This is a genomic window from Sphingomonas phyllosphaerae, assembly GCF_036946485.1.
Taxonomy (GTDB): Bacteria; Pseudomonadota; Alphaproteobacteria; order Sphingomonadales; family Sphingomonadaceae; genus Sphingomonas; species Sphingomonas phyllosphaerae_E.
Map to the genome: position 1 here is coordinate 1 of NZ_JAQIJA010000009.1, position 44,022 is coordinate 44,022.

General features: G+C 68.4%; 28 protein-coding genes and 3 pseudogenes. 21 read left to right on the forward strand and 10 right to left on the reverse strand.

What is annotated here, in order from left to right; genetic code table 11:
• On the forward strand, positions 1-202 hold a 202-nt coding region (locus PGN16_RS20015; RefSeq protein WP_335311147.1), incomplete at its 5' end, for a hypothetical protein.
• Here PGN16_RS20015 and PGN16_RS20020 read toward each other — a convergent pair.
• The gene (locus PGN16_RS20020) at positions 151-984 is read right to left on the reverse strand and encodes a TauD/TfdA dioxygenase family protein (RefSeq protein ID WP_335311118.1); all 834 of its coding nucleotides are present in this window, start codon (positions 982-984) and stop codon (positions 151-153) included. The genes PGN16_RS20015 and PGN16_RS20020 overlap by 52 nt on opposite strands.
• Before the next feature lie 78 nt (positions 985-1,062).
• On the opposite strand from PGN16_RS20020, the gene PGN16_RS20025 reads away from it, so the two are divergent.
• The 17 genes and pseudogenes from PGN16_RS20025 to PGN16_RS20105 all read left to right on the forward strand — a co-directional run bounded on the left by PGN16_RS20025 (position 1,063) and on the right by PGN16_RS20105 (position 23,039).
• The gene (locus PGN16_RS20025) at positions 1,063-1,716 is read left to right on the forward strand and encodes a Crp/Fnr family transcriptional regulator (RefSeq protein WP_335311119.1); all 654 of its coding nucleotides are present in this window, start codon (positions 1,063-1,065) and stop codon (positions 1,714-1,716) included.
• 440 nt (positions 1,717-2,156) lie between these two features.
• Positions 2,157-2,468: an STAS domain-containing protein gene (locus tag PGN16_RS20030; protein WP_335311121.1), complete on the forward strand. Its 312-nt coding sequence runs from the start codon at positions 2,157-2,159 to the stop codon at positions 2,466-2,468.
• Positions 2,465-2,833, forward strand: a complete 369-nt coding sequence (locus tag PGN16_RS20035; RefSeq protein ID WP_335311122.1) for a response regulator — start codon at positions 2,465-2,467, stop codon at positions 2,831-2,833. Before PGN16_RS20030 ends, PGN16_RS20035 begins: the two co-directional genes overlap by 4 nt.
• A pseudogene (locus tag PGN16_RS20040) lies at positions 2,830-4,799 on the forward strand (chemotaxis protein CheA). Before PGN16_RS20035 ends, PGN16_RS20040 begins: the two are co-directional and overlap by 4 nt.
• Before the next feature lie 49 nt (positions 4,800-4,848).
• Positions 4,849-5,298 (forward strand): chemotaxis protein CheW, encoded by a 450-nt coding sequence (locus PGN16_RS20045; RefSeq protein ID WP_335311143.1) that lies wholly within the window; start codon positions 4,849-4,851, stop codon positions 5,296-5,298.
• A gap of 92 nt (positions 5,299-5,390) precedes the next feature.
• On the forward strand, positions 5,391-7,313 hold the full coding sequence (locus tag PGN16_RS20050) for a methyl-accepting chemotaxis protein (protein ID WP_335311123.1): 1,923 nt from the start codon (positions 5,391-5,393) through the stop codon (positions 7,311-7,313).
• A gap of 50 nt (positions 7,314-7,363) precedes the next feature.
• Positions 7,364-9,178 (forward strand): methyl-accepting chemotaxis protein, encoded by a 1,815-nt coding sequence (locus tag PGN16_RS20055; protein WP_335311144.1) that lies wholly within the window; start codon positions 7,364-7,366, stop codon positions 9,176-9,178.
• Positions 9,175-9,666, forward strand: coding sequence for a chemotaxis protein CheW (locus PGN16_RS20060; protein WP_335311124.1), 492 nt, complete (start codon positions 9,175-9,177; stop codon positions 9,664-9,666). Before PGN16_RS20055 ends, PGN16_RS20060 begins: the two co-directional genes overlap by 4 nt.
• A gap of 76 nt (positions 9,667-9,742) precedes the next feature.
• Positions 9,743-10,594, forward strand: coding sequence for a CheR family methyltransferase (locus tag PGN16_RS20065; RefSeq protein ID WP_335311125.1), 852 nt, complete (start codon positions 9,743-9,745; stop codon positions 10,592-10,594).
• A complete protein-coding gene (locus PGN16_RS20070; protein ID WP_443019694.1) occupies positions 10,591-11,676 on the forward strand; it encodes a protein-glutamate methylesterase/protein-glutamine glutaminase in 1,086 nt (361 codons plus the stop codon). Before PGN16_RS20065 ends, PGN16_RS20070 begins: the two co-directional genes overlap by 4 nt.
• 14 nt (positions 11,677-11,690) lie before the next feature.
• Positions 11,691-13,370 carry a hypothetical protein gene (locus tag PGN16_RS20075; RefSeq protein WP_335311127.1) on the forward strand — a complete coding sequence of 560 codons (1,680 nt, stop codon included), beginning with the start codon at positions 11,691-11,693 and terminating at the stop codon, positions 13,368-13,370.
• 510 nt (positions 13,371-13,880) lie between these two features.
• Entirely contained in the window at positions 13,881-16,328 is a 2,448-nt protein-coding gene (locus PGN16_RS20080; protein ID WP_335311128.1) for a TonB-dependent receptor, read from the forward strand.
• An 11-nt stretch (positions 16,329-16,339) separates the two neighbouring features.
• Complete coding sequence (locus PGN16_RS20085; protein ID WP_335311129.1) at positions 16,340-17,755, forward strand: MFS transporter; 1,416 nt, start codon at positions 16,340-16,342, stop codon at positions 17,753-17,755.
• 22 nt (positions 17,756-17,777) lie between these two features.
• Complete coding sequence (locus tag PGN16_RS20090) at positions 17,778-18,701, forward strand: TauD/TfdA dioxygenase family protein (protein WP_335311130.1); 924 nt, start codon at positions 17,778-17,780, stop codon at positions 18,699-18,701.
• A gap of 186 nt (positions 18,702-18,887) precedes the next feature.
• Positions 18,888-20,552 (forward strand): arylsulfatase, encoded by a 1,665-nt coding sequence (locus PGN16_RS20095; RefSeq protein ID WP_335311131.1) that lies wholly within the window; start codon positions 18,888-18,890, stop codon positions 20,550-20,552.
• Complete coding sequence (locus tag PGN16_RS20100) at positions 20,552-21,505, forward strand: formylglycine-generating enzyme family protein (RefSeq protein WP_335311132.1); 954 nt, start codon at positions 20,552-20,554, stop codon at positions 21,503-21,505. Before PGN16_RS20095 ends, PGN16_RS20100 begins: the two co-directional genes overlap by 1 nt.
• 97 nt (positions 21,506-21,602) lie before the next feature.
• On the forward strand, positions 21,603-23,039 hold the full coding sequence (locus PGN16_RS20105; RefSeq protein ID WP_335311133.1) for a GGDEF domain-containing protein: 1,437 nt from the start codon (positions 21,603-21,605) through the stop codon (positions 23,037-23,039).
• A 143-nt stretch (positions 23,040-23,182) separates the two neighbouring features.
• On the opposite strand, the gene PGN16_RS20110 is transcribed toward PGN16_RS20105, so the two are convergent.
• The 5 genes from PGN16_RS20110 to PGN16_RS20130 form a co-directional block, all read right to left on the reverse strand.
• Complete coding sequence (locus PGN16_RS20110; RefSeq protein WP_335311134.1) at positions 23,183-25,414, reverse strand: TonB-dependent receptor; 2,232 nt, start codon at positions 25,412-25,414, stop codon at positions 23,183-23,185.
• 121 nt (positions 25,415-25,535) lie between these two features.
• The gene (locus PGN16_RS20115; RefSeq protein ID WP_335311135.1) at positions 25,536-26,501 is read right to left on the reverse strand and encodes a FecR family protein; all 966 of its coding nucleotides are present in this window, start codon (positions 26,499-26,501) and stop codon (positions 25,536-25,538) included.
• Positions 26,501-27,052 (reverse strand): RNA polymerase sigma factor, encoded by a 552-nt coding sequence (locus PGN16_RS20120; protein WP_335311136.1) that lies wholly within the window; start codon positions 27,050-27,052, stop codon positions 26,501-26,503. The genes PGN16_RS20115 and PGN16_RS20120 overlap by 1 nt, the downstream gene beginning before the upstream one ends.
• 19 nt (positions 27,053-27,071) lie before the next feature.
• A complete protein-coding gene (locus PGN16_RS20125; protein ID WP_335311137.1) occupies positions 27,072-27,875 on the reverse strand; it encodes a ChbG/HpnK family deacetylase in 804 nt (267 codons plus the stop codon).
• A complete protein-coding gene (locus PGN16_RS20130) occupies positions 27,868-28,710 on the reverse strand; it encodes a glycosyltransferase (protein WP_335311138.1) in 843 nt (280 codons plus the stop codon). Before PGN16_RS20130 ends, PGN16_RS20125 begins: the two co-directional genes overlap by 8 nt.
• Positions 28,711-28,981: 271 nt before the next feature.
• On the opposite strand from PGN16_RS20130, the gene PGN16_RS20135 reads away from it, so the two are divergent.
• The 3 genes from PGN16_RS20135 to PGN16_RS20145 all read left to right on the forward strand — a co-directional run bounded on the left by PGN16_RS20135 (position 28,982) and on the right by PGN16_RS20145 (position 32,964).
• Positions 28,982-30,463, forward strand: coding sequence for an ArnT family glycosyltransferase (locus PGN16_RS20135; protein WP_335311139.1), 1,482 nt, complete (start codon positions 28,982-28,984; stop codon positions 30,461-30,463).
• A gap of 106 nt (positions 30,464-30,569) precedes the next feature.
• Positions 30,570-30,914, forward strand: coding sequence for a DUF2946 family protein (locus PGN16_RS20315; RefSeq protein ID WP_443019695.1), 345 nt, complete (start codon positions 30,570-30,572; stop codon positions 30,912-30,914).
• 46 nt (positions 30,915-30,960) lie between these two features.
• Positions 30,961-32,964 carry a TonB-dependent receptor gene (locus tag PGN16_RS20145; protein ID WP_335311141.1) on the forward strand — a complete coding sequence of 668 codons (2,004 nt, stop codon included), beginning with the start codon at positions 30,961-30,963 and terminating at the stop codon, positions 32,962-32,964.
• 415 nt (positions 32,965-33,379) lie between these two features.
• Here PGN16_RS20145 and PGN16_RS20150 read toward each other — a convergent pair whose 3' ends face one another.
• The 4 genes and pseudogenes from PGN16_RS20150 to PGN16_RS20320 all read right to left on the reverse strand — a co-directional run.
• Positions 33,380-41,551, reverse strand: a complete 8,172-nt coding sequence (locus PGN16_RS20150) for a cadherin domain-containing protein (protein ID WP_335311145.1) — start codon at positions 41,549-41,551, stop codon at positions 33,380-33,382.
• A gap of 46 nt (positions 41,552-41,597) precedes the next feature.
• Positions 41,598-42,769 (reverse strand): IS3 family transposase gene (locus tag PGN16_RS20155; protein WP_335299738.1). Its coding sequence is split into 2 segments (ribosomal slippage): positions 41,598-42,505 and positions 42,505-42,769, totalling 1,173 coding nucleotides; the frame shifts between segments, so codons are not numbered across the junction.
• 61 nt (positions 42,770-42,830) lie between these two features.
• Positions 42,831-43,405 (reverse strand): annotated as a pseudogene (locus PGN16_RS20160) (IS6 family transposase); the annotation flags it as partial.
• Between the two features lie 223 nt (positions 43,406-43,628).
• Positions 43,629-44,022: pseudogene (locus PGN16_RS20320) on the reverse strand (DDE-type integrase/transposase/recombinase); the annotation flags it as partial.

The following is a 44,022-nucleotide window of genomic DNA, read 5'->3' on the forward strand; positions in this document are numbered from 1 at the left end:
GCTGGTCGAGGTCGTCGGCTACAACCGCGCGAGCGCCGATATCATCGATCGCTTCGCACTGCACGACAAGACCGGGGTCGAGATGGGGCCTGGCGCCGCATTGACCCGCAAGGGGGCGTCGGACCCGGCGCCACGGCGCTGCCCGAGCCGTCAGTCGAGCGGCTCCCCCGAGATCGTGATGCGGTGCATCAGCCGGCGATGACCGTGATAATCGTTCATCGCGCAATGCCAGGTGGAGCGATTGTCCCAGATCGCGATCGAGCCGGGCGCCCAGCTGATACGGCATTGAAAGCGATCCTGCATGGCGACCTGGTAGAGATAGGCGAGCAGCGGCGCGCTTTCCTCGCGCGTCCATCCCTCGAAGTGGAGCGTGAAGGCGGGATTGACGTAGAGGATCTCCCGCCCGGTCCGCGGATGGTGGATCACCACGGGGTGGATCGCACGGGTCCGCTCGTCATGTCCCTTGAGGTCGGCACCCTGATCGGTCTTCGCATAGATGCCGTCAGCGCTATAGATATGGTCGGCCGAATGCACCGCGCGGAGGCCGCGCAGCATCGTCTTCAATCCCTCCGACAGACTGTCGAACGCGGCACCCAGGCTGGCGAACAGCGTGTCGCCGCCGCTCGGCGGAGTCTCGCGCGCCAGCAGGATCGATCCCATCGCCGGCACCGCATCGTAGCTGTGATCGGTATGCCAGCCGCCGCCGATGTTCGTCTGCTGGTTCTCCGCCTTGCGCACTTCGGCGATCTCGGGATGGCCGCCGTTCGCCGGAAAGTATTTGTTGACGTCGATGGTGCCCCAGCGCCGCGCGAAGGCGATATGCTGCTCGGGCGTCAGCGCCTGATCGCGAACGAACAGCACGCCATGCGCCGCCACCGCATCGCGCAGCGACCCGAAGGCCGCATCGTCGAGCGTGGTCAGGTCGACCCCGCTGGCCTCGACCCCGACATGTTCGGACAGCGGTCGCATCTGCACTGACGTCATCGAACCTCTCCTCCATCTGCTGCGCCGGACGATAGCGCTGCCACTGGCGGGTAAATGTCACCAGCGTTACATTCGGCCATGGCGCCGCTCGATCCCCTGCTGGCCAATCGCTGGTTCGCGCGGCAACCGCAGGCGTTGCGGGTCGCGCTGGCGACATCGGGGCGCGCGATCTCGCTGGCGCCCGGCCAGTGGGTCTATGGCGAGGGCGACGATGCCACCGGGCTGGTCATGGTGCTCGACGGATTGTTGCGGCTGGAGGCGACGGTCGGCGAGCGCAACGTGCTAGTCGGGGTGGCGCGCGCCGGCGGATCGTTCGGCCAGTCGCAGCGGCGTGGCGGCGGACCGCGGATCGTCACGGCGCGCGCGGGACCGGCCAGTCGCGTCGTGACGGTGAGCGACGCGGCGCTGGAACGGATCGGGGCGGACCATTCGATCATGTGGCAGGCCGTCAGCGAACTCGTCTATGCGCAGCTCGACGCCAGCGTCCACGGCCTGGCGCAGATGCTGGCGCTGCCGCCCCGCGCACGCATCGCCGCCCGGCTGATGCTGTTCGCCGACGAGCGTGTGGTGCCGCTCGCCCAATCGGATCTGGCCGAACTCTGCGGTCTGTCGCGCAAGGCCGCGAACACCCATCTCGCCGCGCTGGAGGCGGCCGGTGCCATCCGGCGCGGATACGGCGCTATCCACCTGCTCGACCGCGCGATGCTGGGCCGCATCTTGGACGCCGCCTAGGGCACCGGCCGGCCGCAGGCGCGGTCTCCCGCCCCCGGTGATCCGCGACAGCAGGGAGTCAGGAAAGCCGCGTCACCGCGATCTGCCGATCAGTTCTGGGTCGTGGACCGACAGAATGCTTACTCAATCTGGCGGTATGAACGCAAGCAAACTGCAGATGCCGCCTGATTTCACGCCAGTTCAAGGAACTGAATAATCGAAGTAAAAGACCAAAATCAGAGAACAGTTCCTTGGTTTACGGGTTTAATCTCCGATTTATAAATCACGATTAGTGTCGGGCGCATGGGAGAGACGGTACGGAGCTTAAAAAAGCTCGTACTTTCAAATGCGTGACCACCGCAACGTGGCGCGTGATCCCTGGCGGATCGTATCGCGGCCGGGCGCATGATCCATGCACGGCCGATGGATCGGATCGTCGCTCATTCTGAAGGACGACACTGATGTCGATCACCACTGTGGTCGCGGCGGGTGACCTGTGCCTGCCGACGATCGGAATGCTTGCCGATGACCTGTCGTCCGCCTTCGCGGGCGGCGGGGCGGTGCGGCTCGACCTGTCGGCGGTCGCCGCGCCCGACCTCAGCGTGGCGCAGCTCGTCGCGGCGGCACGGATCGCGGCGCGCGACGAAGGCCACGATTTCGCGCTGGCGACGCCGGTGGACGCGCGGTTCCGCGCGCTGCTGGTCCGCGCCGGCTTCCCCATCGCGTCCGAGGACGACGCACAATTCTGGTTTCATGGAGACGTCGCGTTATGACCGCATCGATCCTTTCCGTCGACGATAGCGCCAGCCTGCGCATGGCGATCCGCATCGCCCTGACCGGCGCGGGCTATCAGGTGACCGAGGCGGTCGACGGGGCCGACGGGCTGGCGAAGGCCAGCGCGACCCGTTTCGACATGATCGTCACCGACCTCAACATGCCGAACATGGACGGTCTGTCGATGATCCGCGCGCTGCGCCAGCAGCCGTCGCAGGCCGGCGTGCCGATCATCTTCCTCAGCACCGAATCGGATGCCGACGTGAAGGCGCAGGCCAAGGCGGCGGGCGCGACCGGCTGGCTGGTCAAGCCGTTCCAGCCCGACCAGCTCATCCGCGTCGCGCAGAAGGTGCTGGGGAAGTGAGCGCCGAGGATCCGACAGCCACCTTCCGGGTGGAGGCGGGCGAGCTGCTCGATCAGGTCGAACAGGGGCTGCTCGATCTCGGGCACCGGCTCGACGACATGGGGCTGGTCAATGCGGTGTTCCGCGGGCTGCACACGCTGAAGGGTTCGGGCGCAATGTTCGGGTTCGACGCGCTGGCCGCGTTCACCCATCATTGCGAGAGCGCCTTCGACCGCATCCGCAAGGGCGAGGTGCCGGCGACCCCCCGAATTGGTGTCGGTGATCCTGTCGGCGCGCGACCATATGCGCGCGCTGGTCGATGGCGACGCGCCGGGTGCGGCGGGCGATGCGATCCTCGCGCGGCTGGCGGCGGCGGTCGAGCAGGCGCGCGGCAACGACGCGTCCGCGGCGCCGGCCGCGCCGGTGGCGATGCCGGGCTGGCGGCTGTTCTTCCGCCTGCCCGCCGATGCGATGGCCAACGGCACCAATCCGCTGATGCTGCTCGACGAATTGCGCGACCTCGGCGACGCGGCGGGTGACGGTGCGCACCGATGCGCTGCCGCCGCTCGGCACGCTGGTGGCGGGCGAATGCCATCTCGGCTGGGACGTCGTGCTGCGCGGCGACATCACGCGCGAGGCGATCGAAGATGTCTTCATCTTTGTCATGGACGACATGACGCTGGAGATCGCGCCGCTCGACCCCGCGCCGGTCGCCGAGGTGCCGGTGCCGGTCGAGACCGCGCCGCCGCCCGCCGACACGCCGCCGGTCGCGGTCGCCGCGTCGACCGCCGAGCGCAGCGCCGCGCAGCCGGCCGGCGAGAACGTCCGCGTGCCCGCCGAGCGGCTCGACGAACTGATGGACCGCGTCGGCGAACTGGTGATCGCGCAGAGCCGCCTGTCGCAGCTCGCCGGCAACCGCCACGATCTCGCGCTGCGCTCGGTGTCCGAGGATATCGAGCGACTGGCCGGCGAGTTGCGCGACACGATGATGGTGCTGCGCATGGTCCCGGTCTCGACGCTGTTCGGCCGCTTCCGCCGCCTGATCCACGATCTGGCGCGCGACACCGGCAAGGCGATCGAGCTGCGCACCGAGGGCGAGGCGACCGAGGTCGACAAGACCGTCATCGAGCGGCTGTTCGACCCGCTGGTCCATATCATCCGCAATTCCTGCGACCATGGGCTGGAAGCACCCGCCGACCGCATCGCCGCCGGCAAGCCCGAAACCGGCCTCGTGCGGCTCAGCGCGCATCAGGCGGGCGGGGAGGTGCTCATCACGATCGTCGACGACGGGCGCGGGATCGACCGCGACCGCGTGCGCGCCAAGGGCGAGGCCAACGGCCTGATCGAGCCGGGCGCCATGCTGTCGGACGAGGATCTGTTCGGACTGATCTTCCACCCCGGCTTCTCGACCGCGGCGCAGGTGACGAACCTGTCCGGGCGCGGCGTCGGCATGGACGTGGTGAAGCGCACGATCGAGAGCCTGCGCGGCTCGATCAGCGTCGCCAGCACCGCGGGGCAGGGATCGACGATCACGCTGCGCATCCCGCTGACGCTGGCGATCATCGAGGGGCTGCTCGTGCGGGTCGGCGAGAGCCGCTACGTCATCCCGCTGTCGGCGGTCGAGGAATGCCTCGAACTGTCGCTGGAGGAGGATCTGCGCTCGCGTGGACGCAGCCTCATCACGCTGCGCGACCGGCTGGTGCCGTTCGTGCGGCTGCGCGAGTTGTTCGCGACGGGCACGCGCCCCGATCCGCACCAGAAGATCGTGGTGGTCGCCACCGGGCGCGAGCGCGTCGGGCTGGTCGTCGACCAGATCATCGGCAGCCACCAGACCGTCATCAAGTCGCTGTCCGCCTTCCATCGCGGCGTCAACAGCTTCTCCGGCGCGACGATCCTGGGCGACGGCAATGTCGCGCTGATCTTCGACGTCGCGCAACTGGTCGCGATGGCACAACCCCGTGAGGAGATGCTTCGTGCAGCAAGCTGACGCTTTGGCCCCGGCACCCGCCGCGATCGTCTGGGACGAGCGCGGCGAGATGGAGGTGCTGACCTTCGACCTGGGCGGCGAGACCTTCGCGCTGGAAGCGACGCTGGTCCGCGAGATCCTGGACCTGCTTCCCGAAACCTGTGTGCCGGGCGCACCGGCGCTGGTCAGCCACGTCGTCAATTTCCGCGGGCGCATCGTACCGGTCGCCGATCTGCGGCTGGCGTTCGGAATGGACGTGACGGAGGCGACACCGGACAGCCGGATCGTCGTCATCGAGCTGCCGCTGGACGGCGAGCCGACGCTGATCGGGCTGCGGACCGACCATGTGTACGAGGTCGCGACGCTCAGCGCAGAGTCCAGCGAGGAAGCACCGGTCGTCGGCATGCGCTGGCAGCGGGACTTCGTGCGCCGGCTGGTGCGCCGGCGCGACGATCTGATCGTGCTGCCCGACCTGCATACGATCTTCGCGCCCGCCTTGTCGGGCGGGTCCCACTCCTGAGGTCGTCGCCCCTTCGTTCCACCACCATCGACGTGGCCGGCGACATCGGATCGTCACCGCCCCCGCCGCTGCATTAGTCGAAAGGTATCGTCATGTCGTTCGTTTCATCGTTCAAGAAGACTTCCCGCACCGATCATGCGCTTGCCGAGCTTCGCGGCCTGGCGCAGCAGCTCGCCGATGGCGACCTGACACGGCGCGCGCACTGCGATCATGTCACCGGCGATGCGCGCGAGCTGCTGCTCGCGGTCAACGAGGTGCTCGACCGCGCGTTGTCGCCGGTCGCGCGGCTGCATCAGGAGGTCGACCGGATGTCGCGCGAGCATGACGCCGGCGACATCGACGTCACCATCCCCGCCGCCGATTTCCGCGGCGACCTGTCGCTGATGGCGCAGCGCGTCAACACGATGGTCGCGGGCCATATCGCGGTGAAGAAGAAGGCCATGGCCTGCATCAAGGAACTGGGCGAGGGCCGGTTCGACGCGCCGCTCGATGCCTTTCCGGGCAAGAAGGCGTTCATCAACGATACGATCGAAACGCTGCGCGCCAATCTGAAGGGATTGATCGCGGAGATGAACCTGATGTCCGCCGAGCATGACAAGGGCGATATCGACGTCTTCGTGCCGGTCGCGAAGTTCAGCGGCGATTTCGGCGTGATGGCGCAGGGCATCAACGACATGGTCGCCGGCCATATCGCGGTGAAGAAGAAGGCCATGGCCTGCATCAAGCGCTTCGGCGAGGGCGATTTCGAGGCCGAGCTGGAGCGCTTCCCGGGCAAGAAGGCGTTCATCAACGACACGATCGAGACGCTGCGCGACAATTTCCGCGAGATCATCGGCGAGATCCAGCGGCTGATCGTCGCCTCGACCGACGGCAAGCTGAGCGAGCGCGGCGACGCGAAACGCTTCCCAGGCGATTTCGGCAAGCTGGTCGGCGGCATCAACGGGATGCTCGATGCGATCCTGCTGCCGATCGCGGAGGGCAATCGCGTCCTCGCGCTGGTCAGCGACGGCGACCTGACCCAGCGCGTCGAGATCGCGTGCGAAGGCGATCACGAGCGCATGAAGAAGGCGGTCAACGCGCTGGTCGACAATCTGTCGAAATTCGCCGCCGACGTCGCCAGCGCCTCGTCGCAGGTCGCCAGCGGCAGCCAGCAGCTGTCGGGCACCGCCGACCAGATGAGCGAGGGCGCGACCGAACAGGCGGCCGCCGCCGAGGAAGCGTCGGCGTCGATGGAGCAGATGGCGGCCAACATCAAACAGAATGCCGACAATGCCTCGCAGACCGAGAAGATCGCCCGCCAGTCGTCGCAGGATGCGGAACTGAGCGGCGAGGCGGTGCAGAAGGCGGTCACCGCGATGCGCACGATCGCGGAGCGGATCGGCATCGTGCAGGAGATCGCGCGCCAGACCGACCTGCTGGCGCTCAACGCCGCGGTCGAGGCGGCGCGCGCGGGCGAACATGGTCGCGGCTTCGCGGTCGTCGCCGCCGAGGTCCGCAAGCTCGCCGAACGCAGCCAGACCGCGGCGGGCGAGATCAGCGGCATGTCGTCGGAGACGGTGGCCGCCGCCGCGCAGGCCGGCGAGATGCTGACCCGGCTGGTGCCCGACATCCGCCGCACCGCCGAACTGGTCGCCGAGATCAGCGCCGCGTGCCGCGAGCAGGACATCGGCGCCAGCCAGATCAACGAGGCGATCCAGCAGCTCGACAAGGTGACGCAGCAGAATGCGTCCGCGTCCGAACAGATTTCCTCGACCTCGGACGAACTCGCCGGCCAGGCGGCCGAACTGCAACAGAACATCGCCTTCTTCCGCGTCGCCGACGGCGCGACCCGGCCGGTGGTGCGCAAGCCGGCGGCGGCGCGCGCCGCCACTCCCGCCCGCTCGGCCAGGAAGGACAAGCCGGTCGCCCGCACCGCATCGGTCGCCGACCAGCAGGCGCGCGCCCGCGGCTTCGCGCTCGACCTCAGCACCGGCGGCCCGGACGCGGAGGACGTCGACTTCGGTCGCGCCGCCTGAGCGACCCGCACCGGCGCGGTGAGGTGACCGTCGAGCCGCGCCATCTCGAAATGACCAAAAAGGGGGAATTGATCGTGCGTGCAACCTTGAAGGCGAAACTGACGGGTACGTTCGCCATACTGACCGTGATGCTGCTGGTCGTCGTGAGCCTGGGGATCTCCAAGTCCAGCACGCTCAACGATGCGATCGCCGATATCGTCGCCGGCCCGGCCAAGCAGTTGGACTCCGCCGGTCAGATCGACTCCGATCTGGGCTATATGCTGTCCAACCAGAAGGCTCTGGCGCTCAATACCGATGCGCAGATCATGGCCGGCTACAATGCCGACACCGCGCGTCGTCAGCGCGAATTCGAAAGCCTGCTTGCCGACGGCGATGCTCGCGCGAGCGCCGAGGACAAGCCGCTCTGGCGTCAGGCCAAGCAGGACTGGCAGGCGCTGAAGCCCGTGTACGAGCGGATCAGCCTGCTCGGCACCACCAACGAGAACGCGAAAGCGGCCGAACTCACCGAAACCGAGCAGAAGAAGCTGGTCGAGGCGGTCGTCCATGATGTCTCGACGATCGTCGAGCGGCAACGTGCCGCGATGCACCAGTCGGACGAGGCGACCAGCGCCCTCTATGCCGATGCGCGCAACCTGTTGATCGGCGTGGGGGTCGCCGCGACGCTCTTGTCCGTGGCATGCGCCATCTGGATCTCGCTTGCGCTATCGCGAGGGCTGAAGCGCGTCGGCACCACGCTGGACGCGGTCGCGATCGGCGATCTCGATCAGGAGGTAACCGTCACCAGCAACGACGAGATCAAGGATCTGGTCGATGTCGTCAATCGCATGACCGTCAATCTGCGCAAGAGCGCGGCGTTGGCCGATGCGATCGCCGGGGGCGACCTGACGGTCGATCACCAGCCGCTGTCGGACAAGGACAAGCTTGGCCACGCCCTGGTGACGATGGTCGAACGCTTGCGCGGCGTGGTGGGCGATGCCAGCGCCGCGGCGCAGAACGTCGCCTCGGGCAGCCAGCAGCTGTCGTCCTCGTCGGAGCAGGTGTCGCAGGGCGCGACCGAACAGGCCGCGGCAGCGGAGGAAGCCTCCGCATCGATGGAGCAGATGGCGGCCAACATCAAACAGAATGCCGACAATGCCTCGCAGACCGAGAAGATCGCGCGCCAGTCGTCGCAGGACGCCGAACTGAGCGGTGAAGCGGTGCAGAAGGCGGTCACCGCGATGCGGACGATCGCCGAGAAGATCGGCATCGTGCAGGAGATCGCGCGCCAGACCGACCTGCTTGCGCTCAATGCGGCGGTCGAGGCGGCGCGGGCGGGCGAACATGGTCGCGGCTTCGCGGTCGTCGCCGCCGAGGTCCGCAAGTTGGCGGAACGCAGCCAGACCGCGGCGGGCGAGATCAGCGGCATGTCGTCGGAGACGGTGACCGCGGCGGCACAGGCCGGCGAGATGCTGGCCAAGCTCGTCCCCGACATCCGCCGCACCGCCGAACTGGTCGCCGAGATCAGCGCGGCGTGCCGCGAGCAGGACATCGGTGCCAGCCAGATCAACGAGGCGATCCAGCAGCTCGACAAGGTGACGCAGCAGAACGCCTCCGCGTCCGACCAGATTTCCTCGACGTCCGAGGAGCTGGCCAGCCAGGCGGAGGAATTGCAGGAGAATATCGCCTTCTTCCGGGTCGACGGGAACGACGCGCGCACGACGACGCGCAAGCCGGCGGCGCGGCCTGCGGCGGCAGTGCGCAAGACGAAGCCGGTCGCGCGTCCCACGACGGTGGCCGACCAGCAGGCGCGCGTCCGCGGCTTCGCGCTCGATCTCGCCAACGGCGGTCCGGACGGCGAAGACCTCGATTTCGGACGCGCGGCATGAGCGCGGCCGGACCCGACCTGCAGGTCGTCGTCTTCGGCCTGGGGCAGGAGGAATTCGCCCTGCCCGTCACCGAGGTGCGTGAGATCCTCGATCATCGCCCCGCCTTCCGGATGCCCGATGCGCCCGGCTGGCTGCTCGGCCTGACCGATGTGCGCGGCACGTCGGTGCCGATGGTGGACCTGCGCGTCCGCCTGGGCCTGGCGCCCGCCGAGGCGACGCTCGCCACGCGCGTGCTGGTGGTGGAGGTGCCGCTCGACGGCACCGCCCCGCTGCTGCTCGGGCTGGTGGTCGACCGCGTGCTCGACGTCAGCAGCTTCGGCAGCGAGGCGGTCGAGGCGTCCCCCGATATCGGGGGGCGCTGGCGCTCCGAGCATCTCCACGCGATCCTGCGGCGAGGCAACGGCTTCATCGCGCTGATCGACCTGGCGCGCATCTTCGCCGCCGACCACGCCGCCATGCGCGTGGCGGACTATCCCGCCGCCGCGTGATCGGCTCTCCTTACGTGCAAGGACGATCGCTTATGCCGTCTCCCGCGCTTCGTCGCCCAGCCCCCGGATCGCCGCGATGAGCGCGGCGGCCCTGGCGGCCATGGCGGAGGACACGCTGTCGCGCCGCGATTTCGAGCGGATCTCGCGCTACATCTACCAGCAGGCGGGGATCCGCCTGCCGCCGGCCAAGCTGACGATGATCGAGGGGCGGCTGCGGCGCCGCGTCCGCGCCACGCGCCGCGCCACCCTCAACGATTATTGCGCCTGGCTGTTCGATGGCGACCATCTCGACGGCGAGAAAGAGCATCTGCTCAACGCCGTCACCACCAACAAGACCGATTTCTTCCGCGAGCCGAAGCATTTCGACTATCTCCAGCAGCAGGCGCTGCCGGCGATGCGCGCGGAGGGGCGCCAGCGGCTGCGCGTGTGGAGCGCCGCCTGCTCGACGGGCGCGGAGCCTTACACGATCGCGATGCTGCTCGACACCTATGCCCGCGAGCATGGCGGCCCCGATTACGGCATCCTCGCCACCGACCTCGACACCGAGGTGCTGGCAGTGGCGCGGCGCGGCATCTATCCGTCGGTGCTGCTCGATCCGGTGCCGCCCGCATTGCGCGGCCGCTACGTGCTGCGCCCGCGCGATGCGGCGCGCGACGAGGTGCGGATCGCGCCCGAATTGCGCGCCGCGGTCGGCTTCGCGCGGATGAACCTGATGGACGACCATTATCCGGTCGGCGCGCCGATGGACATCATCTTCTGCCGCAACGTCCTGATCTATTTCGACAAGGCGACCCAGCAGGCCGTGGTGCGGCGGCTGGTGTCGTGCCTGCGCCCCGGCGGGCTGCTGTTCCTCGGCCATTCCGAGACGATCACCGGCTTCGACCTTCCCCTCACCGCGGTGGCCAACACCGTGTTCCAGCGGACATGACCGTCATGAACAAGATCCGCGTGCTGGTGATCGACGACAGCGCCAGCGTCCGTCAGGCGATGACCGCGATCCTGTCCGCCGATCCGCAGATCGAGGTGATCGCGGCGGCGGCCGATCCGTTCGCCGCCGCGCGCTACATGCAGGCCGAGGTGCCCGACGTCATCACGCTGGACGTGGAGATGCCGCGCATGGACGGCATCACCTTCCTGCGCCGGCTGATGGCGCAATGCCCGGTGCCGGTGGTGATGTGCTCCTCGCTGGTCGAGGAAGGATCCGACACCCTGCTCCAGGCGCTGGAGGCCGGCGCGGTCGACGTGATCCTGAAGCCGCGCGTCGGCGTCGCGGATCATCTCGCCGAGGCGCATCTGATGATCCGCGAGACGGTGAAGGGGGCCGCGCGCGCGCGGCTCGGCGCACGACGCACGGCGCGCGGTGCCGACGCCCCGGCGCAGAAACTGTCCGCCGACGCGGTGCTGCCGCCGCCCACCGGCCGCGCGATGAGCAAGACCACCGAAATGGTGGTGTGCATCGGCGCCTCGACCGGCGGGACCGAGGCGCTGCGCGAGGTGCTGGAGGAACTGCCCGCCAATTCGCCGGGCATCGTCATCGTCCAGCATATGCCGGAAAGCTTCACCCGCGCCTTCGCGCGCCGGCTCGACGGGCTGTGCCAGGTCGACGTCAAGGAGGCCGAGGACGGCGACACGGTGATGCGCGGGCGCGTGCTGATCGCGCCCGGCGGGCTGCGCCATACGATGCTGGAGCGGCAGGGCGCGCGCTATGTGGTGTCGGTGAAGGAAGGGCCGCTGGTGTCGCGGCACCGGCCGTCGGTGGACGTGCTGTTCCGCTCCGCCGCGCGCAACGCCGGGGCGAACGCGGTCGGGATCATCATGACCGGGATGGGCGACGACGGGGCGCGCGGGCTGCTGGAGATGAAGACCGCCGGCGCGCGCACCTTCGCACAGGACGAGGAGACGTCGGTCGTCTTTGGAATGCCCAAGGAAGCGATCGCGCGCGGTGCCGCCGACCGGGTGGTGCCGCTGGGCCGGATCGCGCGCGAGCTGCTTCAGGCGACGGCGCGATAGAAGGGAGGAACAGGATGCTGCTGACCACGATCGATCCGACCGGCGCCACGCCGGTGCCGATCCATGGCGTCGCCAACGATCTCGACCTGCTGATCGGCGACATGGAGGAACGGTTCCGCACGATCGGCGAGACGCTGGCGTCGACCATCGACACGGTCGATCGCATGGCGACCGGGCTGGACGACGTGCAGCGTGCCCTGTCCACGGACGTGGCGGGAGCGGCGGTCGCCAAGCTGAGGCAGGCGGCGCGGCGGCTGGGCACGCTGCCCGAACAGCGCGAACGGCGCGCCGGGCAGATCGTCGCGCTGACCGCGCGGACGCGCGAGCTGCGCGACCTGCTGTCCGATGTCGGCGAGCTGCTGCGCACGCTCAGCATCTATGGCATGAACATCAAGATCGCCTCGTCGGGCGAGATGTCGTTCGTGCAGTTCGCCACCGGCATGGAGGGCAAGCTGGACAGCGGGCGGCGCGAACTGAAGCAGTTCGCGCAGGACCTGAACAGCTTCGGCACCGTCATCCGCGATGTGCAGGCGGCGGACGACCTGCTCGCCAACGAATGCCGCAAGGTGCCGCCGACCGTCCCCGACGAACTGTCGGGCAATGCCGACGTGCTCGAACGCCATCTGGTCGCCACCGCGGCGATGGCGCGCGACGTGCGCGCGATCATGCAGCGGGTGCAGGGCGAGGTGGCGCGGGTGCTGGGCGCGATCCAGGTCGGCGACAGCGTGCGCCAGCGGGTCGAACATTGCATCGCGATCCTGCGCGCGGCGGAGACGGAGGTTGATGCCCCGCCGCCCGGCGCGCGCGCGCATCTGGCACGGCTGGTCGCGGCGCAGATGACCGGGATCGCGGTCGATTTCCGTCGCGAGATGGGCGCGCTGGTCGATGCGCTGGCCCGGCTCGGGCCGCTCGCCGGGGAGCTGATGGCGATCATCGACGCGCAGGTCAGCGGGGAGGAGAGCCAGGCGCTGGTGCAATTGCAGCGCGGCATCGCCGACATCGGCCACGTCACCGGCCGGCTCTACGAGGCCGATCACCAGCTGGAGGCGCTGACCGCCTTCGTCGCCAACACGATCGCCGACCTGTCGCGCGGGCTGGCGCGGATCCAGCGCATCGCCCGCGACGTGCAGGACATTTCCACCAACACCCGGCTGCTGTGCCGCCGTCACGGCATCGTCGGACGCGCGGTCGCGGTGATCGCGAGCGAGGTGAATCCCTGCGCCGGACGGCTGGACCGGCTCAGCAACGATATCGAGCGCGTGGTCCAGTCGCTGGCCCAGCTCGACCTGCGCCCCGCCGCGGAGGCGGACGGCGGCTCGACGCGCGCGCTCGACGATGCGCTGGCGGTCGTGCGCAGCGCCTGCGAAACCTCCGATCAGGCGGTGTCGCACGGCGGCGGCGAGGCGCAACGGATCATCGCCACCCTGCAACGCGACGTCGGCGGGCTGCAGCGCGGGCTGGGCTTCGCCGACACGCTGGACGAGGGTGCGGCGGTGCTCGACCGCCAGTCGGCGGACGTACCGCTCACCGCCGGGGACGAGGACGCGCTACACCGGCTGCTGCCGTGGGCGGCGACCCTCTATACCATGGCCTGCGAGCGCGAGATCCATGCCGCGTTCCTGCTGCCCGGGATGGAGGCCGCCGCCCCGCCGCCCGCTGCGGACATGTTCGACGACGACGACGGGCTGTTCTAGGCGGCCGGTGCCGGCCTGCGATGGTCCCGTCCATCCGCGCGAGAGTCGCGGAGCGACATTGCTTGCGGGTCTGCCGGTCCATCTCACCGAAATACCACTGTCAGTGACGAAGGCCGCGCATCCGGCTCGATCGCTGGCGATGACCATGACGGCGGAGCTTGCACGCTACCGGCGGCGCCTCCTCCGCCGATCCGCCCCTCGCGCAGAGGGATAGGTCGCCTAGCAGCGCGGCAATATTTGCTATCTCCTAATATCCCATCGGCTTGATAGGTTTTGACGAGGCAGCCGGTTGCTGCCCGTCTGGGAGGTCGCATGACTCCGATCCGCTTCCACGATCCGCCGCACCGCACGCGGATCGTGTCACCTCACGCATCGCGCTGAGCCCGCCCGACACGGCGTATCCCACCATATCCGGTCGCTTGCCCGCCATCGTCGCCCGTTCGTGACGGCGCGTCGGTGAACGGTCCGACGCGCGCACTCATCTGCCGAAACAAGAACGAAAGCCGATCCATGACAAGGGGATTTTCGGCGCGGACGGCGCTCGTCCGCAGCCTGTCGCTGACCGCTGCCTCCACCGCCACGCTCGCGGCGACCGCCGCCCCGGCGCAGGTCGCCCTCGCCAGCAACGACGTCGCGCCGCCGGTGGTGTCCGCTCCCGACACGGGCGCCGCGACCGCGGACGATCCCGGCGGCGACGTCATCGTCACCGCACGCCGCCGCGAGGAGCGCGCGCAGGACGTGCCGGTCGCGCTCAGCGTCGTCAGCAACGAACAACTCGGCATCCGCGGCGACTATCGCCTCGATCAGGTACAGCAATTGGTGCCGTCGTTGCAGGTGTTCAGCTTCAATCCGCGCAACACCAACATCAACATCCGCGGGCTGGGCTCCAACGTCGCACTGACCAACGACGGGCTGGAGAATGGCGTCGGCGTCTATATCGACAACGTCTATTACGGCCGCGTCGGGCAGAGCCAGTTCGATCTGGTCGATCTCGACCGGGTCGAGGTGCTGCGCGGACCGCAGGGGACGCTGTTCGGCAAGAACACCACCGCGGGCGCGATCAACATCACCAGCCGCCTGCCGCAGTTCGACTGGCATGCCGATGGACAGGCGGATGTCGGCAATTACGACCACCGCCAGGTGCGCGGGTCGCTGACCGGGCCGCTGGTCGACGGGCTCGCCGCCTTCCGCCTGAGCGCCGCCTATACGACGCGCGACGGCTTCCTCTACGATACGACGACACGGCGGCGGGTGCACGATTACGACAACGCCACGGTGCGCGGGCAATTGCTGCTGACCCCCGCGGCCGGGCTGACGATCCGCCTCATCGGCGACTGGGGGCAGCAGAACCAGTCGTGCTGCATCAACCTGCCGGTCGCGACCTTCGCCAATTACGACAACGGCACCGCGATCGCGAACACCTTCGTCCAGCGGATCGCGCGCTTCCCGAATTACACTCCGCTGGCGATCGACCCCTTCGCGCGGCGGACCGACGCCAATTCGCCGTTCCAGGCGAACATGGACACCTGGGGCGTGTCGGGACAGATCGACTATGACTTTGGCGGCGCGGCGCTGACCGCGGTCACCGCGGTGAGGCAGTGGAACTGGTTCCCGCGCAACGACAGCGACCTGACCGCGCTGTCGATCAACCTGCAGAACCACATCCTCAACTTCCAGCGGCAGTTCAGCCAGGAACTGCGGCTCGCCTCGACCGGCACGCGCACGATCGATTGGCAGGTGGGTGTCTATTACTTCCGACAGGTGGTGCGCGGGTACAGCACCGCGGAATATGGCAGCGACGCCGCGCTGGCGCTGTACCCCACCGACGATCAGAATGTCGCCACGATCGCCACCAACGGCCTGCGCAGCGCGGGCTATTCCGATCCGCATACGAAGAGCGGCGCGATCTTCGGACAGGCGACCTGGCACCTCACCCCCGCGGTCAGCCTGACCGGCGGGCTGCGCTACACGCATGAGGAAAAGTGGGGCAGCTACAACAACGCGCGCGTGTTCGCGCAGTCGACGACGGGGCTGACCGCAGCGCAACTCGCGCGCGTCGCCACGATCCGCAACGCGCTCGCCCCGGTGCAGTCGTTCGCGGTCGAAACGAAGGACGACAGCCTCTCCGGACTGGTGACGCTGGGGTGGAAGCCGGGCGAGAACAGCCTGCTCTACGCCACCTATTCGCGCGGGGCGAAATCGCCGGGGCTGAACCTGACCAACATTCCCGCGGGCGTCGATCCGGTGGTGCGGCCGGAGACGGTGAACAATTACGAGATCGGGCTGAAGTCGCAGTTGTTCGACCGTCGCGTCACACTCAACCTCGCCGCCTATCAGAGCGATGTGCGCGATTATCAGACGACGATCGTCCAGCAGGTGGTCGGCACCAACCTCTACATCAATTACATCGCCAACATCCCCAAGGTGCGGTCGCGCGGGTTCGAGGGTGACGTGGCGCTACGCGCGGCGGACTGGCTGAACCTCACCGGCTCGCTCGCCTATACCGAGGCGACGTATCGCGACTATCCCAACGGGCCGACCCCGGTCGAGGCGCTGAACCCCACCACCGCCAACCCCGCCGGCACGCCCTCGCGCGATTTCACCGGGCAGCGGCTGGCGGGCGTGCCGCGCTGGGCGGCGTCGGTCGGCGGCGACCTCACCCGCGCGATCGCGGGCGATGCGGCGCAGGGCTATCTCCACGGCGACTGGTCGTACCGCTCGTCCTATTACACGGTGGCGAGCAACAGCCGCTACGGCCTCGTCCCCGGCTATGGCATCGCCAATGCGCGTGCCGGCGTCCGGCTGGGATCGGACGGGCGCTACGACCTGTCGGTCTGGGCGCGTAACCTGTTCGACAAGAACTATTTTCAGACCCTGAACGTGCTCAACTACGGGCTGGTCAGCGCCGTGCTCGGCGACCCGCGCACCTATGGTGCGACGCTCAAGGTCCGGTTCTGACGGAGGCGGCGATGGCGAGCATTCCCCTGCATGACATGCCCCGCGCGGCATCCCGGTCGCGCGCAAGGAAGAACGAACCCGCGGGCATCGGCGCGCTGCGGCTGCTCGGCTTCGGCTCGCTGGCGATCCCGCTCGCCGGTGCGGGCCTGCCGCTGACGCTGTTCGTCCCGCAGGTGTACGCCAGCCACTTCGGCCTGTCGCTCGCGACGATCGGGTTCATCTTCTTCCTCGGGCGCTTCTGGGACGTGGCGTCGGACCCGATCGTCGGTGCGCTGTCGGATCGCACCCGCACCCGCTTCGGCCGCCGCCGGCCGTGGATCGCGGCGGGGGGCGCGCTGTTCGGGATCGGCTCCGCATTGCTGTTCTTTCCGCCGTCGCCGGTGCCGCCGCTGTATCTCGCGGGGGCGCTGTTCGTCTTCTACGCCGGCTGGACGATGATCGAGATTCCCTTCTCCGCCTGGGCGGGGGAGTTGTCGGCGCATTATCACGAGCGGACGCGGATCGTGACCTATCAGCAGACGATGCGCGCGCTGGGGTTGCTGCTGGTCCTCATCCTGCCGACGCTGATCGAACAATGGCGCCCCGCCGATGGCCCGTTGAAGCTGCACGCCGCGGGCATCTTCATCCTGCTGACGCTGGTGCCGACGCTGCTGCTCAGCCTCGGCACGATCGGCGAGCCGGCCGCACCGGCACGACCGCCGCAGCGCACCGGGCTGTGGCGCGCGACGACGCTGATCTTCCGCGATCCCCTGCTGCTGCGCGTGCTGGCGTCCGACGTCGCGGTGACCGCGGGCCAGTCGATCCGTGCCGGGCTGATCGCCTTCTTCTGCGTCAGCTACATGGGGCTGCCGCAATGGGCGAGCGGGCTGTACCTGCTGCAATTCTGCTTCGGCGTCGCCGCCGGCCCGCTGTGGCTGGCGATCGGGCGGCGGCTGGGCAAGCGCGAGACCGCGATTGCCGGCGAACTGGCGCAGGCCGCGATCAACATCGCGCTGCTCGCGGTGTTCCCCGACACGCTGTGGCTGCTGATCGCGCTCGCGGTGGCGCAGGGGCTGACGCAAGGGTCGGGCAATCTGATGCTGCGCGCGATGGTCGCCGACGTCGCCGATGCGCACGACCTGCGCACCGGACACAATCGCACCGGCCTGTTCTTCTCCGTCTTCAGCCTCGCCAGCAAGACCGGTCCCGCGATCGGCATCGGCCTCGCGCTGCCGCTGCTCGCCTGGCTCGGTTTCCAGCCGCGCGGTGCCAGTGCGCCCGCCGCGCTGGAGGCGCTGAAATATGTCTTCGCGCTCGGCCCCGCCGTCGCCCACCTCATCTCGGCCTCGCTGATCTGGCGCTTTCCGATCGATCAGACCCGCCATGCCGCGATCCGCGCCGCGCTCGATGCGCGCGGTGCCCCAAAGCCCGAACCTATCCCTGCCTGAACCCTATGAAGGAGTGACCGACATGACTGCCATCCAGCATCAGTTCGATAATGCCGCCGATGCCGAAAACCCGCTCGACCTCGTGCCCGTCGCCGGGCGCATCGGCGCGGAGATCCGCGGGGTCCGCCTGTCGGGCGACCTCGACGACCTGACGATCGCGGCGATCCAGCGCGCGCTCGTCCGCCACAAGGTGATCTTCTTCCGCGGCCAGACCCAGCTCGACGATGCCGCGCACGAGGCGTTCGCCGGCCGCCTGGGCGAGCCGCTGGCGCACCCGACGGTGCCGGTCGCGGAAGGATCGCGCTTCCTGCTGGAACTCAACTCGCGCGAGGGAGAGGCGGCGTCGCAATGGCATACCGACATCACCTTCCTGCCCGCCTTCCCCGCCGCGTCGATCCTGCGCGCGCTGGTGATCCCGCCCGCGGGCGGCGACACGCTGTGGGCGAACGGCGTCACCGCCTATGAGGGGCTGCCCGCGCCGCTCAAGGCGCTGGTCGCCGACCTGCGCGCGGTCCACACCAACGCCTATGACTATGCCGCCGCACGACCCGAGGCATCGGACGAGCAGGTGCGCCATCACCGCGAGGTGTTCGCCTCCACCGTCTATGAAACCGAGCATCCGGTCGTCCACGTCCACCCGGTGTCGGGCGAGAAGGTGCTGCTGCTCGGCAATTTCGTGAAGAGCTTCGTCGGGCTGAACCGCGAGGATTCGAGCCGCCTGTTCCAGACGCTGCAGGATCATATCACGAAGCCGGAGAACACCGTGCGCTGGCGCTGGCAGCCCGGCGACGTGGCGATCTGGGACAATCGCGCGACGCAGCACCGCGCGATCGCCGACTTCGGCAAGCAGAAACGCCATCTGCGCCGCGCGACGATCGCGGGATCGGTGCCGGTCGCGCTCGACGGCGCGAACAGCCGCGCGCTGAAGCCGGAGGTGGTGGCGTAGCGCTGCGGCAGGCCGCTCCGTTCGCCCTGAGGAGCCGTTGAGCTTGTCGAAACGGCGTCTCGAAGGGCGCTTGTGCTTCGAGACGAGGCTTCGACAAGCTCAGCCTCTCCTCAGCACGAACGGAATCCATCATAAGTCTCAACGAGCCGGCACTACCGCCGGCTCGCCCTTCTTCGGAGCCGCCTGATGCGCTTGTTTCTCGCCGCCGCGCTGCTCGCCGGCGTCGCCATACCCCCCGTCGCGCTGCACGCCTCGCGCGCGCAGGCACCCGCCACCGCCCCGCAGACACCACGCCCCAATATCCTGGTCATCGTCGCCGACGACCTCGGCTATTCGGATATCGGGGCGTTCGGCGGCGAGATCCGCACCCCCAACCTCGATGCGCTCGCCACGCGCGGATTGCGGCTGACCGGCTTCCATGCCGCGCCGACCTGCTCGCCGACGCGCTCGATGCTGCTGTCGGGCACCGACAACCATCTCGCTGGCCTCGGCAACATGGCGGAGATGTGGGCACCCAATCAGAAGGGGCAGCGCGGGTATGAGGGCTATCTGCCCGCCGATGTGGTGACGCTGGCCGACCGGCTGCGCGACCTCGGCTATGCCACGATGATGGCGGGCAAATGGCATCTGGGCATGCGCGCGGAGGACAGCCCGGCGCGGCACGGCTTCGACCAGAGCTTCGATCTCGCGCAGGGCGGGGGCAGCCATTACGGCAGCGACCTGTCGAAGACGCCGGGCGACGGCGGCACGACCTATTGGGAGAACGGGCGCCAGCTGACGGCGCTGCCCGCGAATTTCTACTCTTCGGACGCCTATGCCGGGAAGCTGATCGAGCAGCTCGGACGCGCCGACAGGGCCAAGCCGTTCTTCGCCTATCTCACCTTCACCGCCCCGCACTGGCCGTTGCAGGCGCCCGTCGAGGATATTGCGCGCTACCGCGGCCAATATGACGACGGGTTCGAGGCGCTGCGGCGGCGCCGGCTGGCGCGGCTCAAGGCGCTGGGCCTCGTCCCCGCCGGCGTCACCGCGCACGACGTCGAGCTGCCCGCGGGCGAGCGCTGGGCGGACCTGTCGCCGGAGAAGCGGCGCGACGCGGCGCGGCGGATGGAGGTCTATGCCGCGATGGTCGATCGCATGGACCGGAATGTCGGCCGCGTGATCGATTATCTGAAGCGCACCGGCCGCTATGACAACACGATCATCCTGTTCACCGCCGACAATGGCGCGGAGGGCGCCGACCTGTCGCGGATCGAGATCCCGGCGTTCCAGGCGCGGGTGAAGGCGGCGGACAACCGCCGCGACAATATCGGCACCGCCACCTCCTATGCCTGGTACGGTCCCGGCTGGGCACAGGCGGCGACCGCGCCGTCGTGGCTCTACAAGGGCTATACGACGGAGGGCGGCACGCGCGTCGCGGCGTTCATCGACTGGCCCGGCGCGCGGCGGCAGGGAATCAGCCATACGTTCGGCACGGTGATGGACGTGGTGCCGACGCTGGTCGAGGCGGCCGGCGGCGACTGGCGCGGGGCGACCTATGGCGCGCGCGCGGTGCAGCCGGTCCGCGGGGTCAGCTGGCGGCCGTATCTGACCGGCGCGGCGGCGCGCGTCCATTCGCCGCAGGAGGCGATCGGCAGCGAATTGTTCGGCCGCCGTGCGGTGCGGCAGGGCGACTGGAAGGCGGTGAACCTCGGCGATCGCTGGCGGCTATTCAACCTCGCCGACGATCCGGGCGAGACGCGCGATCTGGCGGCGCGAGAGCCGGCGCGGCTGACGGCGCTGATCGCGGCATGGGACCGCTATGGCAAGGAAACCGGGGTCATCATGCCCTCTACGCCCAGCCGTTATCCGTGATGCGCGCGCTGCTGATCGTCGCGTTGCTCGCGGGCGGACTGCGCGCGGACGGGACGCCGGGACGCGCCGCCAGCGTCGCGCCGGTCGTCGCGACCTGCGCCGGGAGCCATGCCGACGGCAGCGTGCGCGTGCCCGCGTCGCACTTTGCGATGGGCAGCGACGCCGCCTATCCCGAGGAGGGGCCGCCGGTGCCGGTTCGCGTCGCGGGCTTCGGGATCGACGCGCATGAGGTGACCAACCGACAGTTCGCCGTCTTCGTTCGCGCCACCGGCTATGTCACCGAGGCGGAGCGCCCGGGCGGCGGCGCGTTCGTCTTCTCGCCCCCCGATCAGCCGTTCGTGGCGCCCGATCCCGCGACCTGGTGGCGCTTCGTCCATGGCGCCGACTGGCGGCATCCGCGCGGACCGGGAACGAGCATCGCGGGACACGACAACGACCCGGTCGTCGACGTCACCTTCGCCGACGCCACCGCCTATGCCCATTGGGCCGGACGCGCATTGCCGACCGAGGAACAGTTCGAGGCGGCGGCGCGGATCGGCGTGCGCGATCCCGATGCCGCGCCGGAGCTGCACGCCGCCAATTACTGGCAGGGCAGCTTCCCCACCCGCAACACCGGCGCGGACGGCTGGATCGGTCCCGCACCCGCGGGCTGCTTCGCGCGCAGCCCGATCGGCACCTACGACCTGATCGGCAATGTGTGGGAGTGGACGCGCAGCTGGTACCTGCCCGGCCACGGTGCCTTCGTCACCGGCGACGGGACGCCGGGCAACCCCAGCTTCGACCCGCGCCAGCCCGATGTCCGCGCGCGCGTCATCAAGGGCGGCTCGTTCCTGTGCGCGGCCAATTATTGCGCCCGCTACCGCCCCGCGGCCCGGCACGCGCAGGACGAGACGCTGGCGGCATCGCACCTGGGCTTCCGGACCGTCGGCAAGGATATCGAACCGGGAGGATGATGGCTGCCCGCACGACGCGGTCGAACCTCCCGCCGCCGAGCAGCCAGGTGAGCACGTACCTATTTCGCCCGCATCGCGGCCGGGCTAGGGAAGCTTCATGCCGCGAAAATGGGTCAACAACGGGGTGATCGCGCGAGGCCCGATCCATCCCGGCATGGTGGGGACCGGGCTGGCCTATTTCCTGGCGGCGCTCGGCTCGATGCTGTTGACCCTCAACGCCAATGGTTTCGGGACGATCTGGCCGGCCAGTGGCATCCTGGTGGCGGCATTGCTGATCGCCCGGCCTGGGCATGCCGCGGGGCACCTTCTGGCGGCGGCGGTCGCCAGTCTCGTGGCGAACCTGATGGCGGGCGTCGGCGTCGCGAATGCGCTGGCGTTCACCGCGGCGAATATCGTCGAGGCGGCGATCGTCGTGCGGCTGTGCCGTCATTGGCAGCGCGACGCACCGCCCGACATGACGGCCCCGCGGCAGGTCGGCCGCCTGGCGCTGGCGACGACCTGCGGCGCGTTCTGCAGTGCAACCCTTGCGACGTTCATCTCGCGCGCGAACAGCATCGACTTCTTCCTGTCCTGGTTCGTGACGGTGTCGCTGGGCATGATGATCGTCACGCCGTTGATCCTGACGGGCTGGACCCTGACACGTCGAGACGCCCGCGTGCCGATCGACCGATCGGGGTGGGAGATCGCCGCGCTGCTGGGCATGATGGCGCTGGTCAGTTTTCTGGTGTTCGGCCAGTCGGTCTATCCGATCCTCTTCATGCCGATGCTGGCGCAGATCGCGGTGACCTATCGGCTGGGACCCTTTGGTGCGGCCGCGGGCGTGGTGATCGTGGCAGGCATCGGATCGGTGATGACGGCCCAGGGCTTCGGACCGCTGACGCCGCTTCATCTGACGACGGCGGCCTTGCTGTTTCTCCAGATCTACCTGCTGGCGCTCCTGACCTCCGCCCTGCCGCTGGCGGCGTTGCTGGCGAAGCGCGACGAGTTGGTGCGGCAACTCCGCGTCGCGCACGAAGAGGCCGCCCGGACGGCCACGCTGGCGATCGCCGCGGCCGACACCGACCAGCTTACCGGGCTGGCAAGCCGTCGCTGCATCCTCGCGCTGCTGGACAATGCGTTGTCGCGCGGGCCGGTCGCCGTGGCGCTGCTGGACGTCGATCATTTCAAGGCCGTCAACGACAGCTACGGGCACCAGACCGGTGACCGGGTCTTGCGACGCGTCGGCGATGCGATTGCCGGCACCTTGCGTTCATCCGATCGGGCGGGGCGGTTCGGCGGCGAGGAATTCCTGCTGATCCTCCCCGGCGCCGAGCGCGACGCCACGTTGGCGATGGCGGAACGCGTGCGTCGCGCGGTCGAAGCCTCCGCCCCGAACGCGGACGAGCCGCCCGTGACGATCAGCATCGGCGTCTCGATCGCCATACAGGGAGACAGCGCCGAGGCGCTGATCCACCGTGCCGATCGTGCGCTCTATGCCGCGAAACTGGCCGGGCGGAACTGCGTCCGGGCGACCGAGCGATCCTTCATCCTGTAAGTTCGGGTCGAGGAGGAGATCGCCGACGGTCGCATCGCTTCACCGGACGGATATTGTTCGATCGCAAAGCATGGTCCTTCGACGATGTGCCTCTCGTCGACAGCCTGGTTCAGGCGCTGGAGCTTACCTGAACCAGAAGGCCGCTACCATGCTTTAGCAAGGCCGACGCGCAGCGACCGGGGGCGCAACGGCGTCGTTTGATTGCGCGCCGTAAGGCCGAACGGATTACCGAACGCAAAGCGGTTGGCATGGGCATCGGTCAGGTTGTCGATACCGACCGTCCAGTCGACACCGCGCCGGCGCACGGCCGCATTGACGCCCAGCGCCAGGTAATCGCCTTGGCTGACGTCGAGCAGATCACCCGTTCCCAGCACCGACCGCCCCACATAGTCGATCGTCGCGGTGATCCTCGGCGCGATCGCCGCATCCTCGGGCCACGCGTAACCGATCGCCCCATGCGCCGCGAACGGCGGCGTGTCGGGCAAGCGGCGGTTGTCGCGCCGCGATTGGTCGGCGATCGGCCCGGTCACGACATTGTGCGTGTACAGCGCGGAGGCCGCGATGCTGATCCGCGTCGTCGGCACCCAGTCGACCGACGCTTCCACCGTCTGGATATTGGCATCGCCCAGATTGGTCGTGAACGGCTGACCGCGACGATTGAGCAGGTCGGCCTGGATATCCGTCCAGTGCGCCGTGGACACGCTCAGCGTTGCGCCGATCCCCGTCGCCCCGTGGCGTAGCCGGCGCAGACCCAGTTCGGCGAAGCGGATCGCATCGGGTTCGTAATTGGCCACCCGCCCGATTCCCTGCGCGACCGCGAGGCCGCCGGTGCGGAACCCCGTCTGATATCGCGCGAAGGCGGCGAGCGACCCCGCGATGCGATAAGACGCAGCGATCGTGGGATCGAAGCGCTGCGTTTCGCGCCCCTTGATGAAGGCGCCCGCACGCCGCGTCGCCGATGGCTCGCCATCGACACGCGCCGCGGTGTAGCGCCCGCCGAGCGTCATCGACAGACGGTCGAGCAGCGGCATCGTCACCTCGCCGAAGCCCGAGGCGGCACGGGTCAGGTTGCTGACGCCGGTGATGTCGACGCCGCCGCCGATCGTTCCGACCGTGCGCGACAGTGCCGACCGGTCGCTGACGAAGGTGAAACCGGCGAGCCACGACCGACCGCCAGCCAGCGATCGCGACACGCGAAATTCCTGGGACAACAGCAATTTGTCGTTATCGATCGAATAGACCGCCGGCGCTCGCATCGGGGAGCCGGATGGTGTCGCGTCGAACCGCTCGCGGGACCGTCGAGCCGCAACCCCGGTCGCCGAGACGAACGTCAGACCGTCATCCCACGCCTTGGTCACCGTCGCCCGGCCGAACAGAAAGCGGTCGTCGAATGGCTGCGCGATCGCGCTGCGCCGGGCAAGCGCGCCGATCGATGACACCGCATATTGGCTGTCGCGACTGTGGATGCTCTGCGCGACGCCACCAACGTCAATCCGCCAGCCGCCCCCCGGATCGCCGCGAAATGCGGCCCGCATGCCGAGCGTGTCGGTGCGGTTGACCCCCGACAGCCGCCGCCGGGTATCGTCGATATAGCCACCGTCCCGCACCGCATAGGCAACCGTCCGAAGCGCCAGCCGGTCGCTGAGGAGCGGAGCATTGACGCGCGCCGCAACGTCGAAGCCCGCGCCGCCGCCGTGCGTCGCGGTCAGGCCGGCGCCTGCCCAGCCGCTCGTCTCGCCAAGCACCGGCGCGTTGGTCACCAGCCGCAGCACGCCGCCTATCGCGCCCGCGCCGTACAGCGTACCCTGCGGTCCCTCCATGACCTCGATCGCACGCATGTCGTACAGGCGCAGCGCGGGATCGGGGCCGGATGCGTTCAGCTGCACATCGTCAAGATAGACGCTTGCCGTCGACTGCGTGGTCCCATTGAAGCTGCTGTCGGCAATGCCGCGGATGAACACCTTGTTGCGACCCGGCCCCAGCTGCGTGCTTTGCAGGATCGGCAGCGGCCGGGCCAGATCGCTGATGTCGCCTGCCGTGCCGTTGATCTGCACCGGCGTACCGGTGAGCAGCGTCAGGCTGCCGGGATAGCGCAACAGGGGTACATGCTGCTTGCTCGCCGTGACGACGATGTCGGCAGGCGCTGGCTCGCGCGGCGGCCTGATGGGCGACGGGACGCGGTCCCGCGACGCGATGGCGGGCGCCGCGACGATGCGATGACCGCCCCAGCGGCCCGGAACGGCACGATAGCCCGATCCCGCCAGCAGCCGTTCCAACGCCTGCCCGGCGGTCAGCCGCCCGCGCAGCGGCCGGGTGACGATCCGGTGCAAGCCCGGCTCGGTGCTGACGATCTCGGTGCCCGTGGCCCGGGCCAAGGCGACAAGCGCCTTATCCAGGGTCATGACGGGCAGGGTGATCGCGACGGCGGTCTCGCTGCGCTGTGACGACGCGGCCGTTACCGGGCTCGCGATCGCGAGCAATACGGCCGATGCTACCTTAATGCGGTGTGTCGTCGCGCCCCGCCAGAACCCAACGCTCGCCGTCACGCCGCCATGTCGCCCCGATCAGATCGGCCAGATGCGGTATATCGCGATCGGCAGTCCCCGTGAGGCGGATCATGCCGGTAAACGGCCGCTTCGACAAGTCGCCCGCGATCGTCACCTGCGTGCCATACAACCGGCGCAGGCTGGCGGCGACGTCCGACAATGGCACACCATCGAAGTCGAGCATTCCGCTGCGCCAGCCGCCCACCGCAGCCGGCGCCACGCGGCTGCGCACGATCGCGCCATCGGAGATCCGCATCGCCAGCGCCTCGCCCGCCTTCAGACTCACCGCGGCGCCGGTCGGCTGGAAGACCACGGACCCCTCGGCGACCGCAACAGTCACCGCGCCCTCGCTGCGCGTCACGTCGAACGTCGTGCCGACATCCTGGATCGTCTGCCCCGCCGCCTCCACGGTGAAGGGGTGCGCGGCATCGTGCACGACCGACAGCGTGACCTGCCCCCTGTCCAGCGTCACCGCGCGCGCATCAGCGCCGTCGAAATGCACCCGCGTGCCGCCGGCGAGCGCCAGCACCGTGCCGTCGGGCAGGCGCACGTCGCGCCGCTCCCCATCGCGCGTGGCATAGACCCGTGTCGTACCTGTCGATGGCAGGAAACCGGGCACCAGCCATGCCGCCAGTCCCGCCGCCATCGCGCTGCCGGCCAGCCACGGTAGCCAGCGCCGCGTCCGCGGGGCATCGTCGTTCGCCGCGACCGGCAGCGCCGCCGGAAAGGCGACATCATCCAACAGCGTATCCTGCGCCGCGATCATGCCATAGGCATCGGCATGCGCCGGATCCGTCTCCAGCCATTCGGTGAACGCCGCCCAGTCGGCGGCGTCCATCTCCACCTGACGCATATGCCAGGCGATCGCGGCATCGATGACGCGGGGATCGATCCCTTGTCCTGTCGCATCATGCATCACGAACGATGACCCCTTCGATCATTCTGACGATACGGTGGTGCGACATCCTCACCGGTATCGGCGATCCGCGCATGAATAATCCGGTAGGCGCGCTGCAACAGCTTCTCCACGCCGCTGACGCTGATCCCCAGTTGCTCGGCGATCGCGCGTTGCGGCCGCCCTTCGATGCGGAACAGGCGCAGCGCGATCGCCATCCGCTCGGGCATATCCGCGATCGCCGCCTCGACGACGCGCAGCGCATCGCGCGCGACGAGGACGCGCTCGACATCGGGCAGGTCGTCTGCGGTCGGTTGCGCGTCGTGCCAGGTGAAATCGCGGACCCCGCGACGTGCGCTTGCGATCCGACGATCCGTGGCGAGATTGTTGGCGACGCGATAAAGGAAGGCCACGGGCTGAGCGACCGGTTCGCCGGCCAGATGGTCGAGCCGCAGCCACATGTCCTGTAACGCGTCCTCCGCGTCGTCGCGACTGCCCAGCCGCGCGGAAAGCAGGCGCAGCAACATCGGGCGCTGTTCCAGGAAGATGGCGCGAAGCCCGTCGTCAGCCAATCAGACCGCGCTCCCAGCATCAGGCCGGAAACGCCAGCCCCTCCGCCGCTGCCATGTCCACAATCGACCTGCTCCGCAAGACGTCCGCTTCCCGCACGCGCGCATCGGCGATCGCATCGCCGGGGCGCTTGCCGGCCCCGGGATGACACATCACGAGGTGCATGTTCCCCGGCTTGCGCAGAAAGCGCGGCAGCAGGTGATGATAATCGCTCGCAAAGTCGTAATGCCCGGCGAAGCTGTCGTTGCAGCGCAGGCGATAGCGCGCCGCCGCCGCGCGAAGCCCACGCGAGTGATAGGCACTGCCGATCGCCTTCCCCACAAAGGGTCGCGACAGCATCGCGCCGACGCTGTCGACGCAATCGCGCACCCAGGCGTTGGGCGCGCGCCGGGCGGTTTCGGACAGGACGATATCGCGGATCCCCGAGAGCGCGTGCGAATGCTGGTGGCCGTCGACGAAGGCCGGCGCGCGACCCGTCGCGGCGAAGAAGGCATCGAACTGCGCCGCCACCTCTGCCGCGATCTCGTCAAGCGGCAGCGCGCGCCGCCCCGCATGGCGCGTCAGCGGATCGATCTCCGGCATCACGCCGCCTGGCGCATACGCCGGCATAGCGGTGATCGGTTTTTCCTGCGTCAGCGTCAGGTGCAGGCCGACCGAGAAATGATCCGGCAGGTCGCGCAACAGCGCAGCATCCTCCGCCCAGCCCGGCATCAGCGTCATGCAGCTTGTCGCGTTGAGCCGCCCCGCCCTGCCGAGCCCGGCGATCGTCTCGCTGACCTCGCGCGAGAAGGCGAAGTCGTCGGCACAGAGGATGAGGTTACGCAAGCGCCGGCCGATCCCGGTCCTGCCGTTCGATTTCCCCTGCGCTACGTTCGCGCATCTGGACGCTCATCAACCCCCGCTTCCGCAACCGGCGCGCCAGGAAGGTGTAGAAGAACCAGTCGCCCGCCACCGGCGCCGCGACCGAGTAGAGCAGCCGTTCGAATAGCGTCCAGCGGATCGACGCCCGGTCGCGCTCACGCGGCGAGGGCATGCACCACATGTCACGGGCATATCGCATGCGGCCATGCGCCATCGTGCGGTGGATCACCTCGTGATCCTCCAGGATATAGCCCCAGATGCCGGCATCGAATCCACCCGCGGCCCGCAGCGCGGCGACGTCGAAACACTGGCCTGCACCGCCCGCATGGCATTGCCGCGGCAGCAGCTTCGCCGAGGTGAGGACGCGCCGCGCCTCTGCGTCGAGCGCCATCTGGTCCGCCCCCGGCGCCACGAAATAGGCGCCGGCGACGACGCAGCCGTCGCTCGCCAGCAACCGTTCCGCGGCGGCAAGATACTGCGGCGGATAGATCGTATCGGCGTCGCAGGTGGCGAGGTAACGTGTCCGCACCCAGCCCAGCCCGGTGCGCAGCGCGCTTACCTTGCCCGGCGTCCGCTCGGTGACGACCAATGCATCGAGTCCGTGCGCGCGCACCGCGGCGCGTGCGATGTCCGCGCTGTCATCGGTCGAGCCGTTGTCGACCAGGATCAGCGTGAACGGCACCGTCTGCGCCGCCAGGCTGGCGATGGTCGCCGCCAGATAATCGCGCTCGTTGAAGAAGGGGATCAGCACCGTCCAGACCGGCGCCCGGCGACGATCCCGCGCCGGCTCGACCGGCATCGCGGTCGCTCGCCTCTCCAAAACCTGATCGCTCAACAGATACATTCCAGCCCCCCCCCGCCTACCTGTGCTCGCGGGCCATTCGTCCGGTGTCGTGCGTGATCGTTGCGGCGAACCGGCCCTCCCCGGCGGCCCGCCATCGCGCACGGTTCGACGAACCGCCCTGCCCCGGGAACATGACGACGCCGACCTCCCCGATCCGCACCGCCACAATGAAATAAGTTAAGTGTGGGCATGACGCCCCGCCGCCCGACGCTTATGGGCACCCGCGATGCAGGGGGCGACGACAGCGAGGCACAACGACGGGGTCGGCCGCGCGCTGGCCACGTTCGCGTTGCTTGTCGGCTGGGCCGTGCTGTTGCGCGCGCGCGACTTCGGCAACCCGGTCATCCATGTCGACGAGCAATATTATCTGCTGGTCGGCGACCGTATGTTGCACGGCGCGCTGCCCTATGTGGACCTGTGGGACAGGAAGCCCGTCGGCCTGTTCGCGATCTTCGCGGCGATCCGACTGCTGCCCGGCGACGGCATCCTCGCCTATCAACTGGTCGCGACGCTGTTCGCCGCGGCGACCGCCTGGCTGGTGTCGGCGGGCGGACGGCGGCTGGGAGCGACGCCCATCGGCGCGCTGTCCGCGGGCTTCGCCTACATCCTGTGGCTGTCGCTGCTCAGCGGGCGCGGCGGGCAGTCTCCGGTCTTCTACAATCTCTTCACCGCCGGTGCAGCGCTGCTGACGCTGCGGCTGCCCGTTCTTGCCACTGCGCAGCGAACAGGTGCGATCGTCGCCAACGGCAGCGCGGCCTGCCTGCTCGCCGGCCTCGCGATCCAGACCAAATACACACCCGTGGTCGAAGGCGCGTTGTTCGGACTCGTCCACCTCTGGTACCTTCGCAAGGCGGGCGGCGATACCGCCATTATGCTTGGCGCCGGCGCGCTCTGGGCGATGCTCGGTATCCTGCCGACCGGGATCGTCGTCGTCGATTACTGGCGGCGCGGCCCGATGGTGTTCGATGCCTTCTGGTTCTCGAACTTCGCATCGGTTGCCCTGCGCAAAGGCTATCCCGCGGCAAAGATCATCGGTCGGCTCGCAGGAACCACCGCGCAACTGCTGCCCTTCATCGTCTGCACGGTCGTCGCCTGGCACAGCCGGCCACGCACGCCCGAGCGCCTCATTGCGTTTGCCTGGCTCGCCGCCGCGATCGTCGCCTTTGCGATGATCGGTGCGTTCTTCGATCATTATGCGCTGCCGCTGATGGTGCCGCTGGCGATGATCGCGGCGCCCGTCCTCGGCCGATGGCGCGCCGCCTCCGTCGCGCTTGTCGGCTATGGCCTGATCCTGTTCGTGGCGCGCGTGCTGCTGGTGCCGACCGACGCCGGGACGGCGCGCGAGGTCGGCCGTGTCATGGCGGCAAACGATCGCGGCGGCTGCCCCTTCGTCTTTGCCGGCGACTCCATCCTCTATCTGCTGGCCGACGCGTGTATCCCCACCGCCTACGCCTTTCCCTCGACGCTAGCCTATGAGGCCGAACAAGGCGCGGCGGGGGTCGACGAAGCCACGGAGGTGTGCCGCATCCTGTCGCATCGTCCGCCGGTCATCGTGACGATGGACGCGCCCATGGCACCGTGGAACCGTTCGACGCAGCCGTTGGTCGCCGCCGCGCTTGCACGCGACTATCGTCGCGTCGCGGCCGCCCCGCGCGAGGATGCGCATCTGCTCATCTACCTGCGCCGCGACCTGCCGTTGCGCCGCTGATCGGACTTCCGGCGACGGACGGGTGCGCAGGCCCGATGAACAATTTGTAATGATATCTTATCACATGTTCAGCCTCTAGAAAGGCGCCGTCCCGTCGATTGGGCAGGTGACAAATCACTTGCGATCACCCCCGGGCCTGCTGCTGCTGCCCCTGCTCGCGCTGTGCTCGCTGCTCTACGATGGTGTCGCCGTCCGCGCCCATCAACAAGCCGCGCCGGAGCTCGTCGCGGCTCAGATCCATAGCTCCAGTGCGTCATTCGACGACGCTTGCGCGCTGTGCGCCGCGACCGCGACGTTGGACGCGCTCCTGCTGCCGATATCGCTCGACTGGCAAGTGCCGGTCGCGGCGGCGATCGTGGTTACGGTCGTCACGCGTCCCTCGCGTGCGGCGCACCGACGCGCCCACGACTGGCACAGTCGCGCGCCGCCCGGATCGTCTTCGCCCCGCTGATTGCCCGCTGCGGAGCGCTTGCGAACCCCATTCCGGAGATACGTCCATGCGATACCTGCTTTTCGTGGGCGCGGCGTTTGCCGCGTCCGTGCCCTTACCTGCCATTGCCCAGGCCGCGCCGGACCCAAACACCCCTGATCCGCGCCGCGACATCATCGTGACGGCGTCGCCGCTCGGTCACGACCGCGACGACACGCCGGCGATTGCCGCCAAGGTCGATGCCGAGGATATTCTTCGCAACGGCGGCGCCAGCGTCGCCGATGCGCTGTCGAAGGTGCCCGGCATCGCCGCGACCGGATTCGCGACCGGGGCCAGCCGCCCGATCATCCGCGGCATGGACGCGACCCGCGTCCGCGTGCTGGAGGACGGCACCAGCGCCTCCGATGTGTCCGACATCGGCCCCGACCATGGCATCCCGATCGATCCGCTGGCGGCGCGCAGCATCGAGGTGGTGCGTGGTGCCGGCACGCTGCGCTACGGCGGCCAGGCGATCGGCGGCGTCGTCAACATCCTGAACAACCGCGTGCCGACCGCCTTCCCCGACAAGCCGCTGTCCGCCGAACTCGCCGGCACTTATGGCACCGTCTCCGATCTGTACCAGGGCGCGGGGCTGGTCGATGCCGCGGTCGGCGACCTCGCGATCCATGCCGATGCCTTCGGACGCCACGCCGGCGATTACGACACGCCGCTGGGCGTGCAGCAGAACTCCTTCTTCCGCGGCTATGGCGGGTCGCTCGGCGGCAGCTATTTCTTCGGCGACGACCATGGCAGCCACATCGGCGCGGCGGTGACGCAATATGACGCGCAATACGGCATTCCCAGCGACACGACCTATATCGACATGCGCCAGACCAAGGTCATGACGCGATCGTCCTTCGCGCTGGGCAGCGGCCTGTTGCAGCGCTTCAACCTCGACGGCAGCTACGCCAATTATTCCCATGACGAGAAGGAGCCGGAGGGGACGATCGACACCACCTTCCGCAACAAGGAATATAATGCGCGCGGCGAGATGCTGCTGGGCGCGATCGGGCCGGTCACCAGTTCGGCACTGGGCATGGAATACCAGCACCGCGACTTCTCCGCGGTGGGCGAGGACAGCTCCTACCTGTTCCCCGCGACGATGGAGAGTCTGGCCGGCTACGCCTTCACCGATACGCAGCTGGCCGATCGGCTGCACCTGGAGGCGAGCGGACGGGTCGAGCGGGTGACGCTGCACGGCACGCCGCGCTTCGGCGATGCGACCGCACGCGCGTTCACGCCGATCAGCGGCGCGATCGGTGCGCTCTACACCGCGTCGCCCGCGATCAAGCTGGGCGTGACCTTCTCCAGCACCGGGCGCGCGCCCGCACTGACCGAGCTGTTCGCACGCGGCGGCCATGACGGGCCGAACACGTTCGAAACCGGCGATCCGAACCTGCGGATCGAGCGCGCCAATTCGCTGGAGGGGACGCTGCGCATCCGCTCCGGCCCGTTCCGCTTCGACGGCAGCGTGTACAGCAGCTGGCTCACCAACTATATCTATGGCGACCTGACCGGGCGGCAATGCGACGACGACGGCACCTGCGCGGTGGACGGCAGCGGCGACCTGCGCGAGCTGAACTATCGCCAGCAGGGCGCGCATTTCCGCGGTGTCGAGGGCGAGGCCAGCTACGACCTCGTCCGCACCGCGCACGGCGTCTATCGCTTCAACCTGCTCGCCGACTACACCCGCGCGACGCTGGACGACGGCAGCAACGTGCCGCGCATCCCGCCCTATCGCGTGGGCGGCGGGCTGAACTGGAACGGCGAGAAGATGGATGCCGGGTTCAGCCTGATCTACACCGGGCGGCAGGACAAGTTCGGCGCCTTCGACACCGCGACGCCGTCCTATGTCGCGCTCGACGGCCAGCTGGCGCTCAGGCCGTTCGCCCGCCATCCCAACGTCGAACTGGCATTGGTGGGGCAGAACCTGACCGACGATACCCAGCGCCTCGCCACCGCATTGAACAAGGATGAGGTGGTCATGCCGGGACGGCGGCTGATGGCGACGCTGCGCATCGCCACGAATTGACGAAGACACCCTCGGCTGGAGGATGCGCGTGGACGGCAGCTCTGCTGCCGCGCGCATCCGGCCAGCCGAGCGTCCACGGTTGATCTCGCACCGATTGGCGTAAGCATGCGCCCGCTATCGGCAGCGGATCTCCCTCACGCGTCATGCGCCCTTCCGGAAAGCCGAGGCGCCCGCACCTGGTCGAATGTCCGCTGCATCCATGAGCCCTCAACGACCGCGACATGCCGGCATCGAGCCTCGCGCCCGATCATGTGACGCAGGTGGCGCTGGGCGACCGGTTCGCGATTGGCGCGCCTTCACCGGCGAACACGGCTCGTGGAACCACAAGCCGGTGTCGGGCCTCCTCGACGCAGACGACGTCGGCAAGATGATCTGGCGGGTGGCGGTGCAATATGCGTACACCGCCGGCCTGCCGTCAGCTCGTGATCGTCAGCGTGGCGATCGCATTGTGGTTCGCATCGTAGAAGGAATAATTGCCGCTGCCGTCGGTCTCGACATTCGCCGCGCCCAGGCCGTGGAAGACGTCGTCGTTATCGGCATGGAGCGTGAGATGCGAGGCATCGCCGTTGCCGGCGAGCGCGCGGATGACATTGGCGTCGATCTGCAGGTCGGCGGTGACGTCCTGGCCGGTGAAGGCAATATCCTCGACATGGCTGAGGACCGAGGTCAGGTCGGCGCTGCCGACCGTCCCGCTGTGATCGGCCAGCACGACGCGGTCGGTCCCGGCCCCGCCATCGACGGTGGTGCCGCCGAGCGAGAGGAGGAACTGGTCGTCGTGATCGCTGCCGATCACATGTTCGATACCCGACAGGCTGTGCCCCGCGGCCGCGCCGCCCGTACCGGTGCCGGCACCACCCGTGCCAAGGGTGAGGGCAATGCCCGAACCGACATCGGCATAGCTCACCGTGTCGTCGCCCGCGCCGCCATCCAGCGCCTCGGCCTGGGCGGTCGCGAAAAAGACGTCGTCGTGCGAGGAGCCGATGACATGTTCGATCCCGGTCAAGACGTCGCCCTGCGCGTCGCCACCCGAGCTGGCGCTGCCGTCGAGATGCACCGTCACCCCGGCGGATGACGCCGTATAGTCGACCGTGTCATAGCCGCTGCCGCCATCGAGCGTGTCCGCCCCCGCCCCGCCGATCAGCGTGTCGTCGCCGGCCATGCCGTGCAGCACGTCGTCGCCGATCCCGCCGGCGAGATGGTCGTTGCCGCTGGTCCCGACCAAGGTCTCGCCCTGCACGTCGCCGACGGTCACATGGATCACCTGCGTCGTCACCAACGTGCCGTCGGTGACCAGCATGTTGAGATCATAGACATTGTCATGGTCGCGGTCGCCCGGCGTCTCGAAATCCGGCGCGGCGCGGAAGCTCAGCACGCCGGTCGTGGCATCGACCGAGAAGAGGTTGGCATCGTCGCCACCCGCGATCGCATAGGTGAGCGCCGCGCCTTCGGGATCGTGCGCGGCAATCGTGCCGACGGCGGTGGTGTTCTCGTCGACGGCGAAGCTGCGGGAGGCGATCACCGGCGCTTCGTTGACGTCGCTCACCGCGACATGGATCAATTGCGTGGTGACGTGGCCGGTGGCGTCGGACACCGACACCTCGACCTCCGCCGCATGATGGCCCGCCTCGTAATCGGGTGCGGTGACGTAGGAGAGGACACCCCCGTTCGAGATCTGGAACAACGCCGCATCCGCCCCGCCGCTGATCGCGTAGCTGAGCGCCGCGCCCTCCGGATCATGCGCGGCGACGGTCATCACATTGGTCGTGTTCTCGGCCACCGTGGCGTTCGCCGCGGAGGTGATGACCGGGGCCTCGTCGACATCGGTCAGGGTGACGGTCAGCGTCTGCGTCGTCGCCAGACGCCCGTCGGAGGCGAGCACCTGCACCTGATAGCTGTGCTGCCCCGCCTCGTAATCAGGCGCGGTGCGGAAGCTGAGCGCGCCGGTCGCCGCGTCGATCGTGAACAGGTTGGCGTCCGCCCCGCCCGCGATCGCATAGACGACATGGTCGCCGGCATCGGGATCGGTCGCGGTGATGGTGGTCACGGCCGTCTGGTTCTCGGCCACCGACACGGTCGCGGTCGCCGCCATCACCGGCGCCTCGTTCACGTCGGCGATCGTGACCGTATAGGTGCGGGTCGCCGTCTGGGTGCCGTCCGAGGCGCCGATCGTGACCTGGAAATGGCCCGCGCCGACGCTTTCGAAATCCTGCGGACTGACCAGTGACAAAGCGCCGGTGCGAGCGTCGATCGTGAACAGGCCGGCATCGGCGCCGCCGGCGATCGTGTAGGTGATCGCGCTGCGTTCGGGATCGACGGCCAGGATCGTGCCGACCGCGGTGGCATTTTCGTTGACGGTCAGCGCGCTGCCGCCCTGGAAGACCGCCGCCTCGTTGACGTCGGTGACGGTGACCGCCACCGCCTTGTCGCTCGACAGGCCGGTCTGGTCGGTGGCGCGCAGCACGACGTCATAGACGTTGTCGCCGCCCGCGTCCGCCGGCGCCTCATAGTCCGGCGCCGCGACGAAGCGCAGCGCGCCGGTCGCCGAATCGATCTGGAACAGCGACGCGTCGGCGCCGCCCGCGATCGACCAGGTGACCGTGTCCCCCGCATTGGGATCGGTGGCGGTCGCGGTCATCACCGCATGCGTGTTCTCCGCCACCGTGGCGGTCGCCGGTGCGGTGATCGTCGGCGCGCGCTGGTCGCGGGTGACCGCGATCGCCAGCGCCTGGCTGGTCAGGTGGCTGCCGTCGCTGGCCGAGACGATGACGTCATAGACATTGTCGTGACCGGTATCGCCGGGATGGTCGAAGCTCGGCGCCGCGGCGAAGCGCAGCGCACCGCTATTGGCGTCGATCGTGAACAGGCCGGCGTCGGCGCCCGACAGGCTGAAGTGCAGCGTCTGCCCTTCGGGATCGGTCGCGGTCACGGTCTGCACCGCCGTCGTCCCCTCGACCACCGAGGCGGTCGTGGCGGAGGTGATCGTCGGCGCCTCGTCGACGTTGCCGACCGTGACGGTCAGCGCGCCGGTCGTCGTGTTGGTGCCGTCGGAGACCTGCACGGTGAGCTGATAGGCATTGTCGCCATCGGCATCGCCGGGATGTTCGTAATCCGGCGCCGCGGCGAAGCGCAGCACGCCGGTCGCCGGATCGATGCGGAACAGCGCGGCATCCGCACCGCCCGCGATCGACCACGTCAGCGTCGTCCCCGCATCCGGATCGCTCGCCGCCAGCGTCGTCACCGCGGTGCCATTCTCCGCGACCGTATAAGTGGTGCCGGAGGTGATCGTCGGCGCCTCGTTGACGTTGCCGACCGCGAAGGTCAGCGACTGCGTCTGCGACAGGCCATGCGAATCGGTCGCGGTCAGCGTGAAGCTGCGTGTCGCCCCCGCCTCGTAATCCAGGCTGGTGCCGTCCTTCAGCCGGACAATATTGCCGTCGACCACGAACAGTGCCGCGTCCGCACCGCCCAGCGTATAGGTCAGCGTGTCGCCGCTATCGGGATCGCTGGCGGTGAAGGTGGCGACGGTGGCGGCCACGCCATTCTCCGTCACCGTGCCGATGCCGGCCAGCGCCAGCACCGGCGCTTCGTTGACGTTGGTCACCGTCACCGCCAGCGTCTGGCTGGCGATGTTGGTGCCGTCGGAGACCTGCACGGTGAGCTGATAGGCATTGTCGCCATCGGCATCCCCGGGATGCTCGTAATCGGGCGCCGCGACGAAGCGCAGCACGCCGGTGGCGGCATCGATCCGGAACAGCGCGGCATCCGCGCCGCCGCTGATCGACCAGGTCAGCGTCGTCCCCGCGTCGGGATCGCTCGCCGCCAGCGTCGCCACCGCGGTGCCGTTCTCCGCCGCCGACAGCGCGGCGGCGGACGTGATCGTCGGCGCCTCGTTGACGTTGCCGACCGCGAAGGTCAGCGACTGCGTCTGCGACAGGCCGTGCGAATCGGTCGCGGTCAGCGTGAAGCTGCGCGTCGCCCCCGCCTCGTAATTCAGGCTGGTGCCGTCCTTCAGCCGGACGGTGGTGCCGTCAATGACGAACAGCCCCGCGTCCGCACCGCCCAGCGTATAGGTCAGCGTGTCGCCCGCATCCGGATCGCTCGCGGCGAAGGTGGCGACGGTGGCGGCGACGGCGTTTTCCGTTACCGTGCCGACGCCGGCCAGCGCCAGCACCGGCGCCTCGTTGAGGTTGGTCACCGTCACCGCCAGATTCTGCGTGGCGACATTGGTGCCGTCCGAGACCTGGACGGTGAGGTTGTAGACATTGTCGGCGCCGGCATCGCGCGGCGCCTCGAAATCGGGCGCGGCGCGGAAGGTCAGCGCGCCGGTGGCGGCATCGATCCGGAACAGCGCCGCATCCGCACCGCCCGCGATCGACCAGGTCAGCGTCGTGCCGGCATCCGGGTCGCTCGCTGTCAGCATCGCCACCGCGGTGCCGTTCTCCGCAACCGAACAGGTGGCGGCGGACGTGATCGTCGGCGGCTCGTTGACGTTGGTGACGCTGACGGTGATCGTCTGGATGTGCGTCGATCCGTCGTCGGCGGTCGCGGTCACCTGGACGCTGCGGGTCGCGGCCGCCTCATAGTCGAGCTGCGCACCGGGCGCGAGCACCAGCGTGTTGCCGGACATGCGGAAGGTCGCCGCATCCGCGCCGCCGGTGATCGCATAGGTCGCGTTCGAGCTGTCCGCCATGGTCAGCGTGGCGGCGACGGTGCCGGCGGCACTGTTCTCCGCGATCCGCCCCGAGGGCACGATCGTCATGCCGGTCACCAGCTTCGCCGCGGTCAGCGTGCCGTCGTCGAAGCGGAACTTCTCGACATTGGTCACCGTGTCGTTGCCGTCGGGACCGGAGACGGCATAGGCGCCCGTCGCGCCGCTGTAGGTGACGGTATAGGCGGCGCGCGTTCCCGCATAGACCGCGGTGTCGATGCCGCCGCCGCCGTCGATGACGTCGTCGCCCGCACCGCCGCGGATGATGTCGTCGCCCGCGCTCCCACCGCCCACACCGGCGGTGCCGACCTGGACCAGGATATTGTCCAGCCCCCAGCTTTCGTCGCTGATGGGCTGATCGGCCGCACTGCCGAAACCGATCCGGACCGAGCTATCGCCGATGGTGATCGGCATGGTGAGGACGAGGTGGAAGGGCGTATCGTTCGCTCCCGTACCACCCGAGCCGCCCGAATAGATCGCGGTCGTCGCGCCGGCCGTCAGCACCGCCGTCACGCCGGTGACGGAGGATACGGTGCCGAGTGGCGAGATGATCGCGACGACCTTGCCGTTGACGAAGACGGACAGATTGTCGCCGGCATCGAGCGAGTCGAGGCGCAGCGCGTCGAAGGTCAGCGTCACCTGCCCCGCACTGCCGACGGGAATCGCGAAGGTCTTGGCGACTTGTTCGTTGACGACCGTCTGGTTGCCCGAGCCGGCGATCGGTCCCACATATTGGCCGCTGCCGTCCGTGGCCATGGAGATCGTCGCCCCCGTCCAGCCATTGGCGCCGTTCTCGAACGTCTCCAGGGCGGCCAGAGGGGTCAGGGTCGACTGATCGCCGTACAGGTGATCGTCCCCCGCCCCGCCGTCGATCGTGTCGTTGCCGCTACCGCCGGTGACGATGTCGTCGCCGTCACCGGCATCGATCGTATCGTTGCCGAAACCGCCGTCGATGACGTCGTTGCCCGCACCGCCATCGATCACGTCATTGCCGCGCGCATCGGCGAAGACGACGTTGTCGAGGCCGATCCCGTTTTCGGTGGAGACGAACTCCACCTTGTCGCTGCCGCCGGTGCCGGTCACCAGATAGGCATAGCTGCCCCAGGTGTTCGCGACGGTCGTGATCGTGTCGACCACGACGCCGTTGAACAGCACCTGCATCGTCTTGGTGAACGCGTTCCAATTGCCCGCGTCGAACTTCAGGACATAGGTTTCGCCGGCCGTGGTGGCGATGTTCTGCCACACATCGGTCGTCTGCCCGGCCATCAACCGCACCATCTGATTGTTCGGGCTGCCATTGGCCTGCAGCGTATCGTTGACGATGCTGATCGTGCCGCCGGCGGTCTGCCAGCCGGTCGTCTGAGATCCGGTCGCGACATTGCCGGTGCCGTTGCGACCGATGCCGGTGTACGCCTCGAAATTGCCGTTGACGATCAGGTTGGCGGCGCTGCCATAGGTGATCAGATCGACCGGATTGCCGTCGCCGATGATAACGTCGTCGCCATCGCCGCCGCGCAACGTGTCGTTGCCCAGGCCGCCGGTCAGCGTGTTGGCGCCTGCATCCCCGGTCAGCACGTCGTTATAGACCGAACCGGTCAGCCCCTCGATCCCGGTCAGCGTATCGCCGGCGGCGTCGCCACCGCTCGCCGCGCCGGTCGCGAGGTTGACCGTCACCGCCGCGCCCGATTGCGCATAGGAGGCGATGTCGCTGCCCGCGCCACCATCGAGCGTGTCCGCACCCGCGCCGCCGATCAGCACGTCGTCGCCGGCCCCGCCCGACAAAGTGTCGTTGCCCGCGCCGCCGTCGAGCACGTTGTTGCCGGCATCACCGGTCAGCGTATCGGCATAATCGGTGCCGGTCAGGTTCTCGATCTGCGCCAGCGTGTCGGTGACCAGCCCGGCACTCTCCAGCCCGTGGCTCTGGGTCGCGAGCTGTGCGACCTCGGCGGGCGTCAGCGCGGTGTTGAACACCGCGAAATCGTCGATCTGGCCGTCCAGGATCGAGCCGGCACCGCGATAGTCGTTGCCGATCCGGCTGGTGTTCCACGTCAGATTGGGAGGCAGCATCACGCTGGACGGCGCCGACCCGGCCAGATTGCCATTGACGTAGAGTTCGAGCTGGCCGGCACGATAGGTCGTCGTGATCGTTGCCCATTCACCGATGGTGACGGCATTCGCGACCGTGATGCCGGTCGTCGTCGCCGCCGTCGTGGTCGCGCCCGCCACGTCGCCGCGCACCTCGTAATACAGGCTGCCGTTCGCACGCAGGGTGAGGAACGAGAAGTAATTGCTGCTGCTGGTGCTCGCGCCGGTGTTGCCGAGGAACCAGATGCCCTGGTCGCTGGTCGAGCTGGCGTCGAAATGGACCTTTGCGGTGACGGAGAAGGCGTCGCTCGCGCCGGTGATCGCGCCGACCGTCGCATAATTGCCCGATCCGTTGCCGTTGAAGTTGAGCGCGCTGCCGTGCCCGCTTTCCCCGGCGGCCCAGCCGGCGCCGCCGAGCAGGGAGATGGACTGCGATCCGCTGAGCGACAGCGCCGTGTTGCCCGATCCTTCGACGAACCCCCATCCCGCGACCAGCGAGGCGTTGGCATAAGGTGTGGTGCCGCCCGCGCTGCCGGCGTCGCCGCCGGTGGCGATGCCGGTCGCCAGATTGGCGACGACCCCGGCGGACGATCCCGCCCAGCTCGCGGTGTCGATGCCGTCGCCGCCGATCAGCGCGTCCGCGCCCGTGCCGCCGATCAGCACGTCGTCGCCCGCTCCGCCGAACAGCACGTCGTTGCCGCCCGCACCGACCAGCACGTCATTGCCCGCACCACCGCTCAGTGCGTTCACATTGCCGTCGCCGGCGATGTAATCGGCATAGGCGCTGCCGGTGACGTTCTCGATACCGGTGATCTGGTCGTTGGCCGCGAAACCGCCCCAGGCGCGCGTCGCCGCATTGCCGTTCAGCGCCAGATCGATGGTGACGCCGCCCCAATAGGTGGTGTCGCCATAGGTGAGCGTATCGATCCCGGCACCGCCGTCGATCGTGCCGCTGTTGACGTTGGCATAGATCAGGTCGTTGCCGGCACCGCCCCCGAAATTGGCCAGCCCTTCATAGCCCTTCATGATATCGCTGTAATTGGACCCTGCCACGGTCTCGAAACCGCTGGTCGTGTCGGTTCCGCTGCCCAGCGTGTTGGCGGCGTAATAGGTCTTCACGCCGCTGACCCAGCCGTAATAGTTGACGGCGGTGCGCACTCCGCTGGTCGCGCTGGCATAGGACAGGATGTCGGTGCCCGCGCCGCCGTCGAGGATATCGTTGCCCGCGCCGCCGTCGATCGTGTCGTTGCCGGCGCCGCCCAGGATCGTATTGGCGTTGCCGTCGCCGGTCAGCACGTCGTTATAGGCGGTGCCGGTCAGGTTCTCGATCCCCGTCAGCACGTCGTTCGCGGCATAGCCGCCCGATGCCGTGCCGGCGAGCAGGTTGATCGTCACCAGCGCGGTGGAGCGGGAATAGTCGGCGGTGTCGCTGCCGGTGCCGCCGATCAGGATATCCTTGCCGCTGCCCGCGATCAGCGTGTCGTCGCCCGCACCGCCGTTCAGCGTGCCGCCGCCGTCGCTCGCGTAGAGCACGTCGGCATAGGCCGATCCGATGACGCTCTGGATATTGACCAGCGTGTCGCCCTGCGCATCGCCGCCCATGCCCGTCCCCGCGGCGGCATAGGTGCCGTTGTAGGTCGCGTTGACGTTGACATAGACCGCGGCGGTCGAAGCCGAATAATCCGCGGTGTTGTTGCCCGTGCCGCCGTCGAGCGTGTCGGCGCCGCCCAGCCCGACGAGCACGTCGTCGCCGTCGCCGCCCAACAGCACGTTGGCGCCGGCGTCCCCGGTCAGCCGGTCGTTGAATGAGCAGCCCCCACCGGGTGGTCCGGCTTGTTAGTTAGTGCATTGTCGTCTCCGCCGCCATTGCCGGGCGTAGGTGGAGCGAAGCGGAACCGGAGGCCGGTAATGGCGGTGTCACCGCTTCCGGGGCCGGCGGGCGGTAGCCCAGGCTGCTGTGCGGCCGGACGGTGTTGTAGTGACGGCGCCACGCCTCGATCAGCACCCTGGCCTCCGCGAGGCTGTAGAAGATCTCGCCATTGAGCAGTTCGTCGCGAAGCGACCCGTTGAAGCTTTCGTTATAGCCGTTCTCCCATGGCGAGCCCGGGGCGATGTAGAGCGTCTTCACGCCGATCTGGCCGAGCCAGGTCTGGACGGCGGTGGCGATGAACTCGCTGCCGTTGTCCGACCTGATGTGCGCTGGCGGACCGCGTTCGACGAACAGGTCGGCCAACGCGGCCAGCACGTCTTCGTGGCGCAGCTGACGTGCCACGACCAGTGCCAGGCACTCGCGACTGGCCTCGTCGATGATGGTCAGGATGCGGAACTTGCGCCCATCGTGGGTACGCTCCTCGACGAAATCATAGGCCCAGACATGCCCCGGATACTCTGGTCGAAGCCGGATGCAGGAGCCGTCATTGAGCCACAGCCGGCCGCGTTTCGGTTGGCGCTGCGGCACTTTCAGCCCCTCACGCCGCCAGATCCGCTCGACCCGCTTGTGGTTCACCGACCAGCCCGCCGCGTGCAGCAGCGCGGTCACCCGGCGGTAGCCGTAGCGCCCGTACTGCTTCGCCAGCGCGACGACGTCGTCGGTGAGCGCCTGCTCATCATCTGCCCCGCACGGCACTTTGCGCTGCGTTGACCGGTGCTGGCCGAGCACGCGGCATACCCGCCGCTCGGACACGTCCAGCACCTCCCGGACCTGGTCGATGCAGCGCCGGCGCCGCGCGGGGCTCAGAAGTTTCCCTTCGCCGCCTCCTGCAGGATGAGCTTGTCCAGCGTCAGATCCGAAATCGCACGCCGCAGCCGGGCGTTCTCCTTCTCCAGATCCTTCATCCGACGCGCCTGGTCCGTCTTCAGGCCACCATATTCCTTGCGCCAGCGATAGTAGGTCTGCTCGCTGACCGCGATCCGCCGGCACGCTTCGGCGGTCGTGCCGCCTTGGCCCAGCACGATCTCCACCTCACGCAGCTTGCCGATGATCTCCTCCGGCTTGTGCTTCTTCGCAGGCATTCTTCGTCCCTTCCCTGGTCCAGACTGTCATAGTCGATGGACCACTCAGAAGGGGGCAGCTCACCTGAACCGGCTCATCGCGCGCTCGCGTCGTCGAAACGGCAGATGTGAGTTCTCGACGCGGTTGTTCGCCCACCGGCCGATCTCCTGCTTCTCGCGATTGCCCAGTTCGTCCATCGCAGCGCGATAGCTACGCAGCCCATCGGTAGTGATAGCCTCGGGTGCGCCGTGGCGCTTCAACGCTTTGCGCATGAAGCTGAGCGCAGCCTTCTTGTCACGTGTGCGGGTGACGTAATTCTCCAGTACCTCGCCTTCGTGATCGACGGCGCGCCAGAGGTAGACCATCTCGCCGTTCAGCTTCACGTACATCTCGTCGAGGTGCCATCGCCAGTGGCGGAAGCCTCGCATCCGGCTCACCCGCTGGCGGCGAATATCGCTGGCGAACATCGGCCCGAACCTGTTCCACCACAGCCGGACGATCTCATGCCAGACGTCGATCCCGCGCTCGAACAGCAGGTCTTCCACGTTCCGGAGCGACAGTGGGAAGCGGACGTACATCAAGACCACCAACCGGATCATCTCGGGCGACGAGTTGAAGTAGCGAAACCGGCTGGCAGGCTTGCGTGGTCGAGGCATGGCCCCCGCCTAGCCCCACCACCTTACCGGCCGGTTGCATTTGCTTTGACGCCCCCCCCACACGACTCTCTGCACTACAGAACTGGACGAAAGGCCGCGGACATGCGCCCAGAAAAGGATAAATTCCCTTGTCTTGTCAGGTAGTTACAACTGTGTGGCGGCGCTGTCAGTCTAATGCGAACTCGTCTCTCGACGATGCACCTCGCTCTTTGATCGCGCCAGCTTAGCTCGCGAGGATCTGCCACTCTGCCAGGGCGGCAGAGCGGCGTTCCTTGTTAGGTCTGCCGATCGATCAGATGGCGTTTGTGGCTAACGTGGTTGTGGATGCTGGCGTGGACGGAAACGAGCTTCTGTAATGAGCTCATCCGCCTGAACCGGTTCATCGTTCGCTCTCGTCGTCGGAAGGGCAGGTGCGAATTTTCGACGCGGTTGTTCGCCCAGCGGCCGGTTTCCTGCTTCTCGTGGTTGCCAAGCTCGTCCATCGGAGCACCAAGCTGCGCAGTCCATTGGTGGCGATCGCCTCGGGCGTGCCGTGGCGCTTCATCGCTTTGCGCATGAAGCTGAGGCGCAGCCCCTTCTTGTCGCGTGTCCGAGTGACGTAGCTTTCCAGGACCTCT

What these genes read in the sequence shown, in the direction of transcription:
- PGN16_RS20080 (WP_335311128.1), top strand. Translation starts at nt 13,881, where the DNA reads ATGACAAGGGGATTTTCGGCGCGGACGGCGCTCGTCCGCAGCCTGTCG.
- PGN16_RS20085 (WP_335311129.1), top strand. Translation starts at nt 16,340, where the DNA reads ATGGCGAGCATTCCCCTGCATGACATGCCCCGCGCGGCATCCCGGTCG.
- PGN16_RS20020 (WP_335311118.1), bottom strand. Translation starts at nt 984, where the DNA reads ATGACGTCAGTGCAGATGCGACCGCTGTCCGAACATGTCGGGGTCGAG.
- PGN16_RS20060 (WP_335311124.1), top strand. Translation starts at nt 9,175, where the DNA reads ATGAGCGCGGCCGGACCCGACCTGCAGGTCGTCGTCTTCGGCCTGGGG.
- PGN16_RS20135 (WP_335311139.1), top strand. Translation starts at nt 28,982, where the DNA reads ATGCAGGGGGCGACGACAGCGAGGCACAACGACGGGGTCGGCCGCGCG.
- PGN16_RS20025 (WP_335311119.1), top strand. Translation starts at nt 1,063, where the DNA reads ATGGCGCCGCTCGATCCCCTGCTGGCCAATCGCTGGTTCGCGCGGCAA.
- PGN16_RS20095 (WP_335311131.1), top strand. Translation starts at nt 18,888, where the DNA reads ATGCGCTTGTTTCTCGCCGCCGCGCTGCTCGCCGGCGTCGCCATACCC.
- PGN16_RS20065 (WP_335311125.1), top strand. Translation starts at nt 9,743, where the DNA reads ATGAGCGCGGCGGCCCTGGCGGCCATGGCGGAGGACACGCTGTCGCGC.
- PGN16_RS20075 (WP_335311127.1), top strand. Translation starts at nt 11,691, where the DNA reads ATGCTGCTGACCACGATCGATCCGACCGGCGCCACGCCGGTGCCGATC.
- PGN16_RS20050 (WP_335311123.1), top strand. Translation starts at nt 5,391, where the DNA reads ATGTCGTTCGTTTCATCGTTCAAGAAGACTTCCCGCACCGATCATGCG.
- PGN16_RS20090 (WP_335311130.1), top strand. Translation starts at nt 17,778, where the DNA reads ATGACTGCCATCCAGCATCAGTTCGATAATGCCGCCGATGCCGAAAAC.
- PGN16_RS20130 (WP_335311138.1), bottom strand. Translation starts at nt 28,710, where the DNA reads ATGCCGGTCGAGCCGGCGCGGGATCGTCGCCGGGCGCCGGTCTGGACG.
- PGN16_RS20070 (WP_443019694.1), top strand. Translation starts at nt 10,591, where the DNA reads ATGACCGTCATGAACAAGATCCGCGTGCTGGTGATCGACGACAGCGCC.
- PGN16_RS20145 (WP_335311141.1), top strand. Translation starts at nt 30,961, where the DNA reads ATGCGATACCTGCTTTTCGTGGGCGCGGCGTTTGCCGCGTCCGTGCCC.
- PGN16_RS20115 (WP_335311135.1), bottom strand. Translation starts at nt 26,501, where the DNA reads ATGCATGATGCGACAGGACAAGGGATCGATCCCCGCGTCATCGATGCC.
- PGN16_RS20055 (WP_335311144.1), top strand. Translation starts at nt 7,364, where the DNA reads ATGACCAAAAAGGGGGAATTGATCGTGCGTGCAACCTTGAAGGCGAAA.
- PGN16_RS20030 (WP_335311121.1), top strand. Translation starts at nt 2,157, where the DNA reads ATGTCGATCACCACTGTGGTCGCGGCGGGTGACCTGTGCCTGCCGACG.
- PGN16_RS20045 (WP_335311143.1), top strand. Translation starts at nt 4,849, where the DNA reads ATGGAGGTGCTGACCTTCGACCTGGGCGGCGAGACCTTCGCGCTGGAA.
- PGN16_RS20105 (WP_335311133.1), top strand. Translation starts at nt 21,603, where the DNA reads ATGCCGCGAAAATGGGTCAACAACGGGGTGATCGCGCGAGGCCCGATC.
- PGN16_RS20035 (WP_335311122.1), top strand. Translation starts at nt 2,465, where the DNA reads ATGACCGCATCGATCCTTTCCGTCGACGATAGCGCCAGCCTGCGCATG.
- PGN16_RS20100 (WP_335311132.1), top strand. Translation starts at nt 20,552, where the DNA reads ATGCGCGCGCTGCTGATCGTCGCGTTGCTCGCGGGCGGACTGCGCGCG.